Annotated in this window: 50 protein-coding genes (1 of these 50 cut by a window edge); 30 read left to right on the top strand and 20 right to left on the bottom strand. The window is 63.2% G+C overall.

What is annotated here, in order from left to right:
* Both G7026_RS17355 and G7026_RS17350 read left to right on the top strand, forming a co-directional pair.
* A protein-coding gene (locus G7026_RS17355) for a transglutaminase TgpA family protein (RefSeq protein WP_181072169.1) crosses the window boundary here: on the top strand, positions 1-1,409 show its 3' portion. The gene continues 586 nt to the left of window position 1, outside the view; only the last 1,409 of its 1,995 coding nucleotides appear in the window; its start codon lies beyond the left edge, outside the window; the stop codon is at positions 1,407-1,409.
* Between the two features lie 108 nt (positions 1,410-1,517).
* Positions 1,518-2,312 carry an acyl-CoA thioesterase gene (locus tag G7026_RS17350; protein ID WP_181072168.1) on the top strand — a complete coding sequence of 265 codons (795 nt, stop codon included), beginning with the start codon at positions 1,518-1,520 and terminating at the stop codon, positions 2,310-2,312.
* Positions 2,313-2,315: 3 nt separating this feature from the next.
* Here the strand turns inward: G7026_RS17350 and G7026_RS17345 are convergent, their stop codons facing one another.
* Positions 2,316-3,788 carry a methyl-accepting chemotaxis protein gene (locus G7026_RS17345; protein WP_181072167.1) on the bottom strand — a complete coding sequence of 491 codons (1,473 nt, stop codon included), beginning with the start codon at positions 3,786-3,788 and terminating at the stop codon, positions 2,316-2,318.
* 136 nt (positions 3,789-3,924) lie between these two features.
* Entirely contained in the window at positions 3,925-4,731 is an 807-nt protein-coding gene (locus G7026_RS17340) for a TatD family hydrolase (protein ID WP_181072166.1), read from the bottom strand.
* 148 nt (positions 4,732-4,879) lie between these two features.
* Here G7026_RS17340 and G7026_RS17335 point away from each other — a divergent pair, with 148 nt between their 5' ends.
* On the top strand, positions 4,880-6,301 hold the full coding sequence (locus tag G7026_RS17335; RefSeq protein ID WP_181072165.1) for an MltF family protein: 1,422 nt from the start codon (positions 4,880-4,882) through the stop codon (positions 6,299-6,301).
* On the opposite strand, the gene G7026_RS17330 is transcribed toward G7026_RS17335, so the two are convergent.
* The 5 genes from G7026_RS17330 to G7026_RS17310 all read right to left on the bottom strand — a co-directional run bounded on the left by G7026_RS17330 (position 6,294) and on the right by G7026_RS17310 (position 12,330).
* Positions 6,294-7,334, bottom strand: a complete 1,041-nt coding sequence (locus G7026_RS17330) for a lipase secretion chaperone (RefSeq protein WP_181072164.1) — start codon at positions 7,332-7,334, stop codon at positions 6,294-6,296. The genes G7026_RS17335 and G7026_RS17330 overlap by 8 nt on opposite strands.
* A 47-nt stretch (positions 7,335-7,381) precedes the next feature.
* Positions 7,382-8,311, bottom strand: coding sequence for a lipase family alpha/beta hydrolase (locus G7026_RS17325; protein WP_181072163.1), 930 nt, complete (start codon positions 8,309-8,311; stop codon positions 7,382-7,384).
* A gap of 275 nt (positions 8,312-8,586) precedes the next feature.
* Entirely contained in the window at positions 8,587-9,102 is a 516-nt protein-coding gene (gene greB, locus G7026_RS17320) for a transcription elongation factor GreB (protein WP_181072162.1), read from the bottom strand.
* A gap of 40 nt (positions 9,103-9,142) precedes the next feature.
* A complete protein-coding gene (locus tag G7026_RS17315) occupies positions 9,143-11,647 on the bottom strand; it encodes an ABC transporter permease (protein WP_181072161.1) in 2,505 nt (834 codons plus the stop codon).
* The gene (locus tag G7026_RS17310; RefSeq protein WP_181072160.1) at positions 11,644-12,330 is read right to left on the bottom strand and encodes an ABC transporter ATP-binding protein; all 687 of its coding nucleotides are present in this window, start codon (positions 12,328-12,330) and stop codon (positions 11,644-11,646) included. Before G7026_RS17310 ends, G7026_RS17315 begins: the two co-directional genes overlap by 4 nt.
* A gap of 10 nt (positions 12,331-12,340) precedes the next feature.
* Here G7026_RS17310 and G7026_RS17305 point away from each other — a divergent pair, with 10 nt between their 5' ends.
* From G7026_RS17305 to G7026_RS17295, 3 genes are all read left to right on the top strand, one after another.
* Entirely contained in the window at positions 12,341-12,949 is a 609-nt protein-coding gene (locus tag G7026_RS17305; RefSeq protein ID WP_181072159.1) for an arylesterase, read from the top strand.
* A gap of 45 nt (positions 12,950-12,994) precedes the next feature.
* The gene (locus G7026_RS17300; protein ID WP_181072158.1) at positions 12,995-13,276 is read left to right on the top strand and encodes a hypothetical protein; all 282 of its coding nucleotides are present in this window, start codon (positions 12,995-12,997) and stop codon (positions 13,274-13,276) included.
* A gap of 69 nt (positions 13,277-13,345) precedes the next feature.
* On the top strand, positions 13,346-14,308 hold the full coding sequence (locus tag G7026_RS17295; protein ID WP_181072284.1) for a L,D-transpeptidase family protein: 963 nt from the start codon (positions 13,346-13,348) through the stop codon (positions 14,306-14,308).
* A gap of 60 nt (positions 14,309-14,368) precedes the next feature.
* Here G7026_RS17295 and G7026_RS17290 read toward each other — a convergent pair whose 3' ends face one another.
* Entirely contained in the window at positions 14,369-14,623 is a 255-nt protein-coding gene (locus G7026_RS17290) for an Lpp/OprI family alanine-zipper lipoprotein (protein WP_138407500.1), read from the bottom strand.
* Between the two features lie 453 nt (positions 14,624-15,076).
* On the opposite strand from G7026_RS17290, the gene G7026_RS17285 reads away from it, so the two are divergent.
* The gene (locus G7026_RS17285) at positions 15,077-15,364 is read left to right on the top strand and encodes a GNAT family N-acetyltransferase (protein ID WP_181072157.1); all 288 of its coding nucleotides are present in this window, start codon (positions 15,077-15,079) and stop codon (positions 15,362-15,364) included.
* A gap of 48 nt (positions 15,365-15,412) precedes the next feature.
* Here G7026_RS17285 and G7026_RS17280 read toward each other — a convergent pair whose 3' ends face one another.
* Positions 15,413-16,489: a 3-deoxy-7-phosphoheptulonate synthase gene (locus tag G7026_RS17280; protein WP_181072156.1), complete on the bottom strand. Its 1,077-nt coding sequence runs from the start codon at positions 16,487-16,489 to the stop codon at positions 15,413-15,415.
* Between the two features lie 280 nt (positions 16,490-16,769).
* Here G7026_RS17280 and G7026_RS17275 point away from each other — a divergent pair, with 280 nt between their 5' ends.
* From G7026_RS17275 to cysB, 3 genes are all read left to right on the top strand, one after another.
* A complete protein-coding gene (locus G7026_RS17275) occupies positions 16,770-17,723 on the top strand; it encodes a putative 2-dehydropantoate 2-reductase (protein WP_181072155.1) in 954 nt (317 codons plus the stop codon).
* A 145-nt stretch (positions 17,724-17,868) separates the two neighbouring features.
* Positions 17,869-18,357 carry a universal stress protein gene (locus tag G7026_RS17270; protein ID WP_181072154.1) on the top strand — a complete coding sequence of 163 codons (489 nt, stop codon included), beginning with the start codon at positions 17,869-17,871 and terminating at the stop codon, positions 18,355-18,357.
* Positions 18,358-18,482: 125 nt separating this feature from the next.
* Entirely contained in the window at positions 18,483-19,457 is a 975-nt protein-coding gene (gene cysB, locus G7026_RS17265) for an HTH-type transcriptional regulator CysB (RefSeq protein ID WP_181072153.1), read from the top strand.
* A 65-nt stretch (positions 19,458-19,522) separates the two neighbouring features.
* On the opposite strand, the gene G7026_RS17260 is transcribed toward cysB, so the two are convergent.
* A complete protein-coding gene (locus G7026_RS17260) occupies positions 19,523-20,257 on the bottom strand; it encodes a phosphoadenylyl-sulfate reductase (RefSeq protein WP_181072152.1) in 735 nt (244 codons plus the stop codon).
* Positions 20,258-20,442: 185 nt separating this feature from the next.
* On the opposite strand from G7026_RS17260, the gene thrH reads away from it, so the two are divergent.
* The gene (thrH, locus tag G7026_RS17255) at positions 20,443-21,060 is read left to right on the top strand and encodes a bifunctional phosphoserine phosphatase/homoserine phosphotransferase ThrH (RefSeq protein WP_181072151.1); all 618 of its coding nucleotides are present in this window, start codon (positions 20,443-20,445) and stop codon (positions 21,058-21,060) included.
* 49 nt (positions 21,061-21,109) lie between these two features.
* Here thrH and pabB read toward each other — a convergent pair whose 3' ends face one another.
* Genes pabB through rloA form a run of 4 tightly spaced genes read right to left on the bottom strand, consistent with a single transcriptional unit; the run spans position 21,110 to position 25,544 of the window.
* Positions 21,110-22,450: an aminodeoxychorismate synthase component I gene (pabB, locus tag G7026_RS17250; protein WP_181072150.1), complete on the bottom strand. Its 1,341-nt coding sequence runs from the start codon at positions 22,448-22,450 to the stop codon at positions 21,110-21,112.
* Positions 22,451-22,494: 44 nt separating this feature from the next.
* On the bottom strand, positions 22,495-23,478 hold the full coding sequence (locus G7026_RS17245; RefSeq protein ID WP_181072149.1) for an alpha-L-glutamate ligase-like protein: 984 nt from the start codon (positions 23,476-23,478) through the stop codon (positions 22,495-22,497).
* A gap of 3 nt (positions 23,479-23,481) precedes the next feature.
* Complete coding sequence (gene rloB, locus G7026_RS17240) at positions 23,482-25,008, bottom strand: osmotic stress tolerance membrane protein RloB (RefSeq protein WP_181072148.1); 1,527 nt, start codon at positions 25,006-25,008, stop codon at positions 23,482-23,484.
* Between the two features lie 5 nt (positions 25,009-25,013).
* The gene (gene rloA / locus G7026_RS17235) at positions 25,014-25,544 is read right to left on the bottom strand and encodes a retropepsin-like aspartic peptidase RloA (RefSeq protein WP_181072147.1); all 531 of its coding nucleotides are present in this window, start codon (positions 25,542-25,544) and stop codon (positions 25,014-25,016) included.
* 243 nt (positions 25,545-25,787) lie between these two features.
* Between rloA and G7026_RS17230 the strand changes: the two genes are divergently transcribed.
* From G7026_RS17230 to prpD, 6 genes are all read left to right on the top strand, one after another.
* Positions 25,788-26,510, top strand: a complete 723-nt coding sequence (locus G7026_RS17230; RefSeq protein ID WP_181072146.1) for a GntR family transcriptional regulator — start codon at positions 25,788-25,790, stop codon at positions 26,508-26,510.
* Positions 26,507-27,394 carry a methylisocitrate lyase gene (prpB, locus tag G7026_RS17225; RefSeq protein ID WP_181072145.1) on the top strand — a complete coding sequence of 296 codons (888 nt, stop codon included), beginning with the start codon at positions 26,507-26,509 and terminating at the stop codon, positions 27,392-27,394. Before G7026_RS17230 ends, prpB begins: the two co-directional genes overlap by 4 nt.
* Before the next feature lie 77 nt (positions 27,395-27,471).
* Positions 27,472-28,599: a bifunctional 2-methylcitrate synthase/citrate synthase gene (gene prpC, locus G7026_RS17220; RefSeq protein ID WP_181072144.1), complete on the top strand. Its 1,128-nt coding sequence runs from the start codon at positions 27,472-27,474 to the stop codon at positions 28,597-28,599.
* 66 nt (positions 28,600-28,665) lie between these two features.
* Entirely contained in the window at positions 28,666-31,287 is a 2,622-nt protein-coding gene (acnD, locus tag G7026_RS17215) for a Fe/S-dependent 2-methylisocitrate dehydratase AcnD (protein ID WP_181072143.1), read from the top strand.
* Positions 31,288-31,331: 44 nt separating this feature from the next.
* The gene (gene prpF / locus G7026_RS17210) at positions 31,332-32,525 is read left to right on the top strand and encodes a 2-methylaconitate cis-trans isomerase PrpF (protein WP_181072142.1); all 1,194 of its coding nucleotides are present in this window, start codon (positions 31,332-31,334) and stop codon (positions 32,523-32,525) included.
* 58 nt (positions 32,526-32,583) lie between these two features.
* Positions 32,584-34,068 (top strand): 2-methylcitrate dehydratase, encoded by a 1,485-nt coding sequence (gene prpD / locus G7026_RS17205; protein WP_181072141.1) that lies wholly within the window; start codon positions 32,584-32,586, stop codon positions 34,066-34,068.
* An 81-nt stretch (positions 34,069-34,149) separates the two neighbouring features.
* Here prpD and ppsR read toward each other — a convergent pair whose 3' ends face one another.
* Positions 34,150-34,968, bottom strand: a complete 819-nt coding sequence (ppsR, locus tag G7026_RS17200; RefSeq protein WP_181072283.1) for a posphoenolpyruvate synthetase regulatory kinase/phosphorylase PpsR — start codon at positions 34,966-34,968, stop codon at positions 34,150-34,152.
* 213 nt (positions 34,969-35,181) lie between these two features.
* Here ppsR and ppsA point away from each other — a divergent pair, with 213 nt between their 5' ends.
* The 7 genes from ppsA to G7026_RS17165 all read left to right on the top strand — a co-directional run bounded on the left by ppsA (position 35,182) and on the right by G7026_RS17165 (position 42,342).
* The gene (gene ppsA / locus G7026_RS17195; protein WP_375138212.1) at positions 35,182-37,497 is read left to right on the top strand and encodes a phosphoenolpyruvate synthase; all 2,316 of its coding nucleotides are present in this window, start codon (positions 35,182-35,184) and stop codon (positions 37,495-37,497) included.
* 405 nt (positions 37,498-37,902) lie between these two features.
* A complete protein-coding gene (rraA, locus tag G7026_RS17190; protein WP_181072139.1) occupies positions 37,903-38,391 on the top strand; it encodes a ribonuclease E activity regulator RraA in 489 nt (162 codons plus the stop codon).
* Positions 38,392-38,460: 69 nt separating this feature from the next.
* Positions 38,461-39,456, top strand: coding sequence for a CorA family divalent cation transporter (locus tag G7026_RS17185; RefSeq protein WP_181072138.1), 996 nt, complete (start codon positions 38,461-38,463; stop codon positions 39,454-39,456).
* 55 nt (positions 39,457-39,511) lie between these two features.
* Positions 39,512-39,754: a CrfX protein gene (locus G7026_RS17180; protein WP_181072137.1), complete on the top strand. Its 243-nt coding sequence runs from the start codon at positions 39,512-39,514 to the stop codon at positions 39,752-39,754.
* A gap of 2 nt (positions 39,755-39,756) precedes the next feature.
* Positions 39,757-40,581 (top strand): mechanosensitive ion channel family protein, encoded by an 825-nt coding sequence (locus G7026_RS17175; protein WP_181072136.1) that lies wholly within the window; start codon positions 39,757-39,759, stop codon positions 40,579-40,581.
* Positions 40,582-40,665: 84 nt separating this feature from the next.
* Positions 40,666-41,256 (top strand): RNA polymerase sigma factor SigX, encoded by a 591-nt coding sequence (sigX, locus tag G7026_RS17170; protein ID WP_181072135.1) that lies wholly within the window; start codon positions 40,666-40,668, stop codon positions 41,254-41,256.
* A 93-nt stretch (positions 41,257-41,349) separates the two neighbouring features.
* Entirely contained in the window at positions 41,350-42,342 is a 993-nt protein-coding gene (locus G7026_RS17165) for an OmpA family protein (protein WP_181072134.1), read from the top strand.
* A gap of 169 nt (positions 42,343-42,511) precedes the next feature.
* Here G7026_RS17165 and acnB read toward each other — a convergent pair whose 3' ends face one another.
* Positions 42,512-45,121: a bifunctional aconitate hydratase 2/2-methylisocitrate dehydratase gene (acnB, locus tag G7026_RS17160; RefSeq protein WP_181072282.1), complete on the bottom strand. Its 2,610-nt coding sequence runs from the start codon at positions 45,119-45,121 to the stop codon at positions 42,512-42,514.
* Between the two features lie 393 nt (positions 45,122-45,514).
* On the opposite strand from acnB, the gene G7026_RS17155 reads away from it, so the two are divergent.
* Positions 45,515-45,991 carry a DUF1289 domain-containing protein gene (locus G7026_RS17155; RefSeq protein ID WP_181072133.1) on the top strand — a complete coding sequence of 159 codons (477 nt, stop codon included), beginning with the start codon at positions 45,515-45,517 and terminating at the stop codon, positions 45,989-45,991.
* A gap of 8 nt (positions 45,992-45,999) precedes the next feature.
* On the opposite strand, the gene G7026_RS17150 is transcribed toward G7026_RS17155, so the two are convergent.
* Positions 46,000-46,863: a universal stress protein gene (locus G7026_RS17150; RefSeq protein ID WP_181072132.1), complete on the bottom strand. Its 864-nt coding sequence runs from the start codon at positions 46,861-46,863 to the stop codon at positions 46,000-46,002.
* A 153-nt stretch (positions 46,864-47,016) separates the two neighbouring features.
* On the opposite strand from G7026_RS17150, the gene G7026_RS17145 reads away from it, so the two are divergent.
* Positions 47,017-47,613, top strand: coding sequence for a tRNA-(ms[2]io[6]A)-hydroxylase (locus G7026_RS17145; RefSeq protein ID WP_258190327.1), 597 nt, complete (start codon positions 47,017-47,019; stop codon positions 47,611-47,613).
* Positions 47,614-47,646: 33 nt separating this feature from the next.
* Here the strand turns inward: G7026_RS17145 and lpxH are convergent, their stop codons facing one another.
* Positions 47,647-48,369, bottom strand: coding sequence for a UDP-2,3-diacylglucosamine diphosphatase (lpxH, locus tag G7026_RS17140; RefSeq protein ID WP_181072130.1), 723 nt, complete (start codon positions 48,367-48,369; stop codon positions 47,647-47,649).
* A 4-nt stretch (positions 48,370-48,373) separates the two neighbouring features.
* Positions 48,374-48,868, bottom strand: a complete 495-nt coding sequence (locus tag G7026_RS17135; RefSeq protein ID WP_181072129.1) for a peptidylprolyl isomerase — start codon at positions 48,866-48,868, stop codon at positions 48,374-48,376.
* Between the two features lie 221 nt (positions 48,869-49,089).
* On the opposite strand from G7026_RS17135, the gene G7026_RS17130 reads away from it, so the two are divergent.
* From G7026_RS17130 to G7026_RS17115, 4 genes are all read left to right on the top strand, one after another.
* Positions 49,090-50,757 (top strand): glutamine--tRNA ligase/YqeY domain fusion protein, encoded by a 1,668-nt coding sequence (locus tag G7026_RS17130; RefSeq protein WP_181072128.1) that lies wholly within the window; start codon positions 49,090-49,092, stop codon positions 50,755-50,757.
* Positions 50,757-52,142 carry a cysteine--tRNA ligase gene (gene cysS, locus G7026_RS17125; protein ID WP_181072127.1) on the top strand — a complete coding sequence of 462 codons (1,386 nt, stop codon included), beginning with the start codon at positions 50,757-50,759 and terminating at the stop codon, positions 52,140-52,142. Before G7026_RS17130 ends, cysS begins: the two co-directional genes overlap by 1 nt.
* 63 nt (positions 52,143-52,205) lie before the next feature.
* Positions 52,206-52,547 carry an FKBP-type peptidyl-prolyl cis-trans isomerase gene (locus tag G7026_RS17120; protein ID WP_181072126.1) on the top strand — a complete coding sequence of 114 codons (342 nt, stop codon included), beginning with the start codon at positions 52,206-52,208 and terminating at the stop codon, positions 52,545-52,547.
* Positions 52,548-52,602: 55 nt separating this feature from the next.
* Positions 52,603-54,579, top strand: a complete 1,977-nt coding sequence (locus tag G7026_RS17115) for a DEAD/DEAH box helicase (protein ID WP_181072125.1) — start codon at positions 52,603-52,605, stop codon at positions 54,577-54,579.
* On the opposite strand, the gene G7026_RS17110 is transcribed toward G7026_RS17115, so the two are convergent.
* A complete protein-coding gene (locus G7026_RS17110) occupies positions 54,576-56,429 on the bottom strand; it encodes a sigma-54-dependent Fis family transcriptional regulator (protein ID WP_181072124.1) in 1,854 nt (617 codons plus the stop codon). The genes G7026_RS17115 and G7026_RS17110 overlap by 4 nt on opposite strands.
* Between the last annotated feature and the right edge of the window lie 141 nt (positions 56,430-56,570).

Below are 56,570 nucleotides of genomic sequence, written 5' to 3'. Positions count from 1 at the left end.
CGGTAAACAAAGGCGTGACGGGTTTATCCGAAAGCATGGCGCCGGGGGATATCGCAGAGTTGAGTCGTTCCGGCGAGCTGGCGTTTCGGGCCAGCTTCGACGGTCCGTTGCCCCCGCGTGAGCAGCTCTACTGGCGGGCGGTGACCTTCGAACGCTTCGATGGCCGGCGCTGGTCGCAGGCGTATTCCTCCTTTCTTCCGCAGACGCCACAGTGGCAGGCCCAGGGCCAGGCGCTGGGCTACAGCATCGTGATGCAGCCCAGCGGACGACCCTGGCTGTTCGCCCTCGATGTTCCTCAGCTCGAGGCGGGCGATGCACAGATGATGGGTGACTTTCACCTGCAGCGCTCGAGGCCTGTCGACAAGCTGTTGCTCTATCAAGTCCGCTCCTGGCCGAATGCGCTACGTGAGCCCGAAGGCCTGCCGGGCAATCTGCTCATCCAGTCGTTGCAATTGCCAGATTCGGGGAATCCTCGCAGCCGTGCCTGGGGCGAAGAGCTGCGGCGTAGCTCGCAAGAGCCTGAGGAGGTCGTCGCGACGCTGCTGCGCCATTTCAATCGCGAGCCTTTCGGCTATACCCTGCAGCCGCCCCCGGTTGGCGCCGATATCGTCGATGACTTCCTGTTCCAGACCCGCCAGGGCTTTTGCATCCATTACGCGGGATCGATGGTGTTCGTTCTGCGCGCGGCGGGCATTCCCTCCCGCATCGTGGCGGGCTATCAGGGCGGCGAATACAACCCCGCCGGCAATTATCTCGCGGTGCGCCAGTACGATGCCCATGCCTGGGTCGAATACTGGGTGCAGGGGCGCGGTTGGGTCAGCGTCGACCCGACGTTCCAGGTGGCGCCCGAGCGCATCGAGTTCGGCCTTGAGCAGGCGCTGGGCGAAGAGCACGTGCTCGATGAGTCGCCGATGTCGCTGATGCGGTTTCGCGATATCGGCTGGCTCAACGAGCTGCGCCTTGGTTGGGACAACCTCAATTACGGTTGGCAGCGCTGGGTGCTCGGTTATCAGGGAGAACAGCAGATGGACGTCCTGCGTCGCTGGTTTGGCAGCTTCGACCTGCAGACGCTGGGCCTCGGTCTGGTTGGCGCCTGCACGGCGTTGGTCGGCCTGCTGGCGGTATTCCTGCTCAAGCCCTGGCGTCGCGAACGTGATCCGTTGCGCCGGCAGTTTCTGCGTTTCGAGCGGCTGTTGGCCGGACAGGGGCTGGTTCGCCAGCCCGGTGAGGGACCGCGGGCATTCGCCGAGCGCGCTGCACAGGCGCTACCCGAGCAGGCCGGTCAGATTCGCAGCATCGGCATGCTGTACGAGGCCTGCCGTTATGCCGGCGATGAGCAGGCCGCACAGCAACTCCCTCCTGCGTTAGGTAGCCTGCGTCGGGCGTTGCCCTGGCGGCGTGGCCGCTGAGCCTCGATCATTCGGCGCGATGCCGGGGCATTCACTGGCGGGCCTCGCTCGCAGGCCTGCCGGGCAGCAGCTAAGATCGGCTCAAAACAACAAGCATTCGAGGCTGCAATGACGCTTTCCCAATTACTCGACGCCATGCGCCAGGACCCTTTTTCGGTTCGCATTCCCCTGACCTGGGGGCAGGGGCGGGCTGGCTTTGGCGGCCTGGCCGCCGCACTGGTCTACGAGGCCATGCGGGCCAAGGTGCCCGAAGACCGGCCGGTGCGCTCGTTGGCCATTACCTTCGTCGGGCCGATGGCGGTGGATACGCCCACGCGTTTCGAGGCCGAGGTGTTGCGTGAAGGCAAGGCCGTCAGCCAGGTGCTCGGCCGCGCGACCCAGGATGGTCAGGTGGTGACGCTGGTGCAGGGAAGCTTTGGCGCCTCGCGTGACTCCGCGGTATCGGTCGAGGCGCTGGAAGCGCCTGACCTGCTTCCGGTTGACGAGTGCCAGGAGCTGCCCTACATGCCGGGCGGCCCGGAATTCACCCGCCACCTGGCGATGCGCTGGGCGCTCGGTGGGCTGCCGTTCAGCGGTGATCGTTCGCGGGAAATGGGTGGTTGGGTACGCCTGCGCGGCGAGGTCGAGCGCGAGCCGGTCAACGAGGCGCACCTGCTGGCGCTGGTCGATGCCTGGCCGCCGGCGGTGCTGCCGCACCTGACCCGTTTCGCGCCGGGAAGCTCCCTGACCTGGACCATCGAATTCGTGCAGCCGGTGCCGGCGCTCGATACCCATGACTGGTGCCGTTACCGCGCGGTCATCGAGCACGCCCGCGATGGCTACGGACACTGCGCCGCAGCCCTGTGGACGCCGGCCGGAGAGCTGGTCGCGCTAAGCCGGCAGACCGTAACCGTGTTCGGCTGACGTTTACAGCTTCAGCTGGCCGATGGCGCGAGTCAGCTCTGCCGAAAGCTGGGCAAGCTCGGCGCTGGTGGCGGCAGAGTCGACGGTTTGCTGAACAGTGCGTTCGGTGACGTCGCGAATGCCTGTCACCGAGCGATTCATCTCTTCGGCGACCTGGCTCTGCTGCTCCGCGGCGACCGCGATCTGGGTGTTGCTTTCGCGCATCTGGGCCACCGCGCCGGTGATGGCGCCCAGAGCGACGCCGGCCTCTCGGGCCTCGCGTACGCAGTCGTCGGCCTTGAGCGAACTTTCCTGCATGAATTCCACGGCGTCGCGCGTCATGGCCTGCAAGGCCGTGATCATGCGGGTGATTTCGTCGGTGGATTCCTGGACACGCTTCGCCAGGTTGCGCACCTCGTCGGCGACCACGGCGAAGCCACGGCCCATCTCGCCGGCACGGGCCGCTTCGATGGCGGCGTTGAGTGCCAGCAGGTTGGTTTGCTCGGCGATGCTGTGGATCTCAGTGACCACACCATTGATCTTCTGGCTGTCGGTAGCCAGCTGCTGGATCGTCTCGGCGGTCTGCTGGATGCCTTGGGAAAGGCTCGAGATCGACCGCTCGACCTGGCCGACCACACGGTGGCCATCGCCGGCCAAGCGGTCGGCGTTCTGCGACTGGTCGCGGGTGTCGCCGGCGTGCTGGGCGATGTGGTGGACCGTGGCGGTCATCTCGTTGATCGCCGTGGCGGCCTGATCGGTCTCGCTCTGCTGGCCGAGCATGCCCTGGCGCACGTCCTTCATGCTTTCGGCCAAACGAGTTGCACCCTCATCGAGCCGCGCGGCGGCCTGCGCCACCGTGCTCACCACACGCTGATAACCGTTCTGCATGGCATTGAACGCGGTCGCCATCTGGCCGACCTCGTCGCGGCTGTCCAGCGGTACTCGGGCAGAGAGGTCACCGCTGCGCTCGACGTGCAGCATGACGTCCTTGAGCGTGTTGAGGTGGCTGAGCAGAAAGCGGATCAAGAGCTGCGATGCGGTCAGGAGGGCCAGCATCAGCACGGCGACAGCGATGGCATAGCTGAAGAAATGCTCGGTAATGATCTCCAGCAGGCTCGGCGAACGGGCGACCACGGCGACGTCCTGGCCGTTGGCATTCTGGATTACCTGTACGCCGATGACCTCGTTGCTGCCGAACAGGTCATCGTGCGGAATGTCGGTCCAGCCGGACAGCGCGGGAACCTGGGTGCCGGCGATGGTCAGGGGCTGGCCTGGACGGAACGGTCGGACGTCCGGATTGACCGGCAGGGCCGCGCCGGTTGGCCAGGCTTCGATGAGTGCGGCGTGGCTCTGCGCATTGAGCTTGGCAGTGACTTGGCGGGCGCTCTGCTCCAGGTGCATGGCGAAGAGCACCAGCAGCAAGGTGGTGACGAACGCCACCATGTTGACTGCCCAAAACTTGTACTTCAGTGACAGATCGCGAATCCAGGCGCCCATGCTTTGCCTTCTTCCAGGGAAAATCCAACGTGGTCACATCGTGCCCTTTTTTTGGCCGACAGACGTGACGCGCATCAACCACAGTTGGGTTAGCGGCGTGAGCAGCTCAAGCTTGAGCGGCAGACATGGATTTTTCTCATTCGATGGCAGGCAGGCCAAAAAAAGCGCGGGCGCAGACGGTGGTGTGCTCGGCCAGGTCGGCTTCCGATTCGCCCCGGTGAAGGGCCACTTCCTTAAGTACCAGCGGCAGATAGGCCGGTTCGTTCTGGCCGCTCTTGGGCCGTGGGCGCAGGGTTCGCGGCAAGAGGTAAGGTGCATCGGTCTCGAGCATCAGTCGGCCGCGGGGAATTTCCCGAACCAGCGGGTGGAGGTGAGTGCCACGCCGCTCGTCGCAGATCCAGCCGGTGATGCCGATGTGCAGATCCATATCCAGATAGGCGTAGAGCGCGCGTTTTTCTCCGGTGAAGCAGTGGACGACCGCGGCGCTGAGGCAGTCGCGGAACGGCCGTAGTATTTGCGCCATGCGCTGGTCGGCATCGCGTTCATGAAGGAATACGGGCAGGCCCAGCTGCACCGCGAGCTCCAGTTGTTCTTCCAGAACCCGCTCCTGTTGGCCGCGCGGCGAGAAGTCCCGGTTGAAGTCCAGTCCGCATTCGCCGACGGCACGAGCTGGCTCCTGGCGCAGCAGTTCGGCCAGTTGCCGTCCGCTGTCGGCGGTCCACTCACTGGCCTGGTGCGGATGAACCCCGGCGGTAGCGAACAGTCGCTGGCGGCTATCGTCCAGCTCGCCACAAAGGGCTAGCGCCTGCTCGCTCTCCTCGAGGCTGGTGCCGGTCAGTACCAGCTGCATCACCTGAGCGTCATAGGCCCGCTGGAGCAGCGACGGCGCGTCCTTTGCCAATGCCGGGTGAGTGAGGTTGACCCCGATATCGACGAGCTGCATCTTCGTGTTTTCCTTATTTATCAAGTATATATGAGTATAACGTGAAGCATGACCTAAGATAGGGGGTAGCCCATGATCTCGCCCTGTGAGACCCTTTCCGACCCTTCATCAACGCCCTGGTGCGTCGACGACCTCCTCGGAAGGCCCCATGCTGAGACTGTTGCCGCTGCTGTTTTGCCTGCTGGTGCTTGCGCCACAGACGGCGTTCGCGCGGCTGGCGGGCCCACAGGAGGCCTGGCAGCAGGGCGCTACGGTACGCGATCTTGCCGACATACGCCGCAGCGGGGTGCTGCGGGTGTTGGTCAACCAGAGCCGCAACAGCTCCGGCGAGGTGAAGGGCGAAGCGATAGGCGTCGAATACACGCGTCTGCGAGCCTTCGAGCAGTTTCTCAATCGGGACGTTGCGAAGGGCAGATCGCCCATCGAATTGATGATCATTCCCAAGGCCAAGGATCAGCTGATCGCCGCGTTGCAGCGCGGCGAGGGTGACCTCGTCGCGCCGGGTGAGCTGATGGATAGCAAGAGTGCCTCCGGTATCGGGCGCAGCGGGGCGGTGGTGCGCGATGTGGCGCTCGTGCTGGTGACGCGCCAGGGCCAGCGTACCTATCGCAGTGCCGAGGCGTTGTCCGGGCATAGCCTGGCACTGCCGGCCGGCAGCGCCGCGGGCCCGGTGATCGAACGCCTGAACCGGCAGCTGGAACAGCACAAGCGCGCGCCCATCCAGCTGGAATGGGTGGACCCGACGCTGGCGGTCGAGGATGTGCTGGAAATGGTCCAGGCCGGCATCTTCCCGGCGACGGTGGTCGAGCAAACGATCGCCGAGCGCTGGGCCAAGGTCATGCCCAAGTTGCGCGTCGAGAAGCGTTTCGTAATCGGCGAGCGGGACGACATGCACTGGTTCGTGCGCAAGGAAGCGGGCATGCTGCGCGCCAGCGCCGATCGCTTCCTCGCGCAATACCGGGCGCCGGCCAACCAGGACTCTGCCTTCGTACGGGTCTACCGACCGCTGTACAAGGTGCACCACCCGCTCGATGCGGTGGGGCGTCAGCGCCTGGAGAAGGTCCGCCCGACCTTGCAGCGCTATGCCGACGAGATGTCGCTCGACTGGCTGGGGCTGGCGGCGCTGGCGTTCAAGGAGTCGACGCTCAACCCGGCGGCGCGGGGTGCTTCCGGCGCCACCGGGCTCATGCAGATCACCCCGGCGACGGCGCGCAGCATGGGGGTACGGGACATCGGCAACCTCGACAACAACGTCCAGGCCAGTGCCCGCTACCTGGCCAGTATCCGGCGCGAGTTCTTTTCCAGCCCGCGTCTGAACGAGCGCGAGCGGTTGGCCTTCATCCTTGCGGCCTACAACATGGGGCCGCAACGCGTGCAGAGCCTCCGGGCCGAAGCACGTCGGCGAGGGCTCAACCCGAACCAATGGTTCTTCCAAGTCGAGCGCATCGCCATGGAAACGGTCGGCATGGGCGTGGTCAGCTACGTCAACAGCGTCAACAAGTATTACCTCGCGTACGAGCGGCAGCGCGCGCTGATCGAGGGCGGCCGTCGGACCCTCACACTCAATTGACTCGCTGAGCGCTTTCGGCGGTTGCCAGCTGTTGCGAGCCTTGCAGGCGCAAGCGTTCCCGCTCATCGAAGTGTCGCTCGGCCAGACGCTCCAAGGCCGTTTGCTTGTCGATGGCGTCGAGCCCGCGGTTGCGTTCGATAACTTCCCTTTCTGCGCGATAGGCGGCCAGCCTGCGTTGCCAACCTTGACGCTGGGCGTCGAGTGACTCGAGCCGCTGCGTGGCTTCGGCACCCACCAGTTGCTGGCGTAGCTGCCGCACCGCCTCGGGTGTGGCGCCTTGATTCATCAGCTCACGGGTCTGCAGCGCAAGTTCGTGCTGCAGTTCCGGTACCACCGAATCCTGGACCTCTGGCGGCAGCGACTGGCGAAGCCGATCGAGAGCATGACCCTTGGCCTGCGCATCGAGACTGTCGTCGTGGCGCAATGCGAGGCGTTCCAGGGTGAAGCGCTGGTGCGCCTCCTCGAAGCCGAAAAAGGCCTGATGCGCTTCGCTGCTAAAGAGGGTCGCCCGCAGGGCCTGGACCGCGGCGAGCCGTCTCTGCATGCCGGCAAGATCGCCAACCTGCGGATGCTGGCGTTCCAGTTCGATTAGCTGGCGCTTGTAGTCCAGGTATTGGGCGAGCAGGCGCATCGCCTGCCCACGCGCCGGTTGCGTCAGGCTCTGATCGATGTGCTGCCGCAAGCGCTCGACGCTGCTGTGCAGCGGCTCCTCGCCGATGGTGCTGAGGAAATAATCGAACAGGCGGCGGATTTCTTCACGGATCACCAGATTGCCGGCCACATCGACTTCGAAGCCGCCATCGACGCGGGTGCCCCTGAGCGATGGCGGCAGCGGCGCCGGGTGTGAGGCGACTCGAGGGCTGGCCGCTACAGGTTCCGAGCCATCGCCCTGGCCGGCGGCCAAACGTCGCGATTCGGACGCGTCCGGCGCCGGATGCGCAGTGGCAACCTGCTCGGACGGAGTGGGAATCACAACGACCGCCAGCAAGCTGAGCGCGGTGCCGGCACCGAACAGCAACGGCAATTTCTTCATGGCATCACCTCAGGGGCAAGAGCCCGGGACCGGAGTCCCGGCGGGGTTCAGAGCCCTGCGTTCTTCAAGCGATTGGCGTGCTGACGGTAGACCGTGATCGGATCGGTCTCGAGCAGGCTGGTCAGGCCGAGCGTCTGGTTCACCTCATCGAGGTGGTTCATTCGGTAGTTGTCGCGGATGACCTGGCCCAGGCGGGAGCTGCAGCGGCCGACCAGACCGTCATTGGCATCGCTGAACGCCAGCGATCCTGCGCCGGTGAGGGCGTCGCTGATATCCAGTGGATTGGTCAGCGGGCTGGTGCCGCTCCAGGAGTAATAGCGCACGCCGTTGACCTGATAATCGCCTTCGCCACAGGTCGAGCGGGGTACGCCCTGGGGAAACTTGGCATTGAAGCGCGCCGCGCCTTCGCTGTTCAGCGATTCCAGGCTTCCGAGTGAGTTCTGCGGGTTGGTGCTCGGGCTGCCGGTCAGGAAGTGAATCAATGCGCCCATCCCGTTGACGATGCCCGAGACGATCGCTTCGCTGGCCGATCCCTCGGGAATGCGGCGCAGCAGATCGGCCACGTCCGAGCCTTTGTGAGGCGCGCCAACGCTGGTGACCGAGGCAACGAGCTCGGGCCGGACCGCGGCGACGTACCTGACCGTCGGGCCGCCATGGCTATGGCCGATCAGATTGACCTTCGGCTTGCCGCTGATGGCAACGATCTCCTCGACCTGGGCAAGCAGTTCCTCGCCGCGCACCTCGGAGGTATTGAGTTGGCTGACTTCCGTGACGTAGACCTGAGCGCCACCGCTGCGTAGCGCCCGGGGAATGCCATACCAGTAGTCGACGCCGAGCAGGTTGTCGAAGCCGAGCATTCCGTGGCCCAGCACGATGGGATACTGGGTCGCGGTGTAGCCGGTCGCCGCATGCAAAGGTGCGCTCAGAATCGCCGTGGCGGCGATGCAAAGGGCAAGTGCGTTCTTTTTATTGTTCATGTTCGCTCTCTAGGTGCGTGGATCGGAAAGGAGGGCAGTCCCTTGCCAATCACCGCGCCGGCGGGCGCGTACTGCAATCACGCTAGCGCAGCATTCATGCCAGTCGCGCAGGCGCGGGCCTTGTCCGCTCTAGCTGGCAGTCCTGCGGCGTGTCCGGTACGTATTCTAGAGGGCGTGCGGGCGCACGGTTGTTACTGAGCGGAACGAGTAGTTGGGCAGTAAGGTAATCTTTCTGGAGTTGGCCGCTTGTTTGGCGATAATGTGACCTTTTAGTGCTATTTATGACTAACCAGTCCTGGGTAGTCGATAGCGACCACATACCAGGTCTGCTCGCCGGTCGGCGTCTGCACGCGCACTTCGGCGTCCAGCGCCTTGCCGACCAGTGCCCGGGCAAGGGGAGAGTCGATGCTGATCCAGCCCTGCTTGAGGTCCAGTTCGTCGGGGCCGACGATGCGGTAGCGGGCCTCGTCGCCGTTCTCGTCTTCCAGCGTCACCCAGGCGCCGAAGTAAACTTTGCCGGGATCGGAGGGCCGCTCGCTGATGACCTTGAGCTTCTCCAGCCGCTTGGTCAGAAAGCGCACACGGCTATCGATTTCACGCAGCATCTTCTTGCCGTAGGTGTATTCGGCGTTTTCCGAGCGGTCGCCCTGGGCCGCGGCTTCGCTGACGGACTGGGTCACCTGCGGGCGGCGCACATGCCATAGCTCGTGCAGTTCGGCACGTAGCCGCGCCTCGCCTTCGGGCGTGATCAGCGGAGTGCCGGCGGCGCGGGGCGGGCGATAACGGCTCATGATGCTCTCGGCAGGAAAAAGGGAGCGGATTCTACCAAGCTCAAGCCTCCCGCAGCACGGCAAGGGGGCTGACCTGCAATGCCCGACGGGTTCCGAGCGTGCCGGCGGTCCCGACCAGCACGGTGCCAAGCAGCGGGAGCAGCAGCAACCAGGGGTGTGGCTGCCAGCGCAGGTCGAAGGCAAAGTGGTACAGCAGCGCCGCTACCAGCTCGCAACCAACCGCCGCCAGCAGACCGCTGGCGGCACCGAGCAGTCCGAACTCCGCACGCCGCGCCTTGAGCAGCAGTGCGCGTTCGGCACCCAGCGCGCGAAGCAAGGCGCCCTGGCGGATACGTTCGTCGAGGGTCGCCTGCAGCCCGGCGAACAGCACGGCAAGCCCGGCTGCGAGCACGAACAGCAGCACGAACTCCACGGCCAGCGAGACCTGGGCAAGGATGCTGCGAATCTGTGCCAGCAGGGCTTCGACCTGCAGCAGCGTGACCGACGGGAAAGCGCGCGCCAGCTCCACCAACTGGCGCTCCTGACCCGGCGGGAGGTGGAAGCTGGTCATGTAGGTGACCGGCATGCCTTGCAGGGTGCCGGGCTCGAAGATCATGTAGAAGTTGGGTTGGAAACTGTCCCAGTCGACTTCACGAAGACTGCTGACCACCGCGTCCCGGTTCAGCCCGCCGATGGTGAAACTCAGCCGATCACCGAGGACGAGTTGCAGGCTTTCGGCCAGCTCGCTTTCCACCGACACGCCGGGCAATTCGCCGCGGGTGGCCTCGCTCCACCAGGTGCCGGCGTTCAGATGGTTGTCCGGCGGCAGGTCGGCGGCCCAGGTCAGGCTGAGGTCGCGGTTGATCGCCCGCTCGCCGCGCGACTCCTTGCTCACCAGCTGGCGTACCGGTTCGCCATTGATCGCCACCAGGCGGCCGGGAACAACCGGGTAGAGCGGCGCGGCATGGTCGGAGAGTTGCGCGATACGCGCGGCGAAGGCGTCGCGATCGGCTTCGAGCACGTTGAGCACGAAGTGGTTGGGCGCATTCTCCGGTAGCTGATCCTGCCAGGTGTCGAGCAATTCGCCGCGTAGCAGTGCAATCAGCGCCATCGCCAGGAGAATCAGCCCAAAGGCCAGCGATTGTCCGGCAGCCGCCAAAGGATGGCGCAGCAGTTGTCCCAACCCCAGGCGCCACGGCAGCGACGAGCGGGCCAGCAGGGCACGCATCGAGCGCAGCCCCAACAGCAGCAGGCCGCCGAGCAGAAGGGTGGCTACCAGCCCGCCGCCGATCAGCGCCAGGGTCAGCTTCAGATCCAGGCTCAGGCGCCACATGATCAGGCCGAGCGCCAGGATCGCCGCGCCATAGACGATCCAGGTACTGGGCGGTATCGGTAACATATCGCGACGCAGCACCCGAAGCGGCGGCACGCGGCCAAGGGATGCCAGCGGCGGCAAGGCGAAGCCGGCGAGCGCGACCAGGCCGGTGGCGATGCCGGCCAACGCTGGCCATAGGGTTGCCGGCGGAACCTCGGTGGAGAGCAGGTCTCGCAACAGGTAGAACAGACCGTGCTGGGCGAGCCACCCGAGCAGGGCGCCGCAGAGGCTTGCGAATACGCCGAGCAGCGCCAGCTGAATGCCGAACAGCAGCAGTGCCTCGCGTCGAGACAATCCCATGCAGCGCAGCAGGGCGCTGGCGTCGAAACGGCGCGCGGCAAAGCGTGCCGCCGAAAGCGCTACGGCGACGCCCGACAACAGCACCGCGGCGAGGCTGGCGAGATTCAGGTAGCGCTCGGCACGGCCCAGCGCGCCACCGATCTGGCGATTGCCATCGCGAGCCGTCTCGATGCGCTGGTGTGGCTGCAAAATCGGCTCGATCTGGCGACGGTAGTCGGCCAGGGCCTCGGCCGAGCCACGCCACAGGTCACGGTAGCGCACGCGGCTACCCGGCTGGACCACGCCGGTGGCGGCGAGGTCATCCAGATGCATCAGTACCCGTGGCGTCAGACTGTAGAAATCGCCGACACGGTCCGGCTCGTAGGTCAGCACCCGGGTCAGACGCAGCTGCTGGTTGCCCACCTCGATGCTGTCGCCGATCGAGAGATCCAGCGCGGCGAAAAGGCGCGCTTCAGCCCAGGCTTCGCCAGTTGCAGGGCCACCGCCGGGTTGCTCCGGCTCATAGGGAGCGGCGGCGCTGCGCAGTTGCCCGCGCAGGGGATACGGGCTGTCCGCGGCCTTGACGCTGGCCATCTGTAGCTCGTCGTCCGTTGCGACCATGCTGGAAAACTCGACGACCTGCGCATGATCCAGCCCCAGTTGCCGGCCGACTTGGATCTGTTGGTCGTCGGCCGGTGCGCTGCCCTGCAGGACCAGATCGGCGCCAAGGAATTCGGTGGCGCGAAGCAACATGGCATCGTTGAGTCGCGCGCCGAAATAACCGATCGCGGTGCTGGTGGCGACCGCGATCAACAACGCGAAGAAAAGGATCCTCAACTCACCGGCGCGCGCGTCGCGCAGCAGCTGCCGAAAGGCGAGGGCGAGCAGGCGAGAGCTGGGCATGTGCGTCATGCGCTCAGCCCGTCTGCGACCTGGCGACCGGCCTCCAGTCGCAATACCCGCTGGCAACGCCGCGCCAGACGCTCGTCGTGGGTCACCAGCACCAGGGTGGTGCCGCGCTCGCGGTTCAGTTCGAACAACAGGTCGGTGATGTGCTCGCCGGTATGGGTATCCAGATTGCCGGTGGGCTCGTCGGCGAACAGTACCGCGGGCTCGGCGGCAAAGGCCCGGGCCAGCGCCACGCGCTGTTGCTCGCCGCCCGACAGCTGGCGCGGATAATGGGTCAGTCGTGGGCCGAGCCCGACCCGCTCGAGCAGCGCCTGGGCTACGGCTCTGGCGTCGCGCCGGCCGTCGAGTTCCAGTGGAAGCATGACGTTTTCCAGGGCGTTGAGGCTGTCGAGCAGCTGGAAGGACTGGAACACGAAGCCGACATGCTCGGCGCGGACGCGTGCGCGCTGGTCCTCATCCAGACCACCGAGCACCTGGCCGGCCAGTTCGACCTCGCCGCCGCTGGGCAGATCCAGCCCGGCCAGCAAGCCCAGCAGGGTGGACTTGCCCGAGCCCGAGGTGCCGACGATGGCCAGACTGTCGCCCTTTGCGAGCTCCAGCGAGAGGTCTTCGAGGATGACCAGCTCGCCTTCCGCGCTGGGAACCACTTTGTTAAGGTGCCGTGCAGTAAGAATGCTGACGCTCATGGAGTATCCGATGCGAATGAGTCTGCTGAGGGGCGGCGTGCTGGCGTTGCTGCTTTGGGCCCAAGGGGCTCTGGCCGGCACCATGCTGGTGGTCGGGGATAGTATCAGCGCCGCTTTCGGGCTGGATACCACGCAGGGCTGGGTGCATTTGCTGCAACAGCGCCTGGACGAAGAAGGGCGCGAACACCGCGTGGTGAACGCTTCGGTCAGTGGCGACACCAGTGCTGGCGGGCTTTCGAGGCTACCGGCGCTGCTCGCCGAGCATGAGCCGACCATCGTCATTATCGAGCTCGGTGGCAACGACGGCCTGCGTGGACAGCCGACTGCGCAATTGAAACAGAATCTTGCGCAGATGATCGAACGCTCGGAAGACGCGGGCGCCAAGGTGCTGTTGCTGGGGATGCGCCTCCCGCCGAACCTGGGGCCTCGCTACACCGAGGCCTTTGCCGCGGCATTCGATTCCGTGGCCGAAGAAAAGTCGGTCGCCTACGTGCCCTTCATGCTCGAAGGCGTGGGCGGTGTTTCCGGGATGATGCAGCAGGACGGCGTACACCCAACCGCTTCGGCCCAGCAACGGCTATTGGATAATGTCTGGCCGGCGCTCGAACCCTTGCTTTGATGCGGGCGCGCGGCTACTGTCGCGCCCGATCGAAGGAGCACCCGGATGCCGCGCCCAAGCTGGACCCCCTACGCCTATCGGCTGATCGAGCCGGATGAGCAGTTCGACCTGTTCGCCTGCCGCGAGAATCGGCTGCATCTGGCTACCCGGCAACTGGAGTTGAATGGCACCGCTGACCGGACGCTCTGTGGCGGTCTGTTGCCTGCTCAGCCGCGCTGGCTCGAGCTGCAATTGCCGATGCTCAAGGATCGCCGCCTGTGCAGTGCCTGCCACGAGTTGCTCAAGGCACAGCGCAAAGGCCGTTCGGCCTCGACGCTCGCCTGGTAGCTCTCGCCGACGGCAGCGGTCAATGTACAATCGCAACTCATGAACGCTTCATTCCAAGGACTTCTGCCGATGCTGTCGCGTGCGCCTGCGCTGGTCTTCTGTCTGTCTCTCGCCGCCCTGTGCTCGACGTTACCGGCTGCTGCGCTGGAGTTGCCGTTGCCGCCCGACGGCAGCGATATCGTTGGCCAGGTCCAGGTGATCAAGGCCCGATACGAAGACACCTTCTCCGACATTGGCGACGCCAATGATCTGGGCTACCTGGAAATGGTCGCCGCCAACCCTGGCGTGGACCCTTGGCTGCCGGGAGAAGGCACCGACATCATTCTGCCGACGCGCTTCATCCTGCCACCTGGGCCGCGCGAAGGCATTGTGATCAATCTGGCCGAGTACCGCATGTATTACTTCCCGGCGGGCGAGTCGGTGGTTCACACCTACCCACTGGGCATTGGTAGGGAAGGTTGGGGCTCGCCGATCACCAGTACCCGCATCACTGTCAAGACGCCTAATCCGGCCTGGTACCCGCCGCAGTCGATCCGCGACGAACACGCCGCCGAGGGCGATCCGCTGCCGCGGGTGGTGCCGCCCGGGCCGGACAATCCGTTGGGACCCTACAAGATGACCCTGGCGCTGCCGGGCTACCTGATCCATGGCTCGAACAAGAAGTTCGGTATTGGCACGCGGGTCAGTCATGGCTGCTTCCGGATGCTCAATCACAACCTGCTCGAGCTGGCGGCGATGGTCCCGGTCGGCACCAAGGTGCGCATCATCGACGAGCCCTACAAGTTCGGCGTCAGCGAAGGAAGGATCTATCTGGAGGCGCATACGCCGCTGGAGGCTGAGGAAAAAGGCCTGTCGCTGATGGACAAGCATGCCGCGGTGATCAACAGCCTGCTCAGCCGTGGCGAGAGTACGGCCAACCTGCGGCTGGACTGGGAGATGATCCGCGACATCATCGCGGCCGAAGATGGGCTGCCGGTGCAGATCGCCGAGCCCGATACGACCGTTGCCACCCAGTTTGAACCGATCTTCTGACGAGGTTCTCGCGCATAAAAAAGCCGACCTCGAGGTCGGCTTTTTTTGTATCCGTGTCGCTTATTTGCGGCTGGCGCGTTCCAGCATGCGCAGTGCGCGCTCGTTGGCTTCGTCAGCAGTCTGCTGGGCCTTCTGAGCGGCAGCCATGGCTTCGTCAGCCTTGCGGTAAGCTTCGTCGGCACGGGCTTGGGCGCGGGCAGCGGCGTCTTCGGTAGCGGTCAGACGGGCTTCGCTTTCTTGGGTCATGTTATTGCTGCAACCGGTAGCCAGAACAGCGGCCAGAGCCAGAGCAGAGAATTTCAGAACGTTGTTCATCGTGTTCCCCTTAAGGTGGAATTCCATAAAGCAACTTCCCAGTCACGAAAAGTTGGCGCGCACATACTACCTATAACTGTTGGTAAGTAAACCGAGTCAGCACAACGGTAGCGTTTTTTTCCGACCCGGACGCGAATGCCAACTTTCAAGGGTGTTACGGACAACCGCATCAATTGTAAGTGCTTTATGAGGTCATACGATTTGGTTAGTAAGCGCATCTGCGATGTCGCTTGGTGGTATGTCAGCCAGAGGCCGGAAAAATTCCGCGAACCTGAGCTAAAAGCAACAATCCAATAGTATGTGCGTGCCGCCACGTTGCAGCGTTTCGTCTTCGCCGATTGTAGCGAAGTCCCGCGAGGCGTTAGCATGAGCGAACAAAGAGCGGGGTCTTAAGCCCCCATGAATCATGTCGCTGCGGGTCGTTCCGCAGTCTGACCCTGCCGAGGAATGACGATGAGCGATGCGCTGACCATTCACCATGACCAGGTCGGTCATCAATTCGAGATTACCCTCGAAGGCCATCGTGCCTATTTAGCCTATATGGACCTTGGCAAGCAGACCCTTGATATCTACCGTACTTTTGTTCCCAACGCCTTGCGTGGACGCGGTATTGCCGCGTTGCTGGCGCAGGAAGCACTCGATTACGCTGCACGCGAGGGTTATACGGTAATTCCGTCCTGCTCCTATGTGGAGCGCTACCTAGAACGACAGCAGCAGAAGGGCGTTGCCGCTTCGGAATAAAGCAAAAACGCCGGCGATCGCCGGCGTTTTTCATCGTGCGTCCGAGCGTTAGCCACGGGTGCGTTTGGGTAATACATCCTTGAGCTTGGCGTGCATGCCGAGCAGCGCCTTCTCGGTGGTTTCCCAGTCGATGCAGGCGTCGGTGATCGAAACACCGTACTTGAGGTCGGCGAGGTCTTTCGGTATGGACTGGCTGCCCCAGCCCAAGTGGCTCTCCACCATCAGGCCGACGATCGACTGGTTGCCTTCGAGAATCTGGTTGGCCACGTTTTCCATGACCAGCGGCTGCAGTGCCGGGTCCTTGTTGGAGTTGGCGTGGCTGCAGTCGACCATGATGTTCGCGGCGATTCCGGCCTTGGCCAGCTCCTGCTCGCAGATCGCCACGCTGACCGAGTCGTAGTTCGGCTTGCCGTTGCCGCCGCGAAGCACGACGTGGCCGTAGCGGTTGCCCTTGGTGGTGACGATCGATACGCCGCCTTCCTGATTGATGCCGAGGAAGCGATGCGGGCTCGAAACGGATTGCAGTGCATTGATCGCGACGGTCAGGCTGCCATCGGTACCGTTCTTGAAGCCGACCGCGGAGGAGAGGCCCGATGCCATCTCGCGATGGGTTTGCGATTCGGTGGTGCGAGCACCGATCGCCGACCAGCTGATCAGGTCCTGCAGATACTGCGGGGAGATCGGGTCCAAGGCCTCGGTAGCGGTGGGCAGGCCCATCTCGGCGAGGTCGCGCAGCAATTGGCGACCGATGTGCAGGCCATCCTGGATCTTGAACGAGTCGTCCATGTAGGGATCGTTGATCAGGCCTTTCCAGCCGACCGTGGTGCGCGGCTTCTCGAAATAGACGCGCATCACCAGGAACAGCGTGTCCGAAACCTTTGCCGCCAATTCCCTGAGCCGCCCGGCGTATTCGTGCGCGGCTTTCAGGTCATGGATGGAGCAGGGGCCGACGACGATGAACAGCCGGTGGTCTTTGCCATCGAGGATGTCCCTCACGACCTGGCGGCCATGGGCTACGGTCTTCAGCGCCGCGTCGGTCAGCGGAATCTCGTGTTTGAGCTGATCAGGGGTGATCAGGGTCTCGTTGGAGGCAACGTTAAGGTCATCGATCGGTAAATCAGCCATCGTGTCACTCGTCTATTCACAGGTGCGCTCCGTCTGCGGCCCGGTGCGGCGGAGCGATGCATGGCGCAGCGGGGAGGGAACCTTAGCGTTTATGGGGCCGGTCGACAATGGCAAGACCTGCGCCTGCGCCTGCGCTGCGCTCACCGATACCCGTAGGAAAATTGTCGGATATTCCGCTGGCCGATCCACTGTCTCGTTGTCTGCAAGGGCTGATATCGTCTGTGGCTTTATCGGTGCGCCTAGCGAGCACCAGCCATTTCCTGCCATGGAGCGTATTCACATGTCCGAATCCCGACCGCGTATCGGCGTCATTGGTACTGGCGCCATCGGTGGCTTTTACGGCCTGATGCTGGCCCGCGCCGGCTACGATGTTCATTTTCTTTTGCGCAGCGAATATTCGGCCGTGGCGGAGAACGGGCTGGTGGTCAACAGTGCCCAGCATGGCCCGCTCAAGCTCGAGCCGGTGCAGGCCTATCGCGATGCCGAACAGATGCCGCCTTGTGACTGGCTGCTGGTCGGAGCCAAGAGCACCAACAACGCTGCCCTGGTGCCGGCAATCCTGGCCGCGGCGGCACCAGACGCCAAGGTCGTGCTGCTACAGAACGGTCTTGGCATCGAGGACGGCTTGCGGCCGTTGCTGCCGCCGAACCTGCACCTGCTCGGTGGCCTCTGCTTCATTTGCGCGCACCGCTCGGCGATGGGTGTGATCGAGCACGAAGCGCTCGGCGGAATCAACATCGCCTACCACTCCGGCCCGGCAGACGGGCAGGAGGCGCAGATGTCTCTGGTGGAGGAGGGGGTCTCGCTGTTCAAGACAGCGGGCATCGACTCAACCGCCATGGCCGACCTCGCCCTGGCTCGCTGGCAGAAGCTGGTCTGGAACGCACCTTACAACGGTCTCTCGGTACTGCTTGGCGCCGGTACCAAGCCTTTGATGGAAAACCCCGACAGCCTGGCCCTGGTCAGGGCGATCATGGAGGAAACCTTCGCGGCCGCGACTGCCTGCGGGTGTCAGCTTCCCGAGGTGCTGGTGGACAGGATGCTGGCGGCGACCAGCCGGATGCCGGACTACCTGCCGAGCATGTATCACGACTTCATGCATCGCAGGCCCATGGAGCTCGAGGCGATCTATGCGGCGCCACTGGCCGCGGCAGCCCAGGCCGGCTTCCCGATGCCGAAAACCGAGGCGTTGTTGCAGTCGCTGCGCTTTCTCGAGGCACGCAACCTCGGTTGACTACCTGTCGTCGCGTCAGTGGCCGATAGTGTGACGGCGGTTATATAAGTGTCACCTGGAGTCTGGCTAGTGGCCATCCTCCACCGCCGAGGCGTCGGTCGGCTGCTAAGCTTTGATCGGGTCTGACTGCAGTCGAGGAGGCCGCGTGATCCGATCAATTCTCTATGCTACGGACTTGAGTCTGTACGCAGCCTATGTATTGCAGCACGCGCTCTCGCTCGCCCGAGCCTATCGGGCGGACCTGTATGTCGTGCATGCGGTCGAGCCGTTGGGGTTGTTCGCCGAGTCGGTGTTGCAGACCTACCTCGATCGGGACGCCATCGATTCGCTGCATGAGGGTGGGCTGTCGGCGGTGATGGCCAATCTCGAGGCGCGTGTGCACGAAGGCTTCATGGATGATGTGGGCGAGGGCATCGACGATCGTGCACTGATCCGCGCCGTGCGTGTGGTACAGGGCGATCCGCCGCAGGTGATTCTCGCCGAGGCCGAGCGTCTCGGCGTCGACCTGCTGGTGATTGGCAGCCACAGCCATGGCTTCGGTCTGGACACCCCGCTGGGACGGACAGCGGCGCGGCTGGTGCAACTGGCAGAGGTGCCGGTCTACCTGGTACCCATGCTGCCCCACCGTATGTGAAAGCCTGCGAAGCGCGCCACTTAGATTCCCAAGCAAAGTGTAGAAAAAGATCTAGAATCTCAGCACAGCCAGCCATATGGTTATAAACCTGCGGCTGGCCATGCCCTGACCTTTGAGGATCGTTTATGAAGCTGCAACAACTGCGCTACATCTGGGAAGTGGCGCACCATGACCTCAATGTCTCAGCCACTGCGCAAAGCCTGTTCACCTCACAGCCTGGTATCAGCAAACAGATACGTCTGCTGGAGGACGAACTCGGTGTCGAGGTCTTCGCCCGGAGTGGCAAGCACCTCACGCGCATTACGCCGGCGGGCGAGCGGATCATCCTCACTGCAGGCGAGATTCTGCGCAAATGCGAAAGCATCAAGCAGATCGCCCAGGAGTTCTCCAACGAAAAGAAGGGCACCCTGACCATCGCCACCACCCATACTCAGGCGCGCTATGCGCTGCCCACGGTGATCGGTGACTTCATCAAGCAATATCCCGATGTCTCCCTGCACATGCATCAGGGCACGCCGATGCAGATCGCCGAGATGGCCGCCGACGGGACCGTGGATTTCGCCATCGCCACCGAAGCGCTGGAGCACTTCGGCGATCTGGTGATGATGCCGTGCTACCGCTGGAACCGTTGCGTGATCGTGCCCCAGGGGCATCCGCTGGCCAAGCTCGGCAAGCTGACCCTCGAGGCGCTGGCCGAGCACCCGATCGTCACCTATGTGTTCGGCTTCACTGGACGCTCCAAACTCGACGAAGCCTTCAGTCATCGAGGGCTGTCGCCCAGGGTAGTGTTCACTGCGGCCGATGCCGACGTGATCAAGACCTATGTGCGGCTCGGCTTGGGCGTCGGCATCGTGGCCCGCATGGCGGTCGATGCCAAGCTTGATCAGGACTTGGTGGTGCTCGATGCCAGCGAGCTGTTCGAGGCCAGTGTGACCAAGATCGGCTTTCGTCGCGGCACCTTCCTGCGCGGTTTCATGTGTGACTTCATCCAGAAGTTCGCGCCCCACCTGAACCGTGACGTGCTGGAAAAAGCCATCCAGTGCCACAACAAGGCCGAGCTGGACGAGCTGTTCGCCGACGTTGAGCTGCCCACGCACTAAGCAGTCCGTACGAAAAAAAGCCATTCGGTACTGCCGAATGGCTTTTTTTGTCGCTATGGGTGCTGTCAGGCTTTGGCGATCAGGTTGCCCGCGTGCAGTCCGCATTCTTTGTGGGTGGCTTCCTCCCACCACCAGCGACCCTCGCGTTCGTGCTGGTTGGGCAGCACCGGGCGGGTGCAGGGTTCGCAGCCGATGCTGACGAAGCCGCGCTCGTGCAGACTGTTGTAAGGCACTTCGAGCATGCGGATATAGCCCCACACTTCCTCGCTGGTCATCTGCGCCAGCGGGTTGAACTTGATCAGGGCGTTGTCCGGCGTGGAGAAGGTCGTGTCGAGCTCCATTACCGCGACCTGGCTGCGGGTGCCAGGGCTCTGGTCGCGACGCTGGCCGGTGGCCCAGGCGCGCACAGTGGCGAGCTTACGGCGCAGCGGTTCGATCTTGCGGATTCCACAGCACTCGCCGTGGCCGTCGCGGTAGAAGCTGAACAGCCCCTTCTCTTTGACCAACGGTTCGAGCAGGGCAGGGTCGGGCGTCTGGATGTCGATGGCGATGTTGTAGTGCTCACGAACCTGCTCGATGAAACGATAGGTTTCGCCGTGAAGACGCCCGGTATCGAGGGTGAACACCTTGACGTTCTTGTTCAGCTTCCACGCCATGTCTACCAGCACCACATCCTCGGCGCCGCTGAAGGAAATCCACAGGTCGTCGCCGAACAGATCGAAGGCAAGGGCGAGAATCTCCTGCGGCGACTTGCTGGCATAGGTCGCGGCGAGTTCGGCGATGTCGAAGGTTTGGCTCATCAGGCGGTTCCTTTATATGACGCTTGGCGGCGCTCTCAGGGGCGGGGATGGTAGCAAAACAGCGTTATGCCTCTAAATAATCTTTAACGCATAAAACCCCTTCATCAAGGAATAAGCGTTGCGTTGCTTCACCTCCGGCTTGCCGCTAGAGTGCCGCTTCTTTTATTCGCATTAGGAGTGGCCCTGTGGAAATAGCCTGCCTCGACCTTGAAGGCGTACTGGTCCCGGAAATTTGGATCGCGTTCGCCGAAAAGACCGGCATCGAGTCGCTGCGGGCGACCACACGGGACATTCCCGATTACGACGTGCTGATGAAGCAGCGTCTGCGCATCCTCGACGAACATGGCCTCAAGCTGGCCGATATCCAGTCGGTGATCGCTACGCTCGAGCCCCTGGAGGGCGCCGTGGAGTTCGTCGACTGGCTGCGCGAACGCTTCCAGGTGGTGATTCTGTCGGACACTTTCTACGAGTTTTCCCAGCCACTGATGCGCCAGCTCGGTTTCCCGACACTGCTGTGCCACAGGCTGATCACCGACGAGACTGACCGTGTAGTGGATTACCAGTTGCGCCAGAAGGATCCGAAGCGTCAGTCGGTCATCGCGCTCAAGAGTCTCTATTACCGCGTCATCGCTGCCGGCGATTCCTACAACGACACCACCATGCTGTCCGAAGCGCATGCCGGGATTCTGTTCCACGCACCGGAAAACGTGATTCGGGAGTTCCCGCAGTTTCCTGCGGTTCACACCTATGAAGCTCTCAAGCAGGAATTCATCAAGGCCTCGAACCGTACGCTCAGCCTCTGACCCATCGCAGGCGCGACGGGCCGGGTCGCAGAACGGTCTGCGCGCCGGTTCAGCCGTGCTCCAGCGTCTGCATCAGGACGCGGACTTTGGTCAGCGACTCCTGATATTCCTCCTCGGGGTCCGAGTCTGCGACGATCCCGCCGCCGCCCCAGCAGCTGATTCGCCCCTCGCAGGCGAGCAGGGTGCGGATGGTGATCGAGCTGTCCATCTCGCCTCGCACATCGATATAGAGCAGCGATCCGCAATAGATGCTGCGGTCGGTCGGCTCCAGCTCGTCGATGATCTGCATCGCCCGTATCTTTGGCGCGCCGGTGATCGAGCCACCGGGAAAGCTGCCGGCCAGCAGGTCGAAGGCGTCTTTTCCAGCAGCCAGGGTGCCGGTGATGCTGCTGACCAGGTGGTGCACGTTCGGGTAGCTTTCCAGGGCGAACAGCTCCGGCACCCGAATGCTGCCAATCTCGCAGGTGCGGCCCAGGTCGTTGCGCAGCAGATCGACGATCATCAGGTTTTCCGCGCGATCCTTCGTGCTGGCGAGCAAGGCGTTGGCCTGTTCGGCATCGGCCTGGGCCTCCGCCGAGCGAGGGCGCGTGCCTTTGATCGGTCGGGTCTCTACCTGGCCGGAATGGCTGCGTAAGAAGCGCTCTGGGGAAAGGCTGAGAACGGCGCCTTCGGCGAGCGACATGAAGCCAGCGAAGGGCGTGGGGCAGGCCTCGCGCAAGACGCTGTAGGCCTGCCAGGGATCGCCGGCGTAGGTGGCGGAGAAACGCTGCGCGTAGTTGACCTGATAGCAGTCGCCGGCGCCGATGTAGCGCTGGATGCGTTCGATCGCACGGCGGTATTGCGCCGGCTGCTGGTCGGCGGCGAAGGGCTGCAACAGGCGAAACTGCGACCCGACTGCTTCGAACGGCTCGCTGAACACCGCTATCAACCGTTGTTGCTCCGCACTGGAAACGCTCGGGTGGAAAACCAGCTGACAGGTGCCCATGCGGTGATCGGTGATCAGCGCCCAGCCGTAGAGCCCCAGCCGTGCAGGCGGCAGCGTCAGGTCGCTGGCGGTTGTATGCGGAAGGCGCTCCAGCTGGCGGCCGAAATCGTAGGCCAGCAGGCCGATCAGCCCGCCAGCGAACGGCAGCTCGCAGCCCTCGGGCAATTCGGCGCTGCCCAGCTCGGCAAGCGCCTCACGCAGCCGCTGGAAGTATGCCGCTCCGTTTTCTTCCGGTTGCGCCTGCAGGATGCGCCGGGGCCAGGCGCTCATCAGGTCGTAGCGGCCGCGGTCGGCGGCGGGGCGGCCGGAATCGAGCAGGACTGCGCCGGGGGCCTGGCGAATACGTTCGAAGCGGCCGCGCGGGTCGGTCTCGTAGGGCAGTGGGTGTAGCGTGCAGAGCGCCATGGGTAGCTGCGTGTGGAGCGCTCCCGCGTCGGGCGGGAGGTGGCTCAGTCGTGGATGGGGACGTGGCCGAACAGTTCCTGGGCGAACTGCACACGCTCATCGGCTGTTTCCTGAATGCCCTTGGCCTTGAGTTCGGCCAGGCGCGCCTCGACGGCATGGGCTCGGTGGGTCAGGCCGCAGTCGTTGGCGATCTGGATGTTGAGGCCGGGGCGCGCGTTCAGCTCCAGAATCAGCGGGCCTTTTTCCTGATCGAGCACCATGTCGACGCCAATGTAACCCAGTCCGCACAGCTCGTAGCAGCCGGCCGCAAGGCTCATGAAGCCATTCCAGTTGGGCAACTGCACGCCGTCCACCGCATTGGTGGTATCAGGGTGCTTGGTGATCTTGTTGTTCAGCCAGGTGCCGCGCAGGGTGACGCCGCTGGCCAGGTCCACGCCCACGCCGATGGCGCCCTGGTGCAGGTTCGCCTTGCCGCCGGACTGGCGGGTCGGCAGGCGCAGCATGGCCATGATCGGATAGCCCATCAGCACGATGATGCGGATGTCCGGTACGCCTTCGTAGCTGATGCTCTTGAATATCTGGTCCGGGGTGACGCGGTATTCGATCAGCGCGCGGTCGCGATGACCGCCCAGCGAGTACAGCCCCGTAAGGATGTTCGAGATCTGATGTTCGATCTCGTCATGGCTGATGATCTTGCCCGAGACGGTGCGGTAGCGGCCTTCGAAGCGATCGGCGATTACCATGATGCCGTCGCCGCCGGCGCCCTGAGCGGGCTTCACCACGAAGTCGGGGTGATCCTTGATGATCTCCGACAGGTTGGCGATGTCCTTTTCGGTCTCGATGATGCCGTACATCTCTGGCACGTTGATCCCGGCTTCGATCGCGCGCTGCTTGGTGATGATCTTGTCATCGACGATCGGATACAGGTTGCGCTGGTTGTACTTGAGCACGTAGTCGGCGTTTCGCCGGTTGATGCCCATGATCCCCTTGGCTTCGAGGGCTTTCCACGTCTTGATCAGGCCGAACATGGATCAATCCTTCAGAAAGGCTTTGAAGCGGATCAGCTCCGACAGTCGATAGCCGCGGTAGCGGCCCATCGCCAGCATGAAGCCCACCAGGATCAGCAATACGGCCGGGAACGTGAAGACGAAGTAGACGACTTCCGGAATGCTCATCAGCACGTGCGCCAGGGACGCCGCGATGATAGTGCCGACGCCGACCTTGAAGGCGTGGCCGCCGCCGCGTTCTTCCCAGCTGATCGACAGGCGTTCGATAGTCATGGTCAGGATCACCATCGGGAACAGGGCGACGGATAGCCCGCGCTCCAGGCCCAGTTTGTGGCTGAGCAGGCTGATCACGGCGATCAGCACCACGACGAAGGTCAGCACCACTGACAGTCTGGGCAGCATCTGCAGCTTCAGATGTTCGAGGTAGGAACGTAGCGAAAGGCCAAGCGCGGTAATCAGGGTGAACAGCAGGATGCCGAAGCCCAGCTGCGTCTCGCGGAAGGCGAGGGCGATCAGTACCGGCGTGAACGTACCCAGGGTCTGGATGCCGATCAGGTTACGCAGAATCAGGATCACCAGAACGCCGATCGGGATGACGATCATGATCTGGTAGGTCTGCTGGGTAGAGAGCGGCAGGCCATACAGCGAATAGTCGAGGAAGGCGCCGTCGGTGTTCTCGTCGGTCAGCTTGGCCAGGCGAATGGCGTTCATCTCGCTGTTGTTCAGGGTGAAGCTGATGCGCGGATTGCGACCGCCCTCGACGGTGATGAGCGGCTCGTCGCCGGTCCACCAGACCAGTCGATCGGCTGGCAGACCCTGATCGCCGTTCTCCGGATTGAAGTAGAGCCAGCGGTTGCCGTTGAAGCTGCGTAGCCAGAGTTCGGGGGACTGCTGTTGCTCTGCGACCAGGCGTACGGTGTGTACGCGCTCCATCGGCACGTGGGCGATGGACAGCAGCAGCTCGATCACGCGGGCCTTGTTCGGCGTCGAAGCGTCGCCGCCGAGCAGCAGCTTGACGTTGTCATCGTTGGCATTGTTCACGCGCTTGATGGCTTCGCTGATGAAGGTTTCGACATCGGCCGAATGCTGGCGGATCGGCGAAAGCAGGGCTTCGGCGGCGATTTTCTCCGGCCCTTCGACCGGGATGCTGTCGCGGAAGATCGGGCCGCTGGGCTTGGTCTGCTCGCCGCTGTAGCGCTTGGTCAGTACCAGGCGGTAGTACAGGGTCTGGTTGCCGCTGGCACGGCGTGCAGACCAGGTCACCCGCCGGTTGTTTTCGCTGCGGTTGACGCTCACGCCGTAGTTGTTGGAGATGAAGCTTTCGTTGAGGCTGACGAATTCCTGGTTGAGCGGTGGCACGAACATCTGCACCTTCACCGGTTCGCGCGGGTTGGCCTGGAATTCGACCTTGGCGTCGATGTTCCACAGGTCATCGGTTTCATCTTCGGTCACCGGAATGCCGAGGACGAAGATCTGGTAGCCCGTTACTGCCACGCCGATGGCGACGAGCAGAAAAATCAGGACCTTCAGATGCAGGGTAAGAGCGCGCATGTGTATTACTCGTCAGCGGAATCTTTGAGGCAGCCGGGCTTACCGGCGGCATAGGAGAGACTGGGGTCGATCAGTGCGCCGAAGCGTGAAAGCGCATCGGAACCGATCAGCAATGGGTATTGGAAAGCGGTACGGTCGGTCAGGTTCACTTCAACGTTTCGCCTGACCTTGCCCATGCACAGTTCGAGCTCGATGACAGGGCGGGCGGTGTAGGTTTTCTCTTCTTCGGGATCGAAGTCGCCGGCGCGCCGCTTGATCTTGCTCACCCGCATCAGCGGGCGTTCGATGGGGTGTTCGTGGGCATCGTCGATCGCCAGGTAGAAGCGGACCCAGGAATCGCCCTTGCGCTTGAAACGCTCGATGTCTCGGGCGCTCAGCGACGCGGTCTGCGCGCCAGTGTCGAGCTTGGCCTGCACCTCGAGCCCGAACTCGGGCAGCGCCACGTTTTCGTTCAGACCGTAGATGGTTTTCTCGGTGGCCACTGCACTGGCGCAGCCGATCAGGCCGAATAAAAGAAGGTAGGGTTTGAGGCTCATAGATCCTGTGGAGTCGGTTTCAGGCCTGGGTAGGCAGGGTGCCGGCGAACGGAGTCGGCCAGCTGGACCCAGGCGTAACAAGGCGCGGATTCTAGCATGGGGGGTCGTCGGTCGCGACAGGCGGTTCATGTGACCTCCGCAAAGCGTCTGCAGGTATATTGTCGACAATCCCGTGGATCCTGTTGACCGTTCCGGGCTTGAGGCGTAGTTTTTGCCTTTAATTGCGATGCTGGTGTAGACAATATGCTCGAATCCCTTGAGTTTCCCCCGACAGCGACGCTGGACAGCGAAACCCTGTCGGAGCATGTGTTCCGGCGCATCCAGTCGGCCATCGTGCAGGGGCATATTGCGCCGGGCAGCAAGATCTCCGAGCCGGAGCTGGCGCGCACCTATGGCATCAGTCGCGGACCGCTGCGCGAGGCCATTCACCGCCTGGAGGGGCAGAAGCTGCTGGTGCGGGTGCCGCATGTGGGCGCGCGGGTAGTGTCCCTGGATCACCGCGAGCTGGTCGAGCTGTACGAGATTCGCGAATCGCTCGAAGGCATGGCCTGCCGGCTCGCGGCCGAACACATGAGCCAGGCCGAGATCGACGAGCTGCGCCGGGTACTGGAGACCCACGAACGCGACGAGGCTTTCCGGGCCGGCATCGGCTACTACCAGCAGGAAGGCGATTTCGATTTCCACTACCGGATCATCCAGGGCAGCGGCAACCGTACCCTGGCCAAGCTGCTGTGCGACGAGCTCTACCAGCTGGTGCGCATGTACCGCATCCAGTTCTCCGCAACGCCGAACCGCCCACACCAGGCGTTCGCCGAGCATCACCGCATTCTCGATGCCATCGCCGACCGTGACGGCGAGCTGGCCGAGCTGCTGATGCGCCGCCACATCGGCGCGTCCAAGCGCAACATCGAACGTCACTTCAAAGACGCAACGGACCAGACAGCCAACCAAAGAGGTGAGTCATGACTCAAGCATCTGCCGGGCAGCGCTTTCGCGATGCGGTCGCCAGCGAACATCCGCTGCAGGTGGTCGGCGCGATCAACGCCAACCACGCCCTGCTGGCCAAGCGCGCCGGCTTCAAGGCGATCTATCTGTCCGGCGGCGGGGTGGCGGCCGGCTCGCTGGGCCTGCCCGACCTCGGCATATCGGGGCTGGACGACGTGCTCACCGATGTGCGCCGCATCACCGATGTCTGCGACCTGCCGTTGCTGGTCGATGTCGACACCGGTTTCGGCTCCTCGGCCTTCAACGTGGCGCGCACCGTGCGCTCGATGATCAAGTTCGGTGCCGCGGCCATCCATATCGAGGACCAGGTCGGCGCCAAGCGCTGTGGCCATCGGCCGAACAAGGAGATCGTCTCGCTGCAGGAGATGGTCGACCGGATCAAGGCGGCGGTCGACGCGCGCACCGACGACAGCTTCGTGATCATGGCGCGTACCGACGCGCTGGCAGTGGAGGGGCTGGAGGCCGCCCTGGAACGCGCCGAAGCCTGTGTCGAAGCGGGGGCGGACATGGTCTTTCCCGAGGCGATCACCGAGCTGGAGATGTACCGGCAGTTCGCAACGCGGGTGAAGGCGCCGATCCTGGCCAACATCACCGAGTTCGGCTCGACGCCTCTTTATACGACCGAAGAGCTGGCGAGCGCCGACGTCTCGCTGGTGCTTTATCCGCTGTCGGCGTTCCGCGCGATGAACAAGGCCGCCGAGAGCGTCTACACCGCGATCCGCCGCGACGGCACCCAGAAGAACGTGGTGGACACCATGCAAACGCGCATGGACCTGTACGAGCGCATCGGCTACCACGCCTACGAGCAGCATCTGGATCAGCTCTTCGCGCAGAAGAAGGGCTGATCAACCCGGGCGGGGCATCGGCCGCCCGCCTGACGCCAATTGGCAGCATCCAGAATAAATCCAATAAGGAGAGTGCGATGGCTGAAGCAAAGGTATTGAGCGGCGCAGGCCTCAGGGGCCAGGTCGCGGGACAAACGGCGCTGTGCACCGTGGGCAAGACCGGTGCGGGGCTGACCTATCGCGGCTATGACGTACGCGAACTGGCCGCTGGGGCCGATTTCGAGGAGGTCGCCTATCTGCTGCTGTACGGCGAGCTGCCCGATCGGACCCAGCTCGCCGATTACCGCGCGCGGCTCAAGGGCTTTCGCGAGCTGCCGCGGGCGCTCAAGGAAGTGCTCGAGCGCATTCCCGCCACGGCGCACCCGATGGACGTGATGCGTACCGGCGCGTCGATGCTGGGCAACCTGGAGCCGGAAACCGGCTTCGAGCAGCAGCAGGACAGGGCCGACCGTCTATTGGGCGCGCTGCCGGGGATCATGACCTACTGGTATCGCTTCTCCCATCAGGGCGTGCGCATCGAGTGCGACAGCGACGAGGCGAGCATCGGCGGGCATTTTCTCGCGCTGCTGCACGGCAAAGCACCTAGCGAGCTGCATGTCCGGGTGATGAACGTGTCGCTGATCCTCTATGCCGAGCACGAATTCAACGCCTCGACCTTCACTGCGCGGGTCTGCGCCTCGACCCTGTCGGACCTGTATTCCTGCGTGACTGCGGCGATCGGTTCGCTGCGCGGTCCGCTGCACGGCGGGGCCAACGAGGCGGCCATGGCGCTGATCGAGCGTTTCGACTCGCCCGAGCAGGCACGCGCCGAGTTGCTCAAGATGCTCGAGCGCAAGGACAAGATCATGGGCTTCGGTCATGCCATCTACAAGGATTCGGACCCGCGCAACGAGGTGATCAAGACCTGGGCGAAGAAGCTCGCCGACGAGGTGGGCGATACGCGCCTGTACGCCGTATCCGAGGCCATCGACAAGACCATGTGGGAGGAGAAGAAGCTGTTCCCCAATGCCGATTTCTACCATGCCTCGGCGTACCACTTCATGGGCATCCCGACCGAGCTGTTCACCCCGATCTTCGTCTGCTCGCGGGTGTCCGGCTGGTGCGCGCACGTCTTCGAACAGCGGGCCAACAACCGCATCATCCGTCCGAGCGCCGAATACACCGGTGCCGAGCAGCGCCCCTTCGTCGCCATCGACCAGCGCTGAGCGCCCAGGGCGCCGCGCAGGCGGCGCCCGCCATTTCATAGGCCACCTTGTGATCGAGTCCTGAGCATGAACACTGCACACCGCAAGCCGCTGCCGGGCAGCCGGCTGGATTATTTCGATGCCCGTGAAGCGGTCGAGGCCATTGCGCCAGGCGCCTACACGAAGCTGCCCTATACCTCCCGCGTGCTGGCCGAGAATCTGGTCCGTCGCTGCGATCCTGAGTCCCTCGAGGCCTCCCTCAGGCAGCTGATCGAGCGCCGGCGGGACTTGGACTTCCCCTGGTTTCCCGCACGGGTGGTCTGCCATGACATCCTCGGCCAGACCGCCCTGGTGGACCTGGCCGGGCTGCGCGATGCGATCGCTGAGCAGGGCGGGGATCCTGCGATGGTCAACCCGGTGGTGCCGACACAGCTGATCGTCGACCACTCGCTGGCGGTGGAATGCGGCGGCTTCGATCCGGATGCCTTCGCCAAGAACCGCGCCATCGAAGACCGTCGTAACGAAGACCGCTTCCACTTCATCAACTGGACCAAGAAGGCCTTCAAGAACATCGACGTGATTCCGCCGGGCAACGGCATCCTGCATCAGATCAACCTGGAGCGGATGAGCCCGGTGATTCAGACGCGTGACGGCGTGGCCTTCCCCGATACCCTGGTGGGGACCGACTCGCACACGCCGATGGTCGACGCGCTGGGCGTGATCGCCGTCGGCGTCGGTGGCCTGGAAGCCGAGAGCGTGATGCTGGGCCGGGCCTCCTGGATGCGCCTGCCGGACATCGTCGGCGTCGAGCTCACCGGCAAACCGGGCCCGGGCATCACTGCGACCGACATCGTGCTTTCGCTGACCGAGTTCCTTCGCCAGTCCAGGGTGGTGGGCGCCTACCTGGAGTTCTTCGGCGAGGGAACCGCCAACCTGACCCTGGGCGACCGCGCCACCATCGCCAACATGGCGCCCGAATTCGGCGCGACGGCCGCGATGTTCTACATCGATCAGCAGACCATCGATTACCTTCGCCTGACCGGCCGTGAGGACGAGCAGGTGCGGCTGGTCGAAAGCTATGCGCGCGAAACCGGCCTGTGGGACGACAGCCTCGCCAGTGCCGAATACGAGCGCGTGCTGCACTTCGACCTTACCAGCGTCGTGCGCACCCTGGCCGGCCCCTCGAACCCGCACCGGCGCCTGCCGGTTTCCGAACTCGCCGCGCGTGGCATCGCCGGACCGGTCGAGCAGCAGCCGGGGCTGATGCCCGATGGTGCGGTGATCATCGCTGCCATCACCAGCTGCACCAACACCAACAACCCGCGCAACATGATCGCCGCAGGCCTGCTGGCGCGTAATGCCAATCGGCTCGGCCTCCAGCGCAAGCCATGGGTGAAGTCCTCGCTGGCGCCGGGTTCCAAGACCGTCGCGCTCTACCTGCAGGAGGGCGGCCTGCTGCCGGAACTCGAGCGTCTCGGTTTTGGCGTGGTGGCCTTCGCCTGCACCACCTGCAACGGCATGTCCGGTGCGCTGGACCCGGCGATCCAGCAGGAAATCATCGAGCGCGATCTTTATTCCACCGCCGTGCTGTCGGGCAACCGCAACTTCGATGGGCGGATCCATCCCTACGCGAAGCAGGCGTTCCTGGCATCGCCACCGCTGGTGGTGGCCTATGCGATCGCCGGCACCATCCGCTTCGACATCGAAAAGGACGTGCTAGGGCTGGACGCCGAAGGTCGGGAGATCCGCTTGAAGGACATTTGGCCGAGCGACGAGGAAATCGACGCCGTGGTGCGCGCGTCGGTCAAGCCCGAGCAATACCGCAGCGTCTACATCCCGATGTTCGCCATCCAGGAAGACACCGGGCCCGCGGTCAGCCCGCTCTACGAATGGCGCCCGATGAGCACCTACATCCGCCGTCCACCTTATTGGGAAGGCGCACTGGCCGGGGCACGCAGTCTCAAGGGGATGCGGCCGCTGGCGGTGCTGCCGGACAACATCACCACCGACCACCTTTCGCCGTCCAACGCCATTCTGGCCACCAGCGCGGCGGGTGAGTATTTGACGAAGATGGGCCTGCCCGAAGAGGACTTCAACTCCTACGCGACCCATCGCGGCGATCACCTGACCGCCCAGCGCGCCACCTTCGCCAACCCTCAGCTGATCAACGAGATGGCGGTGGTGGACGGGCAGGTGAAGCAGGGTTCGCTGACCCGCGTCGAGCCGGACGGAACCGTCATGCGCATGTGGGAGGCCATCGAGCTGTACATGCAGCGAAAGCAACCGCTGATCATCATCGCCGGGGCCGACTACGGGCAGGGCTCGTCTCGTGATTGGGCGGCGAAGGGTGTGCGGCTAGCCGGTGTCGAAGCCATCGTGGCCGAGGGGTTCGAGCGCATTCACCGCACCAACCTGATCGGCATGGGCGTTCTGCCGCTGGAGTTCGAGCCGGGTGTGACGCGCCTTACCCTGGGCATCGACGGCAGCGAGACCTACGACGTGCTGGGCGAGCGCACCCCGCGCGCGACGCTGACGCTGGTCATTACCCGGCGCAGCGGCGAGCACCTGGAGGTGCCGGTGATCTGCCGCCTCGATACCGCCGAAGAAGTCTCCATCTACGAAGCCGGCGGCGTGCTGCAGCGCTTTGCCCAGGACTTCCTGGAATCCTCCGTAGAGGCCACCGCCGCCGCGCGTTCGGCCGCTGTATAGCGCCGGCCGGAGCGATTCCCGCAGACCCGTTCAAGGAGAGTTAGATGGCCGCCGTACCACAGATTCGAATCCCCGCCACCTACATGCGTGGCGGTACCAGCAAGGGCGTGTTCTTCCGTCTTGAAGACCTGCCCGCGCGCGCGCGCGTGCCGGGCCTGGCCCGCGATGCACTGTTGCTGAGGGTGATCGGTAGCCCCGACCCCTATGGCAAGCAGATCGATGGCATGGGTGGGGCGACGTCCAGTACCAGCAAGACGGTGATCGTGTCGCGCAGCAGCCGGCCCGGTCACGACGTCGACTACCTCTTCGGCCAGGTGTCGATCGATGCGGCCTTCGTCGACTGGAGCGGCAACTGCGGCAACCTGTCGTCGGCCGTCGGGCCGTTCGCCATCGCCGCAGGGCTGGTCGACGCCGAGCGGGTTCCGCGCAACGGTTTGTGCACGGTGCACATCTGGCAGGCCAACATCGGCAAGACCATCGTTGCGCAGGTGCCGATCGTCGAAGGGCAGGTGCAGGAGACCGGTGACTTCGAGCTGGACGGTGTGACCTTTCCGGCCGCCGAGGTCCAGCTGGAGTTCCTCGATCCCGCCGACGAGGGAGACGGAGAGGGCGGCGGTGCCATGTTCCCAACCGGCAACCTGGTCGATGAGCTCGACGTGCCCGGCGTCGGTACGCTTCGCGCGACGCTGATCAATGCGGGTATCCCGACCATCTTTCTCGAAGCCGAGACGCTCGGTTACACCGGCACCGAGCTGCAGGAGGCCATCAATGGCGATCCGGCGGCCTTGCTCAGGTTCGAGACCATCCGTGCCCACGGTGCGCTGCGCATAGGGCTGATCGCGTCGCTGGACGAGGCCGCCAAACGCCAGCACACGCCGAAGGTCGCCTTCGTTGCGCCGCCAGTCGGTTACCTGTCCTCCAGCGGCCGAAACGTCGCCGTCGAAGATGTCGATCTACTGGTACGCGCGCTGTCGATGGGCAAGCTGCACCACGCCATGATGGGCACCGCCGCCGTGGCCATCGGCACGGCCGCCGCGATTCCCGGCACCCTGGTCAACCTCGCCGCCGGTGGTGGCGAACGCAGTGCGGTGCGTTTCGGTCATCCCTCGGGCGTTCTGCGGGTCGGCGCCGAAGCGCGCCAGGTGAACGGCCAGTGGCAGGTGACCAAGGCGCTCATGAGCCGCAGCGCGCGGGTGCTGATGGAAGGCTGGGTACGCGTCCCGGGCGACGCGTTCTGACCGGAGCCAGCGGCCGCGCCATCATTTTTCCTGCCATCAGCCTGATAAGGTGAGAAGCATGAGCGCCAATGTCGATCTCAACGAACGTCCCGATTACGACCAGGTGATTCAGGACATCGCCGATTACGTGTTGAGTTACCGCGTCGAGTCGGCCGAGGCCCTGGATACCGCCCGCAACTGTCTGATGGACACGCTGGGTTGCGGCCTGCTGGCGCTGCGTTTTCCCGAGTGCACCAAGCACCTCGGGCCGCTGGTCGAGGGCACCCTGGTGCCTCATGGCGCGCGGGTGCCAGGCACCAGCTTCCGGCTCGATCCGGTCAAGGCGGCGTGGGACATCGGCTGCATCGTCCGCTGGCTGGACTACAACGACACCTGGCTGGCCGCCGAATGGGGGCATCCGTCGGACAACCTCGGCGGCATCCTGGCGGTGGCCGATCACCTGTCGCAAAAGCGCGTGGCCAATGGCGAGGTGCCATTGACCATGCGTACCGTGCTCGACGCGATGATCATGGCGCATGAGATCCAGGGCGTGCTGGCACTGGAGAACGCCTTCAATCGCGTCGGGCTCGACCATGTCTTCCTGGTCAAGCTGGCGTCCACGGCCGTTACCGCGAAGCTGATGGGGGCGAGCCGGGAGCAGCTCCTGTCGGCGCTGTCCCATGCCATCGTCGACGGCCAGGCGCTGCGCACCTACCGCCATGCGCCCAATGCGGGGTCACGAAAATCCTGGGCGGCGGGCGATGCGACCAGTCGTGCGGTGCGCCTGTCCGATATCGCCCTGCGTGGCGAGATGGGTATTCCCGGCGCACTCAGTGCACCGCAATGGGGCTTTTACGACGTGCTGTTCAGCCACACCAACAAGGATCTGGCGACCAAGCTGCCAGCGCTGCGGCAGTTCAGTCTGCCCCAGCCGTACGGCTCGTACGTCATGGAGCATGTGCTGTTCAAGATCAGCTTTCCCGCCGAGTTTCACGCCCAGACCGCCGCCGAGGCCGCCGTCATCCTGCACCCGCAGGTGCGCGAACGGCTGGAGCGGATCGAGCGGATCGTCATCACCACCCATGAGTCGGCGATCCGCATCATCTCGAAGGTCGGCCCGCTGGCCAATGCGGCCGACCGCGATCACTGCCTGCAATACATGGTCGCGGTGCCGTTGCTCTATGGCGATCTGACGGCCGAGCAGTACGAGGACGCGTTTCACGCCGAACATCCGCTGATCGACCAACTGCGCGACAAGATGGAGGTGGTGGAGGACGAGCGTTACAGCCGTGAATACCTGGAGCCGGACAAGCGCTCCATCGCCAATGCGATCCAAGTGTTCTTCGATGATGGGACCTGTACCGAGCAGGTGAAGGTGGAATACCCGATTGGCCATCGCCGTCGGCGGGGGGAAGGCATCCCACTGCTGGAGCGCAAGTTCGCCAGCAACCTGGCGACCCGCTTTCCCGGCCAACGATGCGAGCAGATCCTTTCACTGTGCCTGGATCAGGCGGCACTGGAGGCGACGCCGGTGCACCGCTTCGTCGATCTGTTCGTGATCTGATCGGCCTGCGGCAATTGATCTCGGGCTTTGTAACAAAGTGTCCGCACCAAGCCGCTTTTGCGTTGTCTACGAAGGCGTCGGTTATTTGAGCCGGCGCTCGACGCCTTTTTCCACGAGGATCTTCGCAGAGATTTCCTCCACCGAAAAATGCGTCGAGTTGATGAAAGCGATGTTCTCGCGGCGGAACAGCGCTTCGACCTCGCGGACTTCGAATTCGCACTGGGCGAAACTGGCGTAGCGGCTGTTGGGCTTGCGTTCGTTGCGGATCGCGGTGAGGCGGTCGGGGTCGATGGTCAAGCCGAACAGCTTGTCCTGGTACTTCTTCAGCGCCGCCGGCAATTGCAACCGCTCCATGTCGTCTTCGGTGAGCGGGTAGTTGGCGGCGCGAATGCCGAATTGCATGGCCATGTACAGACAGGTCGGGGTCTTGCCGCAGCGGGACACGCCCACCAGGATCAGGTCGGCCTTGTCGTAGTAGTGAGTGCGGGCGCCGTCGTCGTTATCGAGGGCGAAGTTGACCGCCTCGATGCGCTCCATGTAGTTGGCGTTGTGACTGATGGAATGGGATTTGCCTACGGAGTAGGAGGAATGTGACATCAGCTCATGTTCCAAAGGAGCAAGGAATGAAGAAAAGATGTCGATCATGAAGCCATTGGATTCGGCCAGGATGTCCCGGATTTCCTGGTTCACCAGCGTATCGAAAATGATCGGCCGGGCGCCGTCCCTGTCGGCCGCCGTATTGATCTGCTGCACCATAGCCCGCGCTTTGTCCGCCGTATCGATATACGGCCGCGTCAGTTTGGTGAAGGTAATGTTCTCGAATTGGGCGAGTAGGCTCTGGCCCAGCGTTTCCGCGGTAATGCCAGTGCCGTCGGAGATGAAGAAAGCTGTTCGTTTCATTGCACCTTGGGCCTTAAGTCGAGAACCGTTCTTGGCTATAGTAAGGCCCGTTTCGCCGAGCGCAGACTGGCGGGCATTGTTACTGATTTCGCACAGCCAGACCACACTAACGCGGCGCAGGTGCGCCCAAGTCTTCCAACAAACAGTGGAGAGATCACCTTGGTAGAGTACGTAGTTTCCCTCGATAAGCTCGGCAACCACGATGTTGAGCGAGTGGGGGGCAAGAACGCATCCCTCGGCGAGATGATCAGCAATCTGGCAGGAGCCGGCGTTTCGGTGCCAGGTGGTTTCGCGACCACCGCCCAGGCCTATCGCGACTTTCTCGATCAGAGCGGTCTGAACGATCGCATCCATGCCACCCTCGATGCCCTGGACGTCGACGACGTCAATGCCCTGGCTAAGGCCGGTGCGCAGATTCGTCAGTGGGTGATGGATGCCGAGTTCCCCGCGCAACTGGACGCCGACATCCGTACCGCCTTCGCCGAAATGGCTGGTGGCAACGACAACATGGCGGTCGCGGTGCGTTCTTCGGCGACCGCCGAAGACCTGCCCGATGCATCCTTCGCCGGCCAGCAGGAAACCTTCCTTAACATCCGCGGCGTCGACAACGTCATCCGCGCGGCGAAGGAAGTGTTCGCTTCCCTGTTCAACGACCGCGCCATCGCTTACCGCGTACACCAGGGTTTCGACCACAAGCTGGTCGCCCTGTCCGCCGGCGTGCAGCGCATGGTGCGTTCGGAAACCGGTACCGCGGGCGTGATGTTCACCCTCGACACCGAATCGGGCTTCCGCGACGTGGTGTTCATCACCGGCGCTTACGGCCTGGGTGAAACCGTGGTTCAGGGCGCGGTCAATCCCGACGAATTCTATGTTCACAAGCCGACGCTCGAAGCCGGTCGCCCGGCGATCCTGCGCCGCAACCTGGGCAGCAAGGCGATCAAGATGATCTACGGCGACGAGGCCAAGGCCGGCAAGTCGGTCAAGACCGTCGAGGTGGACAAGGCTGATCGCGCACGCTTCGCGCTCTCCGACGAAGAGGTCACCAACCTGGCCAAGCAGGCGCTGATCATCGAGAAGCACTACGGCCGCCCGATGGACATCGAGTGGGCGAAGGATGGCGACGACGGCAAGCTGTACATCGTCCAGGCGCGCCCCGAGACCGTGAAGAGCCGCAGCAGCGGCAATGTCATGGAGCGTTATCTGCTCAAGGAAAAGGGCAAGGTACTGGTCGAAGGCCGCGCGATTGGTCAGCGCATCGGTGCAGGCCCGGTCAAGATCATTCGCGACGTCTCGGAGATGGACAAGGTCCAGCCGGGCGACGTGCTGGTATCCGACATGACCGACCCGGACTGGGAGCCGGTGATGAAGCGCGCCAGCGCTATCGTCACCAACCGCGGTGGGCGCACCTGCCATGCGGCGATCATCGCACGCGAGCTGGGCATTCCGGCGGTGGTCGGTTGCGGCAACGCCACCGAGCTGCTCAAGGATGGCCAGAACGTGACCGTTTCCTGCGCCGAGGGTGATACCGGGCTGATCTTCGAAGGCGAGTTGGGCTTCGATATCCGCAAGAATTCAATCGATGCGATGCCGGAACTGCCGTTCAAGATCATGATGAACGTCGGCAACCCCGACCGTGCCTTCGACTTCGCCCAGTTGCCCAACGAAGGTGTTGGCCTGGCGCGTCTGGAATTCATCATTAATCGTATGATCGGCGTGCACCCCAAGGCATTGCTCAATTACGAAGGCCTGCCAGCCGACGTCAAGGGCAGCGTGGACAAGCGCATCGCCGGCTACGCCGACCCGGTCAGCTTCTATGTCGACAAGCTGGTCGAGGGCGTCAGTACCCTGGCCGCCGCGTTCTGGCCGAAGAAGGTCATCGTTCGCCTGTCTGACTTCAAGTCCAACGAATACGCCAACCTCATCGGCGGCAAGCTGTACGAGCCTGAAGAAGAGAATCCGATGCTCGGGTTCCGTGGTGCATCGCGCTACATCAGCGACTCCTTCCGCGACTGCTTCGAACTCGAATGCCGTGCGATGAAAAGGGTGCGCGACGTAATGGGGCTGACCAACGTCGAGTTGATGGTTCCTTTCGTACGTACCCTGGGCGAGGCCTCTCAAGTCGTCGATCTGCTCGGCCACTACGGGCTCAAGCGCGGGGAGAACGGGCTCAAGGTCATCATGATGTGCGAACTGCCGTCCAATGCCTTGCTGGCCGACGAGTTCCTCGAATACTTCGATGGCTTCTCGATCGGCTCCAACGACATGACCCAGTTGACCCTGGGTCTGGACCGGGACTCCGGAATCATCGCGCACCTGTTCGACGAGCGTAACCCGGCGGTCAAGAAGCTGCTGTCCAACGCGATCCAGGCCTGCAACAAGGCCGGCAAGTACATCGGGATCTGCGGGCAGGGCCCATCCGACCATCCGGATCTGGCGAAGTGGCTGATGGAGCAGGGCATCGAAAGCGTGTCGCTGAACCCGGACTCGGTACTCGATACCTGGTTCTTCCTGGCGGACGCCGAGATCTGATCGGGCGTCATCGATGAAAAAGGGCGGGCAACCGCCCTTTTTCATGCCTGACGCATAGCGGGCGGACGGCGCCGTTCCATCGGTACGGACGGATAGTTAAGATGTGACTAAACAATCGTATCTGGTCATGATTCGTCTGGTGGAGTTGGTATGTTCGTCGCGATCGAGCGGCTGCTCCACCCGCACGCGGCTGTTTGAAAACCGCTGCCGCACCAAGGCGCGCCGCTGGAGCGCGCTACCCTGAGTGGAACGGGATTGCGTTGCCGTCGCCAGGGTGCGACGTTCGAGGTGTCGGATGGCCGTGCGCTTGGCACGATCTGTAATTCAATGGCGGTGTATCCGCCGACCTATGACGGCGACCGAGTCGGTGTCCGGGTCTGAGCTTTCAAACCACAGGAGCTTCCCATGCAATACGTCACCCCTGATCTGTGCGATGCCTATCCCGATCTGGTGCAAGTGGTAGAGCCGATGTTCAGCAATTTCGGCGGCCGCGATTCCTTCGGCGGCGAGATCGTCACGGTGAAATGCTTCGAAGACAATTCGCGGGTCAAGGAGCAGGTCGAACTCGATGGCACCGGCAAGGTGATGGTCGTCGATGGAGGCGGCTCGCTGCGTCACGCATTGCTCGGCGACATGCTTGCCGAGAAGGCTGCGCGCAACGGTTGGGAAGGCATCATCATCTACGGCTGTATCCGCGACGTCGACGTGATCGCGCAGACCGAGATCGGCGTTCAGGCGCTGGCGACGCACCCGCGCAAATCTGAAAAGCGCGGCCTGGGCGATCTGAACGTGCCCGTCACCTTTTGCGGCGTCACCTTCCGCCCGGGCGAATACGTCTATGCCGATAACAACGGCATCCTGGTGTCGCCTGAGCCGCTGAAGATGCCCGACTAAGCGCGGCTGCTGCCGCCCGTTCTTCCTGCCCGGCTCAGCCGGGCTTTTTATGAGCAGGCCGTCATACCGATGCAACAGAACGATAACGATCGCTGGGGTCTCATCCATGCACTCGTGCTCGATGGGCGTGGGGGCGCGCGCAGCCTGGCGTATGCGTCGCTCGAGTCGGTGCAGCTTGAGGACGGTGAAACGCTATGGGTGCATCTGGATCGCAGCCACCCCGGTGCCGTCGCTTGGCTGCGCAGTCGAGACGAGATCGGGACCTTCGCCTGCGACGTGTTGCTTGAGGAAAATACCCGGCCGCGAATGCTCGCACTGCCGGGCGAGGCGTTGGCCATGTTCCTGCGCGGGGTCAATCTAAACCCCGGCGCCGAGCCCGAGGACATGGTATCGCTGCGCGTGTTCGCCAACGCCAGGACGGTGATTTCGCTGCGGCTAAGACCCTTGAGGGCCACCGAGCTGGTCATCGAGCAGCTTGCCCATGGACATGGGCCGAACCATGCCTCTGGACTGCTGCTGGCGCTGGCCGATTCGCTGACTGATCGGGTCGACGATCTGGTGGCCGAACTCAGCGAAATGACCGATAGCGAGGAGGAACGCCTGGAGCAAGATCCTCGTTACACGCCCGAGCACGACAGCGTGCTGTCGCTGCGCCGACGTGCCGCCAGTCTTCGACGCTTTCTGCTGCCCCAGCGCGACCTTTATGCGCAATTGACCCGCACCCCGCTTTCCTGGCGCGACGCCGACGACAGCGCCAACTGGAACGAACTCAGCAACCGGCTGATACGTTTCGTCGAGGAGCTGGAGCTGATCCGCGAAAGGGCAAGCCTGGTCCTGGAGTCCGAACAGCGGCGTCTGAATGAACGGATGAACCGGACGATGTACCTGATCGGCATCATAACCGCGTTCTTTCTACCGCTGAGCTTCTTCACAGGCCTGCTGGGGATCAACGTCGGCGGTATTCCCGGCTCGGAGTTTCCTTACGGTTTTACCGTCGCCTGCGGCCTGATCGGCGCCGTTGCGTTGTTCCAATGGTGGATCCTGCGATGTTTGCGCTGGGTTTAAATGTGACTCGGTCGGCTGTTTGCAGCGTCTAGCCGACACATATCCCGAGGTGCGCATGCACGATCCGTTTGAGAAATCCCTGCGCGACATGCTTAACACGCCATCGAGCCACGATGACGATGCCTGTCTCGATCGCGTACTGAAAACCGCCAACCGTCAGGTGGGAGCAGGGGACCTGTTCGGTCTCATGGGCCATTGGTTGCAGGCACTGCTCATCGCCTTCAACAGCGGATCGCAGCACATCGCGCCGATCTCGCGCCGCCACTCGCCAACCCGTTCGACTGATAAGGCTGATTGATCATGGAATTCGATCCCTGGACCCAGAATCTGTTGTCTGCGATGAGCTCCCTATGGGCTTCGGTTGCCGCATTCCTCCCGCGCCTGTTCGGCGCCCTGATCGTGGTGGTGTTGGGCTTCGTCATCGCCAAGCTGCTCGACACGCTGCTGTCCAAGGTGCTGGCACGGCTAGGGCTCGATCGGCTGATGGCCGGCACCGGCCTGACCAAGTTGCTCGCCCGGGTGGGCATCCGGGCACCAGTCTCGACACTGATCGGCAAGATCGTCTACTGGTTCGTGCTGCTCATCTTCCTGGTCTCGGCGGCCGAATCGCTGGGACTCGAGCGTGTCTCGTCGACCCTCGACGTGCTCGCCTTGTACATCCCGAAAGTCTTCGGTGCCGCGCTGATTCTGCTCGCTGGCGTGCTGCTTGCCCAGCTGGTCAGTGGGTTGGTGCGTGGTGCCGCCGAAGGCGTTGGGCTGGACTATGCCGGGGGGCTGGCGCGCCTGGCGCAGGGCTTGGTCATCATCATCAGCATCTCTGTGGCGATCGGTCAGCTCGAGGTGAAGACAGAGCTGCTCAACTACGTCATCGCCATCGTGCTGATTTCGGTGGGCCTGGCGGTCGCACTGGCCTTTGGTCTGGGTAGCCGCGACCTGGTTGCGCAGATTCTCGCCGGCATCTATATCCGCGAGTTGTACGAGGTTGGACAGCGGATCGGTCTTGCCGATCTGGAGGGCCAGATCGAGGAAATCGGTACGGTCAAAACGCTATTGCTGACCGATAACGGCGAGCTTGTTTCGGTCGCTAACAGAACGTTGTTGGAGCAGAGAGTCAGAAGCCACTGACAGTCCAATATCTGCTAAAGTGTGCCGCCTTTTTTCTGCTTCCCAGAGTAGCGGCCATGATACTGACTGCCGGCTCCAAGCGTCTTGACTAAAACCCATTCTCCGTCGTTGCGCTATGACCCACGCGAGCTTTCCGATGAAGAGCTGGTGGAGCGCGCTCACGTCGAGCTTTTTCATATTACGCGAGCTTATGAAGAGCTCATGCGGCGATATCAACGCACGCTATTCAATGTATGTGCGCGGTATCTAGGCAACGATCGGGACGCCGATGATGTCTGTCAGGAGGTAATGCTTAAAGTCTTGTACGGGCTGAAAAATTTCGAAGGAAAATCGAAGTTCAAAACGTGGCTTTATAGCATCACCTATAACGAGTGCATCACGCAGTATCGGAAAGAGCGTCGCAAGCGGCGCCTATTGGACGCGTTGAGTCTCGACCCGCTTGAAGAAGCGTCGGAAGAGAAAGCGCCGAAAGTTGAAGAGAAGGGTGGACTCGACCGTTGGTTGGTACATGTCAATCCTATCGACAGGGAAATCCTGGTACTTCGCTTCGTTGCTGAACTCGAATTCCAGGAAATTGCCGATATCATGCATATGGGTCTTAGTGCAACGAAGATGCGCTACAAGCGTGCTCTGGATAAACTCCGCGAAAAATTTTCCGGGCTTGCCGAAACTTAGAGCCAGAAAGTTGTCTGATTCTCAGCGAACAGGCTTTGGTACACCCGGTTTCCTTAGATTGTTCTGATACCAACCACAGATGGGGATTTACGGATGAAACTGAAAAACACCTTAGGCGTTGTCATTGGCTCTCTGGTTGCCGCCACTTCACTCAGCGCGCTGGCTCAGGGCCAAGGCGCTGTCGAGGTGGAAGCTTTCGGCAAGCACTATTTCACTGACAGCTCGCGCAATATCGAAAATGGCGAACTGTACGGTGCAAGCGTCGGTTACTTCCTGACCGACGACGTTGAACTGGCGTTGTCTTATGGTGAATACCATGACATCAACTCAGACGACCGTGTGCAGAACGGCCGCCACAAGGATATCAAGGGTAGCCTGACTTCCCTCGACGCCCTGTACCACTTCGGTCAGCCGGGTGTTGGTCTGCGTCCTTACGTCTCCGCTGGTGTGGCTCATCAGAGCATCGGTCAGGCTACTCGTAGCGGCCGTGACCGCAGCACCTTTGCCAACATTGGCACCGGTGTGAAGTACTACTTCACTGAGAACGTCTATGCACGTGCTGGCGTTGACGGCATGTACAACATCGATGCCGACGAAGGCGAATGGATGGCTGGCGTGGGCGTAGGCGTGAACTTTGGCGGCGGTGCTCGTCAGGTCGCGGCTGTCGAGCCGACCCCTGAGCCGGCTCCAATGCCTGTTGCCGCTGCTGAGCCGGAGCCGGAGCCAGCTCCAGAAGTGGTCCGCGTCGAGTTGGACGTGAAGTTCGATTTCGACCGCGCTCGCGTTCGTGAAGAGAGCTACTCGGACATCAAGAACCTGGCTGACTTCATGCAGCAGTACCCGCAGACTTCCACCACCGTGGAAGGCCACACTGACTCGGTCGGTACCGATCAGTACAACCAGCGCCTGTCCGAGCGCCGCGCAAATGCCGTTCGTGAAGTGCTGGTCAACCAGTACGGTGTCGAAGGCGGTCGCGTGAACTCGGTTGGTTATGGTGAGTCCCGTCCGGTTGCTGACAACAGCACCGAGGACGGTCGTGCCATCAACCGTCGCGTTGAAGCTGAAGTAGAAGCGCAAGTGCGTTAATCGACGCGCCTCGCAGCAGGAAAGCCCGGCTCATGCCGGGCTTTTCTTTGCCTGCGATTTTGTCTGCAGCCGCGGTATCGAGTGATGTGACATAAGCTTGTGATGAGCCCTTGTACGCCCTGATCCAGGCAAAAAAAACCCCGCACTAGGCGGGGCTTTTGGCGGACCCTTAGGCCTGGACCACCGGGATCTTCGCGTTAGCCGCAGCTTCACGGAACTCGGCGATCTGATCGAAGGACAGGTAGCGGTAGACGTCGGCAGCCATGCTGTCGATATCCGCTGCGTACTGCATGTATTCCTCGACCGTTGGCAGGCGACCCAGAATCGAGGCGACCGAGGCCAGTTCGGCGGATGCCAGGTAGACGTTGGCGCCGTCACCGAGGCGGTTCGGGAAGTTACGGGTCGAGGTGGACACCACTGTCGAGTTCGACGCTACGCGTGCCTGGTTACCCATGCACAGCGAGCAGCCCGGCATTTCCATCCGTGCACCGGCCTTGCCGTAGATGCCGTAATAGCCTTCCTCGGTCAGCTGGTGAGCGTCCATCTTGGTTGGCGGAGCCAGCCACAGGCGGGTCGGAATGCCGCCCTTGACCTTGTCGAGCAGCTTGCCGGCAGCGCGGAAGTGGCCGATGTTGGTCATGCAAGAACCGATGAACACTTCGTCGATCTTGTCGCCGGCTACCTGAGAAAGCAGGCGGGCATCGTCCGGGTCGTTCGGCGCGCAGAGCACGGGCTCGGTCACTTCGGCCAGGTCGATCTCGATGACTTCGGTGTATTCGGCATCGGCGTCTGCGGTCATCAGTTCCGGATTGGCCAGCCAGGCTTCCATTGCCTGTGCACGACGCTCCAGAGTACGGGCATCGCCGTAGCCTTCACCGATCATCCAGCGCAGCAGGGTGATGTTGGATTTCAGGTATTCGGCGATCGACTCTTTCGAGAGCTTGATGGTGCAGCCAGCGGCGGAGCGCTCGGCCGACGCGTCGGACAGTTCGAACGCTTGCTCGACAGTCAGCGTCTCGAGGCCTTCGATTTCCAAGATGCGACCGGAGAAGATGTTCTTCTTGCCCTTCTTCTCGACCGTCAGAAGTCCTTTCTGAATGGCGTAGTAGGGAATCGCATGTACCAGGTCACGCAGGGTGATGCCAGGCTGCATCTTGCCCTTGAAGCGAACCAGTACCGACTCGGGCATGTCCAGCGGCATCACGCCGGTCGCTGCGGCGAAGGCAACCAGGCCGGAACCGGCCGGAAAGGAAATGCCGATCGGGAAGCGGGTGTGCGAGTCGCCACCGGTACCGACGGTATCGGGCAGCAGCATGCGGTTCAGCCAGCTGTGGATGATGCCATCGCCTGGGCGCAGGGAAACGCCGCCGCGGGTCATGATGAAGTCAGGCAGCGTGTGGTGGGTCTTGACGTCGATCGGCTTCGGATAAGCCGCGGTGTGGCAGAACGACTGCATCACCAGATCGGTGGAGAAGCCTAGGCAAGCCAGGTCCTTGAGCTCGTCGCGGGTCATCGGGCCGGTGGTGTCCTGGGAGCCGACGGTGGTCATCTTCGGCTCGCAATAGGTGCCCGGACGAACGCCTTTGCCTTCCGGCAGGCCGCAGGCCTTGCCGACCATCTTCTGTGCCAGGGTGAAGCCCTTGCCGGTATCGACCGGAGCTTCTGGCAGCTTGAACAGGTCGGTCGGGCCCAGGCCCAGCTCGGCACGCGCCTTTTCGGTCAGGCCGCGGCCCACGATCAGAGGAATACGGCCGCCAGCGCGGACTTCGTCGAGCAGTACGGGCGTCTTCATCTCGAAGGTGGCCAGTACCTCTTCGGTACCGTGCTTGCAGACCTTGCCGGCATAAGGGTAGACGTCGATGACGTCGCCCATGTTCAGGCCGGAGACGTCGAATTCGATCGGCAGGGCACCAGCGTCTTCCATGGTGTTATAGAAGATCGGAGCGATCTTGGAGCCGAAGCAGAAACCGCCGGCACGCTTGTTCGGCACGTAGGGGATATCGTCGCCAAAGAACCACAGCACCGAGTTGGTGGCGGACTTGCGCGAGGAGCCGGTGCCGACCACGTCGCCGACGTAGGCGATCGGGAATCCCTTGGCGCGCAGGCCTTCGATCTGCTTCAGCGGGCCGATGGAGCCCGGCTGGTCGGGTTCGATGCCTTCACGTGCCATCTTCAGCATCGCCAGGGCATGCAGCGGGATGTCAGGGCGCGACCAGGCGTCAGGCGCCGGGGACAGATCGTCGGTGTTGGTTTCGCCGGTGACCTTGAACACGGTCAGGCTGATCTTGTCAGCCAGCATCGGGCGCTTCTTGAACCACTCGCCATCGGCCCACGACTGCAGTACGGCCTTGGCGTTCGCGTTGCCAGCCTTGGCCTTTTCAGCGACGTCATGGAAGGCGTCGAACATCAGCAGGGTGTGCTTGAGCTGTTCGGCGGCGGTGGCGCCGAGGTCGGCGTCGTCCAGCAGCTCGACCATGGTGGCGATGTTGTAGCCGCCCTGCATGGTGCCAAGCAGCTCGACGGCGCGCTGCTTGCCGATCAGCGGAGAGGCCGCTTCACCCTTGGCCAGAGCGGACAGGAAAGCGGCCTTGACGTAGGCGGCCTCGTCCACGCCCGGCGGTACGCGGTTGGTGATCAGATCGAGGAGGAATTCTTCTTCGCCGGCGGGCGGGTTCTTCAGGAGGTCGACCAGGCCTGCGGTCTGCTCGGCGTTCAGCGGCTGGGGCACGATGCCCTGGTCGGCACGCTCTTGTACGTGTTTGCGGTAGGCTTCAAGCACAGTTATACCCTCATCATTGGTTCCAATGGGTTTCATCGGAACGCACATCCGGAAGCTGTTTTCAAAGTTTTACGGCGGATGATGAGGCCGGGAGGGCAAAAACTTGCGATTCTGCGCGCCCGGCTTGCAGCCGGTTCAACTGTGCTCGTGACGCTTTGAAAACAGCTTCTTGTGGACAGTGGCGCCTAAAACGGCGGACTGATTCTACTGGAAAGAGCCGCTGAAGTTAAGCGACGCTGGGCTTGCGCCGCGTCAATGCGCCGCAGGAGTGCACCTGCGCCGCAGCCATGCGGCACACGGCAAGCGGCGTGGGTGGTGGTCGCGGCGATGGCGGCGGTGACCAGGCTTGGACAAAAGTCTAAGATACGTGCCTGTTCAGATCATTCGCGTCCCATGTCCAACCATCGCATCAAAACGCCCTGTGTCGGCCTCTGTTCGACTGTCTATGGCGATCTCGTCTGCCGCGGCTGCAAGCGCTTCCATCATGAGGTGGTGAACTGGAACGCCTATAGCGACGAAGAGAAGCGCGCCGTATGGCGGCGCCTGGAGATCCTCCTGGTGCAGGTGATGACCGCCAAGCTCGAGGTGTTCGACGCGCCGTTGCTGCGCAGCCAACTGGAAGCGCGCCAGGTGCGTTTCGTCCCGGAGCAGTCGCCTTATTGCTGGGCGTATCAGCTGATCGCGCGCGGCTCGCGGGTGATCCAGCAAGTGGAGGCCTATGGCGTCGCGCTGCTGCCCGAGTTTCGCGACTGGCCCTTGCCACAGTTGCGGGAGGCCATCGATCGCGAGTTCTTCCTCTTGTCGGAAGCGCACTATGAGCGCTATATCGCGCCGCGTTTTCTGGTCGAGGGTATTGAAGTCCGCGTCTAGTCGCTCTGTCAGCGTTGAGCCACCAGGTCCTCGAGGTGGCCGATAATGTCTTCGGGTTTGAGTACCAGGACATCGCTGTCCAGCGCGTCGAGCACGACCTCGGCGGTATTGCCCATCAGTGCGCCTGAGAACCCTGTCCGCGCGACGGTGCCGATGACCGTTACCACGGCGCCCAGTTCGTGCGACACCTTCGGTATCAGCGCGTCGGCCGGACCTTCTTCGATGTGCAATTGCGCGTCGCTGATGCCGTACTCGTTCTGGAATGCCTTGCAGGCTTCCCGATAGCGCGCTTCGATGGTTTCGCGCAATTGGAAGGCCGGGTCGGCCGCCGACAGCATGGCCGAAGGGTGCGCGCTGATTACATGCAGCTCACCGTCAGCCAGGCGCGCGATCTCGAAGCCGTGGCTGACGATGCCCGCATGCAGCGTGCGGTGTTCAAGGTCCGCATTGCCAACGTCCACCGCAGCGAGGATCTTGCCTCCGGTCCAGGGTGTATCGGTCTTGACCATGAGCACTGGGCAGGGGCAATAGCGCAGCAGCTTCCAGTCGTCCGGCGTGAGCAGGGCGCGTTTGAACGGATTGTCGGGCAGGTGTTGCTTGATCACCAGGCCGCAGCCTTGGGCCTGCTGAACGGCAATAGCGGTCTGCCATGGGTTTTCATGCCATGCCTGTTCAGCGCTGACGCTGAGGCCTTCTTCCTCCAAGAGCGCGCGCAGCGCCTGCAGCTGCGCGCCGTGCTCATGCTTTCGTTCGCATATCAGCAGGTGCAGATGCGACTTACTGACACCGGCGATGAGCTTGGCGCGCTTGAGAGCCAGGCCCTGGTCGTTTTCCGCCTTGATGATCACCAGGATGCTGCTAATGGCTTGCATGGCCGTTCTCCTTCTTTTGGCTGAGCTGGTAATCACTATAGATGGCCGCTGGCAGTGGTGGTTTTGACCTGAGTCAGACTGCCGGGCTGGCCGCCAGCCGCGCCATTCGTATAATGGCGCGCCTTTTCCCAGGACCCGTCCAGGACACCCATGCTGCTGCCCGAAATCGAAACCTTCCTGTTGTGCCCGACGCCTGCCAGCTGGATCGAGCAGGCCCTGGATCATCAGGACGTACTGCTGATCGACCACGCCAACTGTGAGAAAAAGGCGGCATCCACGGCGCTGACGCTGCTATTTCGCTATGTCGAGAAAGCCGATCTGCAATACAAGCTCTCCCGACTGGCTCGTGAGGAGTTGCGTCATTTCGAGCAGGTGGCGGCGTTGATGAAAAAGCGCGGGGTGGCGTATCGGCCAGTCAGTGCGTCGCTCTATGCCCAGCGCTTGCACAAGCACATCCGCACCAGCGAGCCGCACAAGCTGGTCGATACGCTGATCGTCGGGGCTTTCATCGAGGCGCGCTCGTGCGAGCGGTTCTATCGGTTGGCGCCGCACCTGGACGAGGAACTGGGCAAGTTCTATCGCTCGCTGCTCAAGTCGGAGGCGCGGCATTATCAGGACTACCTGAAAATGGCTGCCCAATACGCTGGCGAGCCGATCGACGAGCGGGTTGCGTTCTTCGCCGAAGTCGAGCGTGACGCGATCCTGACGCCGGATGAGGAACTGCGCTTCCACAGCGGTGCAGCGGCCTAACCTCGGCATCAGCGTCGAGGCGGATGCGGGTCGCTATACGAGCGGAAAGGGGCTGAGCTGATAGCCATGCTCGTCCACCTGAAGCGCCCAGCCTTTCTGGTCCCAATCGCCGAGCACGATGCGTTGGGCGGGGCGGCCGTCCACTTCCAGTTCGTGTACCGCCGGCCGGTGAGTGTGGCCGTGAATCAGGCGTGTGACGCCATGCCGGCGTAGCGACGGCGGGACTTCCTCGGGCGTGACGTCGACGATGTCGCTGGCCTTCATTCGAGTCTGTTCGCGGCTCTGCCGGCGCAGTTTGCTCGCCAGTTTCTGCCGTGTGGAGAGCGGCAGATTGCGCAGGATGAACAGGCTCAGCGGATTGCGCAGCCAGCGGCGCAGGCGCATATAACTCTCGTCGCGGGTACACAGGCTGTCGCCGTGCATCAGCAGCACCGGCTCGCCGTTGAATCGCTGTACGCTGGGGTCGGCCAACAGAGTGCAGCCGGCTTCGCGGCAGAACGCGCGGCCAAGCAGAAAATCGCGGTTGCCGTGCATCAGGTAGACCGCGACGCCGCCATCACTCAATTTGCGCAGGGCCTTGGCAATCGAATGCTGGAAGGGCGACATCGCATCGTCGCCGATCCAGACCTCGAAGAAGTCGCCCAGAATGTAGAGTGCCTTGGCCTGTGGCGCGCGGGTCTCGAGAAAATGCAGAAACGCCCGGGTGATGTCCGGGCGTTGTTCTTCGAGGTGCAGATCCGAGATCAGCAGGATCACATCATCACTCGACAATTTCGGCCTTTTCGATGATGACGTCGTCTACCGGCACGTCCTGGTGACCCGACTTCATGGTCGTCGCCACGGCCTTGATCTTGTTCACCACGTCCATGCCTTCGGTGACTTCGCCGAACACGGTATAGCCCCAACCCTGTACGGTCGGCGCGGTGTGATCGAGGAAGGTGTTGTCGGCGACGTTGATGAAGAATTGCGCCGAGGCCGAGTGCGGCTCCATGGTCCGTGCCATGGCGACGGTGCCGACCTTGTTCGACAGGCCGTTGTTGGCCTCGTTCTTGATCGGCGTGCGGGTTGGCTTCTGCTTCATGCCCGGCTCGAAGCCACCGCCCTGGATCATGAAGTTGCCGATCACCCGGTGAAATACCGTGTTGTCGTAATGGCCGGCGCTCACGTATTCCTTGAAGTTGGCCACTGTGTCCGGGGCCTTGTCTTCGAACAGGTTGAGGGTGATGACGCCGTGGTTGGTGTGGAGTTTGATCATTTGAACTATTCCGTTTCGGTGGGCAGATAGCGTTGCGACAGTGACGCTGGAGCAAATGCTGCGCGGTTTCAGCACGGATCGCTGCCTCGTACCGTCATTACCGGAGTCAGGGTGGGCGTCGGGCGCTTTGCTCTGTCAGGGTTTTGACGGGTCCGCTATCATAAGCCCTTTGATCTGACCGGCCTACCCTGAGCCGCGTACCGCATAACGTTAAGGACGCCATGAGCAAGCCCGAGACTGTCGCCGCTTCGAACTTTCTTCGCCCCATCGTCCAGGCCGATCTGGATACCGGTAAACATGCGAAGGTCATCACCCGCTTCCCGCCGGAGCCCAACGGCTACCTGCACATTGGCCATGCCAAGTCGATCTGCCTGAACTTCGGCCTGGCCGAGGAGTTTGGTGGCGAGTGCAACCTGCGCTTCGACGACACCAACCCGGCCAAGGAAGACCAGGAATACATCGATGCGATCAAGAGCGACGTGCAGTGGCTGGGCTTCCAGTGGGCGGGCGAAGAGCGTTACGCCTCGAACTATTTCGATCAGCTGCACGACTGGGCGATCCACCTGATCGAGGCCGGCAAGGCCTACGTCGACGACTTGTCTCCAGAGCAGGCGCGCGAGTACCGCGGCACCCTGACCGAGCCGGGCAAGAACAGCCCGTTCCGTGACCGTAGCGTGGAGGAGAACCTCGACCTGTTCGCGCGGATGAAGGCCGGTGATTTCCCCGATGGCGCGCGAGCGCTGCGGGCGAAGATCGACATGGCCGCGCCGAACATGAACCTGCGCGACCCGATCCTCTATCGCATCCGTCACGCCCACCATCACCAGACGGGTGACAAGTGGTGCATCTACCCGAGCTACGACTTCACCCACGGTCAGTCGGACGCCCTCGAAGGCATCACCCACTCGATCTGCACCCTGGAGTTCGAAGATCATCGCCCGCTGTACGAGTGGTTCCTGGACAACCTGCCGGTACCCGCCAAGCCGCGCCAGTACGAATTCGCCCGGCTCAACCTGAACTACACCATCACCAGCAAGCGCAAACTCAAGCAACTGGTCGACGAGAAGCACGTCGGCGGTTGGGACGATCCGCGCATGTCGACGCTGTCCGGCTATCGCCGCCGTGGCTACACGCCGGCCTCGATCCGTACCTTCTGCGACATGATTGGCGTCAACCGCGCCGGCGGCGTTGTGGATATCGGCATGCTGGAATTCGCCATTCGCGAGGATCTGGATGCCAATGCCGCCCGTGCCATGTGCGTGCTCAAGCCGCTGAAGGTGGTGATCACCAACTACCCCGAAGGCAAGGTCGAGAACCTCGAGCTGCCGCGCCATCCGAAGCAGGACATGGGGGTGCGCGTGCTGCCGTTCTCCCGCGAGCTGTACATCGATGCCAGCGACTTCGAGGAAGTCCCGCCGGCTGGCTACAAGCGGCTGATTCCCGGCGGGGAAGTGCGCCTGCGTGGCAGCTATGTGATCCGCGCCGACGAGGCGATCAAGGACGCCGATGGCAATGTCGTCGAACTGCGTTGCTCCTATGACGAGAACACCCTTGGCAAGAACCCGGAAGGGCGCAAGGTCAAGGGCGTGATCCATTGGGTGCCGGCCTCCGAGAGCATCGAATGCGAGGTGCGTCTGTATGACCGCCTGTTCCGTTCGGCCAATCCGGAAAAGAGCGAAGAGGGCGGCAGCTTCCTCGACAACATCAACCCGGATTCGCTGGTCGTACTGACCGGCTGCCGCGCCGAGCCGTCTCTGGCGCAGGCGCAGCCTGAAGAGCGCTTCCAGTTCGAGCGCGAAGGTTACTTCTGCGCCGACCTGAAGGACTCCAGGCCCGGCGCGCCGGTATTCAACCGCACCGTCACCCTGCGCGATTCGTGGGGGCAGTAATGGCGCTCTCGATCTACAACACGCTCAGCAAGACCAAGGAAGCCTTCCAGCCATTGGAAGGCAACAGCGTGCGCATGTACGTCTGCGGCATGACCGTCTACGACTACTGCCACCTGGGTCATGGGCGCAGCATGGTCGCCTTCGACGTGATCACCCGCTGGTTGCGCCACAGCGGTTATGACCTGACGTACGTGCGCAACATCACCGATATCGACGACAAGATCATCAATCGCGCCCGCGAGAACGGCGAGGCTTTCGATGTGCTCACCGAGCGCATGATCGCCGCGATGCACGAGGACGAAGCGCGCCTCAACATCCTCAAGCCGGACCAGGAACCACGCGCGACCGATCACATCGCCGGCATGCACGCCATGATCCAGACGCTGATCGACAAGGGCTTCGCCTACGCGCCGGGCAACGGCGACGTGTACTACCGCGTCGGGCGCTTCGCCGGCTACGGCAAGCTTTCGCGCCGGAAAATCGAAGACCTGCGTATCGGTGCCCGCATCGAGCCGGGCGAGTCCAAGGAAGACCCACTGGACTTCGTGCTCTGGAAGGGCGCCAAGCCCGGCGAGCCGAGCTGGGATTCGCCGTGGGGCAAGGGCCGGCCCGGCTGGCACATCGAATGCTCGGTGATGTCCACCTGCTGCCTGGGCGAATCGTTCGACATCCATGGCGGCGGCAACGATCTGGAATTCCCGCACCACGAGAACGAGATCGCCCAGAGCGAGGCGGCCACCGGCAAGCCCTACGCCAAATCCTGGCTGCACTGCGGGATGATCACCATCAACGGCGAGAAGATGTCCAAGTCGCTGGGCAACTTCTTCACCATCCGCGAAGTGCTGGAGAAGTATCACCCCGAGGTGGTGCGCTACCTGCTGATCGCCAGCCACTACCGCAGCCCGATCAACTATTCGGAAGACAACCTGCGCGAAGCCAAAGCCGCGCTTGAGCGCTTCTACAACGCGCTCAAGGGCCTGTCGGTCGCAGAGCCTGCCGGTGGCGAGGCTTATGTGGAGCGCTTCGGCGCGTCGATGGACGATGACTTCAATACGGCCGGCGCCTGCTCGGTGCTCTTCGAGCTCGCCCGGGAAGTCAATCGCCTGCGCGACAGCGAGCCGGAAACGGCGGCCGCGCTCGGGGCACGGCTCAAGCAGCTGGGCGGATTGCTCGGCGTGCTGCAGCTGGATCCGGACGCTTTCCTCCAGGCTGGCGCCGAAGGCAAGGTCGACGCCGCCGAGGTCGAGGCGCTGATCGCCGCGCGCCTGCAGGCGCGTGCCGAAAAGAACTGGGCCGAATCCGACCGTATCCGCGACCAGCTGAGCGCCATGGGCGTGGTCCTTGAAGACGGCAAGGGCGGTACCACCTGGCGCCTGGCCGATTAGTCCGGCTGGATGACCGAGCGCCGCCTGCGGGCGGCGTTTTTCATGGCGAAACGAGGAGCGGCGATGAGCACGCAGTTGCAGGTTGAAGATCTGGTGGTGGGCGACGGCAAGGAAGTGGTCAAGGGTGCCCTGATCACCACGCACTACGATGGCACGCTGGAGGACGGCACGCGGTTCGATTCTTCCCACGTACGCGGCAAGCCGTTTCAATGCGTGATCGGTACCGGCCGGGTCATAAAGGGCTGGGACCAGGGGCTGATGGGGATGCGCGTCGGCGGCAAGCGCAGGCTGTTCGTGCCGGCGTCGCTGGCCTACGGCGAGCGGCAGGTGGGCGAACACATCAAGCCGCACTCCAACCTGATCTTCGAGATCGAGTTGCTTGAAGTGCTGACCCGCGACGACTGATCCAGAACGAGCCGACTTGCCTTCGGCTACCTCACTTCCGGTTGGACCGTTTCTGATGCCCTCCGCTGTACAGCGCTATACGCAGATCCTCGCCAAGGCGCTCGAGCGCTATTTCCCTCGTACCACCGCCTACTTGCGGGCCGAGCGCGACGCCGCTGCCTACGCGGCGAAACCCAAGCGGCGCAAGGCCGCGACGCAGCCGCGCAAGGCATCAGCCAAGGGCAAACCGACTACCAGCGAGGGGGCCGGAAAGCGTAAGGCAACCGCCGCCAAACCGAAGACCACCCGCACGCGGGGCATCTACAGCGCGACGGCGATGCCGGTGACGGAGGCTCGGATCCGGGCGATGCGGACCCAGGTCGCTGCCGCGGCGCGCGCCGGTGTGGTCAGCGAACCGTCCCCGGCGCAGTGGGCAATGATCCTGAGCGATCAGCCGCTGACCCGCATCTTCGCCGGTGCCGGATCGGGCAAGTCGACGACACTGGTGCTGCGCCTGGTGTTCATGCTCTGCCACCTGGGTATCGAGCCCGGGCGCATCACGGTGATCTCCTTCACCAATGCCTCCTGCGCGGAGTTGCGCGAGCAGCTGATCAGGGTACTCGCGTTCTGGCAGCATCCGTTCGACCCGGCGCAGGCGCGCCAGTGTGTGCGCACCTTTCACTCGGCGATGGGGGTGATGGCCAAGGCCCTGCTGGGTAACCCCGCCTGGTTCGAGCAGCTGGGCGAGGGTGCAGCGGCCGGAGCCAGGGAGCTGGACAACCCCCTTGCGGGTGGCAGGCTTGGCGCTGCGCAGCGGCAGGTCCTGCAACAGGCGTACGACACCGCGTATGCCACCGATGCACGCTTTCGCGGCCACGTGCACGAGCTGCTCGGTTCGCCACCGCCAGCCGAAAGCGAGCCGCTGCCCAACGCGCCGACGACGCCCTTCAGGCTCGAAGGCGAGCTGAAACCGACTCCGCTGCACGAAGCCTTCTTCCAGCAGGCCGCATTCATGCAGAGCATCGGCCTGCGCATCGACAGCCTGGAGCCGCAGGCGCTGGCCTGCAGCGCCCGCGAGCGGATGTTCTGTGAGGCGCTGGTGCTGTTCTGGGAACATTTCCAGGCCGCGCTGCGAGCCCGCTCCCTGATGACCTACGATGACGCCTTTGCCCAACTGACTGCGCGGCTTGCCGGCAACGAGCCGATTCCCGCCGAGCTGCTCGAGCCGTTCGGGCATCTCTTGATCGACGAATTCCAGGATATCTCCCCACAGATCGTGCAGTGGCTGCAGGCGTTGCACCGGCGTCTGGACGGCGAACGGCGGGCGGTCAGCCTGATGGCCATCGGGGATGACTGGCAATCTATCTACGGCTGGCGGGGCAGTTCGCCGGAGCTGTTCATTGATTTCGACCGGCATTTCCCGGTCAAGGGCAAGGCTCGCAGCGCGCAGTTGGTGCTGGGTACCAACTACCGCTCCATCGAGCCGATCATTCGCGACGGGGAGGCGGTGCTCTCGGCCGTTGCCTGCAAGCAGCCCAAGCAGAGCGAAGCGGTTCGGCCGCTGCAGGACGGCGACCACGGCGTTCTGCTGGTCACGCCGTTCGATATCCGCACGGGCTTGCAGGGGTTGCTGCAGGAGATCGCGAAGCAGTGTCGGCATGCCGCCGCTCGCGGCGGGCGCGAACGGACGGCGGTCCTGCTGCTCAGCCGCCGAAACGAGCCCCTCAAGCAGATTCAGGCACAGTTGGGCGCCGGGTTACCGGTGAAGGCGATGACGATTCACCGGGCCAAGGGGCTGCAGGCCGAAGTGGCGATCATCGTCGACGACTGCCTGCCGGGCGCCACGCATCCGCTGCGCAATGCGCTGTATGCCCGGTGCGGTTTCTTTCGCAGCAGCTATGACCAGGCGATGGCCGATGAATCGCTGCGACTGGCCTACGTCGCGATCACGAGGGGCGTGAGCCGGGTGCTCTGGTTCGCCCGCAAGCCCCAGGGCGCCACCGCGCTGCTCGCTCAGCGTCAGTCGCATGGCAGCGGCGCGTCAAACGGCTAGGCAGAGTCGATCGACGCGTAGAGCCCTTCGGCGCGCAGGCGCTTGTAGAGCGTGTTGCGGCTGATGCCCAGGCGCCGCGCGAGGTTCGAGACGTTGCCGCCGCACGCAGCGAGCTGTTCGCTTAAGGCCCTGCCGTCGAGCGATCGGAACGGCACCACTTCGGAGAGGGCGGCCAGGGGTGGGCGCTCGCACGTCGAGGCGCCGAGGTCGGCGAAGAAGTCTTCCGGCAGATGCTCGAGGCCTATCGGCTGCTCCTCGGCGAGCGCCAGCGCGACCTGAATCACGCTGCTGGCCTGACGCAGATTGCCCGGCCAGGGATGCCGCGCGAAGAGGTCCAGCACCTCCTGACTCATGCCCTGCGTCTGATACGGCTCGCGGTGCTGCGCCCACAGCTGCTGAAACAGCGCCCGGCGGTCGTTGCGTTCGCGTAGCGGCGGCAGTGTCAGGTTCAGCCCGCTGATGCGGTAGTACAGGTCCTGCCTGAAGCGCCCAGCGTGGACCTCCTCGCGTAGCGATCGATGGGTGGCGCAGATCAGCCGAAAATCCGCCGCGCAGGGCTCGCCGCCGCCGAGCGGCTGCACACGGCGTTCCTGCAGCGCGCGTAACAGCCGTGCTTGAAGCCCTAACGGCATGTCGCCGATCTCGTCGAGAAACAGGATGCCTCCGTTGGCCTTGCGGATCAGTCCGACGCTGCCCTTGTGACTGGCGCCGGTAAAGGCGCCTTTTTCATAGCCGAACAGCTCGGCCTCGATCAGCTCGGCCGGTATCGCCGCGCAGTTCACGGCCACCAGTGGCGCATCGGCCCGGGTGCTCTGGCGATGCAGGGCCTTGACCAGCACTTCCTTGCCGACGCCGGTTTCGCCGTGAATGAGGATCGGAATGTCCTTCTCCAGCAGGCGCTGGGCCTGGCTCACCATCTTGTGCACGTGGGGGTCGCCCAGCTCGATGGCAGGGGATGCTTGCCGGTGCGCACAGGGCTGGGCGTGGGACCTTGGCCGCAGCGGCCGGCGAATTCGACCATGGAAGCGATGCCGACCGGTCGCGTTCAGTACCAGCGGGCGATTCTCGGGATGATCCAGCAGCTGGCGCAGCGGCAGGTCGAACAGCGACTCGATGCGCATCCGCGCCAGCGGCATGCCCAGCAGGCTGTCGGCCCGCCGGTTGGCGCAGACCACTTCACCCGTATCGTCGAAGATCAGCAGGCCGGCCCATTGGCTGTCGATGCTGTCCTGCCCGGTGTTGAAGGTCAGCTGGAAATAATCGTCATGGAACAGGTTGAGCAGCAGGCGGTTCTCCACCGACTGGCTCATCACCTTGACCATGCCGAGGGTGTGGGAGGGCGGCAGGTAACTGTCGCTGGATACATCGAGCACGCCGACTAGACGCCGCTCGGCATCGAAAATCGGCGCCGCCGCGCCGGTGAGATAGCGGTTGGCCTCGAGGAAATGCTCGTCGCGCTGTATGTGTACCGCCTGGCCGCTGAACAGCGCCGTGCCGATCGCGTTGGTGCCGGTGGTGCGCTCGACCCAGCTGGCGCCGCTGGCGAACCCGGCCTGCTGCGTCGGTTCGACGAAGCGTCGGTCACCCCAGGACTGCAGAAGCCGACCCTGGTCATCGGCCAGCAGGATCAGGCAACGGGTGTTGGAGAGGATGTTGTCGTAATAGGGCAGCACCTCGCGCTGGGTGGTGTGCACCAGGCGTTGTCGCCGCTCGAGCAGGAGACTGACCTCGTCGGCAGCGGATCGACCGAAGACCGGATGGCTGCGGTGGGTGAGACCGTATTCTTCGCACCGCACCCAGGATTCTCTGATCATGGCGTGATGGGATGCGACCTTGGCGCTCTGGACCATGGCTGTGCCTTGCGCGTTGCGCGTTCTTGTTGTTCTGGGTGAGGCTCGAAGGGAGCTAACTGAACAGTCTTGTTCAGATCTGTTCACTGTCAATGTTCGAAAATGTTCATTTGAACAGCGGCAAACCTTGCCTGGCGGAGG

This window comes from Stutzerimonas azotifigens (assembly GCF_013522725.1).
GTDB lineage: Bacteria > Pseudomonadota > Gammaproteobacteria > Pseudomonadales > Pseudomonadaceae > Stutzerimonas > Stutzerimonas azotifigens_A.
Note: the sequence above shows the minus strand (reverse complement) of the source record. Positions and strands in the feature narration are given on the sequence as shown.

What these genes read in the sequence shown, in the direction of transcription:
- G7026_RS17350 (WP_181072168.1), top strand. Translation starts at nt 1,518, where the DNA reads ATGACGCTTTCCCAATTACTCGACGCCATGCGCCAGGACCCTTTTTCG.
- G7026_RS17345 (WP_181072167.1), bottom strand. Translation starts at nt 3,788, where the DNA reads ATGGGCGCCTGGATTCGCGATCTGTCACTGAAGTACAAGTTTTGGGCA.
- G7026_RS17340 (WP_181072166.1), bottom strand. Translation starts at nt 4,731, where the DNA reads ATGCAGCTCGTCGATATCGGGGTCAACCTCACTCACCCGGCATTGGCA.
- G7026_RS17335 (WP_181072165.1), top strand. Translation starts at nt 4,880, where the DNA reads ATGCTGAGACTGTTGCCGCTGCTGTTTTGCCTGCTGGTGCTTGCGCCA.
- G7026_RS17330 (WP_181072164.1), bottom strand. Translation starts at nt 7,334, where the DNA reads ATGAAGAAATTGCCGTTGCTGTTCGGTGCCGGCACCGCGCTCAGCTTG.
- G7026_RS17325 (WP_181072163.1), bottom strand. Translation starts at nt 8,311, where the DNA reads ATGAACAATAAAAAGAACGCACTTGCCCTTTGCATCGCCGCCACGGCG.
- greB (WP_181072162.1), bottom strand. Translation starts at nt 9,102, where the DNA reads ATGAGCCGTTATCGCCCGCCCCGCGCCGCCGGCACTCCGCTGATCACG.
- G7026_RS17315 (WP_181072161.1), bottom strand. Translation starts at nt 11,647, where the DNA reads ATGACGCACATGCCCAGCTCTCGCCTGCTCGCCCTCGCCTTTCGGCAG.
- G7026_RS17310 (WP_181072160.1), bottom strand. Translation starts at nt 12,330, where the DNA reads ATGAGCGTCAGCATTCTTACTGCACGGCACCTTAACAAAGTGGTTCCC.
- G7026_RS17305 (WP_181072159.1), top strand. Translation starts at nt 12,341, where the DNA reads ATGCGAATGAGTCTGCTGAGGGGCGGCGTGCTGGCGTTGCTGCTTTGG.
- G7026_RS17300 (WP_181072158.1), top strand. Translation starts at nt 12,995, where the DNA reads ATGCCGCGCCCAAGCTGGACCCCCTACGCCTATCGGCTGATCGAGCCG.
- G7026_RS17295 (WP_181072284.1), top strand. Translation starts at nt 13,346, where the DNA reads ATGCTGTCGCGTGCGCCTGCGCTGGTCTTCTGTCTGTCTCTCGCCGCC.
- G7026_RS17290 (WP_138407500.1), bottom strand. Translation starts at nt 14,623, where the DNA reads ATGAACAACGTTCTGAAATTCTCTGCTCTGGCTCTGGCCGCTGTTCTG.
- G7026_RS17285 (WP_181072157.1), top strand. Translation starts at nt 15,077, where the DNA reads ATGAGCGATGCGCTGACCATTCACCATGACCAGGTCGGTCATCAATTC.
- G7026_RS17280 (WP_181072156.1), bottom strand. Translation starts at nt 16,489, where the DNA reads ATGGCTGATTTACCGATCGATGACCTTAACGTTGCCTCCAACGAGACC.
- G7026_RS17275 (WP_181072155.1), top strand. Translation starts at nt 16,770, where the DNA reads ATGTCCGAATCCCGACCGCGTATCGGCGTCATTGGTACTGGCGCCATC.
- cysB (WP_181072153.1), top strand. Translation starts at nt 18,483, where the DNA reads ATGAAGCTGCAACAACTGCGCTACATCTGGGAAGTGGCGCACCATGAC.
- G7026_RS17260 (WP_181072152.1), bottom strand. Translation starts at nt 20,257, where the DNA reads ATGAGCCAAACCTTCGACATCGCCGAACTCGCCGCGACCTATGCCAGC.
- pabB (WP_181072150.1), bottom strand. Translation starts at nt 22,450, where the DNA reads ATGGCGCTCTGCACGCTACACCCACTGCCCTACGAGACCGACCCGCGC.
- G7026_RS17245 (WP_181072149.1), bottom strand. Translation starts at nt 23,478, where the DNA reads ATGTTCGGCCTGATCAAGACGTGGAAAGCCCTCGAAGCCAAGGGGATC.
- rloB (WP_181072148.1), bottom strand. Translation starts at nt 25,008, where the DNA reads ATGCGCGCTCTTACCCTGCATCTGAAGGTCCTGATTTTTCTGCTCGTC.
- rloA (WP_181072147.1), bottom strand. Translation starts at nt 25,544, where the DNA reads ATGAGCCTCAAACCCTACCTTCTTTTATTCGGCCTGATCGGCTGCGCC.
- G7026_RS17230 (WP_181072146.1), top strand. Translation starts at nt 25,788, where the DNA reads ATGCTCGAATCCCTTGAGTTTCCCCCGACAGCGACGCTGGACAGCGAA.
- prpB (WP_181072145.1), top strand. Translation starts at nt 26,507, where the DNA reads ATGACTCAAGCATCTGCCGGGCAGCGCTTTCGCGATGCGGTCGCCAGC.
- prpC (WP_181072144.1), top strand. Translation starts at nt 27,472, where the DNA reads ATGGCTGAAGCAAAGGTATTGAGCGGCGCAGGCCTCAGGGGCCAGGTC.
- acnD (WP_181072143.1), top strand. Translation starts at nt 28,666, where the DNA reads ATGAACACTGCACACCGCAAGCCGCTGCCGGGCAGCCGGCTGGATTAT.
- prpF (WP_181072142.1), top strand. Translation starts at nt 31,332, where the DNA reads ATGGCCGCCGTACCACAGATTCGAATCCCCGCCACCTACATGCGTGGC.
- prpD (WP_181072141.1), top strand. Translation starts at nt 32,584, where the DNA reads ATGAGCGCCAATGTCGATCTCAACGAACGTCCCGATTACGACCAGGTG.
- ppsR (WP_181072283.1), bottom strand. Translation starts at nt 34,968, where the DNA reads ATGAAACGAACAGCTTTCTTCATCTCCGACGGCACTGGCATTACCGCG.
- rraA (WP_181072139.1), top strand. Translation starts at nt 37,903, where the DNA reads ATGCAATACGTCACCCCTGATCTGTGCGATGCCTATCCCGATCTGGTG.
- G7026_RS17185 (WP_181072138.1), top strand. Translation starts at nt 38,461, where the DNA reads ATGCAACAGAACGATAACGATCGCTGGGGTCTCATCCATGCACTCGTG.
- G7026_RS17180 (WP_181072137.1), top strand. Translation starts at nt 39,512, where the DNA reads ATGCACGATCCGTTTGAGAAATCCCTGCGCGACATGCTTAACACGCCA.
- G7026_RS17175 (WP_181072136.1), top strand. Translation starts at nt 39,757, where the DNA reads ATGGAATTCGATCCCTGGACCCAGAATCTGTTGTCTGCGATGAGCTCC.
- G7026_RS17165 (WP_181072134.1), top strand. Translation starts at nt 41,350, where the DNA reads ATGAAACTGAAAAACACCTTAGGCGTTGTCATTGGCTCTCTGGTTGCC.
- G7026_RS17155 (WP_181072133.1), top strand. Translation starts at nt 45,515, where the DNA reads ATGTCCAACCATCGCATCAAAACGCCCTGTGTCGGCCTCTGTTCGACT.
- G7026_RS17150 (WP_181072132.1), bottom strand. Translation starts at nt 46,863, where the DNA reads ATGCAAGCCATTAGCAGCATCCTGGTGATCATCAAGGCGGAAAACGAC.
- G7026_RS17135 (WP_181072129.1), bottom strand. Translation starts at nt 48,868, where the DNA reads ATGATCAAACTCCACACCAACCACGGCGTCATCACCCTCAACCTGTTC.
- G7026_RS17130 (WP_181072128.1), top strand. Translation starts at nt 49,090, where the DNA reads ATGAGCAAGCCCGAGACTGTCGCCGCTTCGAACTTTCTTCGCCCCATC.
- cysS (WP_181072127.1), top strand. Translation starts at nt 50,757, where the DNA reads ATGGCGCTCTCGATCTACAACACGCTCAGCAAGACCAAGGAAGCCTTC.
- G7026_RS17120 (WP_181072126.1), top strand. Translation starts at nt 52,206, where the DNA reads ATGAGCACGCAGTTGCAGGTTGAAGATCTGGTGGTGGGCGACGGCAAG.
- G7026_RS17115 (WP_181072125.1), top strand. Translation starts at nt 52,603, where the DNA reads ATGCCCTCCGCTGTACAGCGCTATACGCAGATCCTCGCCAAGGCGCTC.
- G7026_RS17110 (WP_181072124.1), bottom strand. Translation starts at nt 56,429, where the DNA reads ATGGTCCAGAGCGCCAAGGTCGCATCCCATCACGCCATGATCAGAGAA.